This window comes from Dyadobacter sp. CY347 (assembly GCF_021502655.1).
Lineage (GTDB): Bacteria > Bacteroidota > Bacteroidia > Cytophagales > Spirosomataceae > Dyadobacter.
In genome coordinates this window covers 1,325,272-1,382,942 of the sequence record NZ_JAKFFT010000004.1, presented here as the reverse complement: position 1 = coordinate 1,382,942, position 57,671 = coordinate 1,325,272, and the positions used below count along the sequence as shown (strand labels likewise).

The 57,671-nt window shown below is 47.9% G+C and carries 43 protein-coding genes (2 of these 43 only partly in view); 14 read left to right on the top strand and 29 right to left on the bottom strand.

Annotated features, from left to right (window positions below):
- The 3 genes from L0659_RS13965 to L0659_RS13955 all read left to right on the top strand — a co-directional run.
- Positions 1-444, top strand: partial view of a TonB-dependent receptor plug domain-containing protein gene (locus L0659_RS13965; RefSeq protein WP_235126733.1) — the 3' end only. 2,028 nt of this gene lie to the left of the window's left edge; the window shows 444 of its 2,472 coding nt (coding positions 2,029-2,472); its start codon lies beyond the left edge, outside the window; the stop codon is at positions 442-444.
- Between the two features lie 13 nt (positions 445-457).
- A complete protein-coding gene (locus L0659_RS13960) occupies positions 458-1,798 on the top strand; it encodes a hypothetical protein (protein ID WP_235126732.1) in 1,341 nt (446 codons plus the stop codon).
- A gap of 171 nt (positions 1,799-1,969) precedes the next feature.
- A complete protein-coding gene (locus tag L0659_RS13955; protein ID WP_235126731.1) occupies positions 1,970-3,202 on the top strand; it encodes a PepSY domain-containing protein in 1,233 nt (410 codons plus the stop codon).
- 20 nt (positions 3,203-3,222) lie between these two features.
- Here the strand turns inward: L0659_RS13955 and L0659_RS13950 are convergent, their stop codons facing one another.
- The 4 genes from L0659_RS13950 to L0659_RS13935 all read right to left on the bottom strand — a co-directional run bounded on the left by L0659_RS13950 (position 3,223) and on the right by L0659_RS13935 (position 7,884).
- Entirely contained in the window at positions 3,223-4,956 is a 1,734-nt protein-coding gene (locus tag L0659_RS13950; protein ID WP_235126730.1) for an ATP-binding protein, read from the bottom strand.
- 27 nt (positions 4,957-4,983) lie between these two features.
- Positions 4,984-6,108, bottom strand: coding sequence for a sensor protein KdpD (locus L0659_RS13945; RefSeq protein WP_235126729.1), 1,125 nt, complete (start codon positions 6,106-6,108; stop codon positions 4,984-4,986).
- A gap of 33 nt (positions 6,109-6,141) precedes the next feature.
- Complete coding sequence (locus L0659_RS13940) at positions 6,142-7,242, bottom strand: porin (protein ID WP_235126728.1); 1,101 nt, start codon at positions 7,240-7,242, stop codon at positions 6,142-6,144.
- A gap of 84 nt (positions 7,243-7,326) precedes the next feature.
- Positions 7,327-7,884, bottom strand: a complete 558-nt coding sequence (locus L0659_RS13935) for a K(+)-transporting ATPase subunit C (protein ID WP_235126727.1) — start codon at positions 7,882-7,884, stop codon at positions 7,327-7,329.
- Between the two features lie 37 nt (positions 7,885-7,921).
- On the opposite strand from L0659_RS13935, the gene L0659_RS13930 reads away from it, so the two are divergent.
- Positions 7,922-8,185 carry a hypothetical protein gene (locus L0659_RS13930; protein WP_235126726.1) on the top strand — a complete coding sequence of 88 codons (264 nt, stop codon included), beginning with the start codon at positions 7,922-7,924 and terminating at the stop codon, positions 8,183-8,185.
- Entirely contained in the window at positions 8,182-8,448 is a 267-nt protein-coding gene (locus tag L0659_RS13925) for a Txe/YoeB family addiction module toxin (protein ID WP_235126725.1), read from the top strand. Before L0659_RS13930 ends, L0659_RS13925 begins: the two co-directional genes overlap by 4 nt.
- Positions 8,449-8,451: 3 nt before the next feature.
- Here the strand turns inward: L0659_RS13925 and kdpB are convergent, their stop codons facing one another.
- The 6 genes from kdpB to L0659_RS13900 form a co-directional block, all read right to left on the bottom strand.
- Complete coding sequence (kdpB, locus tag L0659_RS13920) at positions 8,452-10,491, bottom strand: potassium-transporting ATPase subunit KdpB (protein WP_235126724.1); 2,040 nt, start codon at positions 10,489-10,491, stop codon at positions 8,452-8,454.
- A gap of 78 nt (positions 10,492-10,569) precedes the next feature.
- Positions 10,570-12,258, bottom strand: coding sequence for a potassium-transporting ATPase subunit KdpA (kdpA, locus tag L0659_RS13915; RefSeq protein ID WP_235126723.1), 1,689 nt, complete (start codon positions 12,256-12,258; stop codon positions 10,570-10,572).
- A gap of 59 nt (positions 12,259-12,317) precedes the next feature.
- Positions 12,318-12,395, bottom strand: coding sequence for a K(+)-transporting ATPase subunit F (gene kdpF / locus L0659_RS26550; protein ID WP_409019080.1), 78 nt, complete (start codon positions 12,393-12,395; stop codon positions 12,318-12,320).
- A gap of 304 nt (positions 12,396-12,699) precedes the next feature.
- Positions 12,700-14,049, bottom strand: coding sequence for a sigma-54 dependent transcriptional regulator (locus tag L0659_RS13910; RefSeq protein ID WP_235126722.1), 1,350 nt, complete (start codon positions 14,047-14,049; stop codon positions 12,700-12,702).
- Positions 14,050-14,152: 103 nt separating this feature from the next.
- Positions 14,153-16,558: an ABC transporter permease gene (locus L0659_RS13905; protein WP_235126720.1), complete on the bottom strand. Its 2,406-nt coding sequence runs from the start codon at positions 16,556-16,558 to the stop codon at positions 14,153-14,155.
- A gap of 169 nt (positions 16,559-16,727) precedes the next feature.
- Positions 16,728-16,919 (bottom strand): hypothetical protein, encoded by a 192-nt coding sequence (locus L0659_RS13900; protein WP_235126718.1) that lies wholly within the window; start codon positions 16,917-16,919, stop codon positions 16,728-16,730.
- A gap of 134 nt (positions 16,920-17,053) precedes the next feature.
- On the opposite strand from L0659_RS13900, the gene L0659_RS13895 reads away from it, so the two are divergent.
- Positions 17,054-18,283 (top strand): exo-beta-N-acetylmuramidase NamZ domain-containing protein, encoded by a 1,230-nt coding sequence (locus L0659_RS13895; protein WP_235126717.1) that lies wholly within the window; start codon positions 17,054-17,056, stop codon positions 18,281-18,283.
- 131 nt (positions 18,284-18,414) lie between these two features.
- Positions 18,415-20,814, top strand: a complete 2,400-nt coding sequence (locus tag L0659_RS13890; RefSeq protein ID WP_235126716.1) for an ABC transporter permease — start codon at positions 18,415-18,417, stop codon at positions 20,812-20,814.
- A 27-nt stretch (positions 20,815-20,841) separates the two neighbouring features.
- On the opposite strand, the gene L0659_RS13885 is transcribed toward L0659_RS13890, so the two are convergent.
- Positions 20,842-23,391 (bottom strand): phosphocholine-specific phospholipase C, encoded by a 2,550-nt coding sequence (locus L0659_RS13885; RefSeq protein WP_310590703.1) that lies wholly within the window; start codon positions 23,389-23,391, stop codon positions 20,842-20,844.
- Between the two features lie 81 nt (positions 23,392-23,472).
- Positions 23,473-24,132 (bottom strand): response regulator transcription factor, encoded by a 660-nt coding sequence (locus tag L0659_RS13880; protein ID WP_235126715.1) that lies wholly within the window; start codon positions 24,130-24,132, stop codon positions 23,473-23,475.
- A gap of 227 nt (positions 24,133-24,359) precedes the next feature.
- On the opposite strand from L0659_RS13880, the gene L0659_RS13875 reads away from it, so the two are divergent.
- From L0659_RS13875 to L0659_RS13855, 5 genes are all read left to right on the top strand, one after another.
- Positions 24,360-25,502 (top strand): sensor histidine kinase, encoded by a 1,143-nt coding sequence (locus tag L0659_RS13875; RefSeq protein ID WP_235126714.1) that lies wholly within the window; start codon positions 24,360-24,362, stop codon positions 25,500-25,502.
- Positions 25,483-26,211 carry a LytTR family DNA-binding domain-containing protein gene (locus L0659_RS13870; RefSeq protein ID WP_235126713.1) on the top strand — a complete coding sequence of 243 codons (729 nt, stop codon included), beginning with the start codon at positions 25,483-25,485 and terminating at the stop codon, positions 26,209-26,211. Before L0659_RS13875 ends, L0659_RS13870 begins: the two co-directional genes overlap by 20 nt.
- Positions 26,212-26,220: 9 nt before the next feature.
- On the top strand, positions 26,221-26,418 hold the full coding sequence (locus L0659_RS26310; protein ID WP_310590707.1) for a hypothetical protein: 198 nt from the start codon (positions 26,221-26,223) through the stop codon (positions 26,416-26,418).
- 149 nt (positions 26,419-26,567) lie between these two features.
- Complete coding sequence (locus L0659_RS13860; protein ID WP_235126712.1) at positions 26,568-27,263, top strand: siderophore-interacting protein; 696 nt, start codon at positions 26,568-26,570, stop codon at positions 27,261-27,263.
- Between the two features lie 12 nt (positions 27,264-27,275).
- Positions 27,276-28,163 (top strand): AraC family transcriptional regulator, encoded by an 888-nt coding sequence (locus tag L0659_RS13855; protein ID WP_235126711.1) that lies wholly within the window; start codon positions 27,276-27,278, stop codon positions 28,161-28,163.
- Positions 28,164-28,292: 129 nt separating this feature from the next.
- Here L0659_RS13855 and L0659_RS13850 read toward each other — a convergent pair whose 3' ends face one another.
- From L0659_RS13850 to L0659_RS13795, 12 genes are all read right to left on the bottom strand, one after another.
- Complete coding sequence (locus L0659_RS13850) at positions 28,293-29,636, bottom strand: Gfo/Idh/MocA family oxidoreductase (RefSeq protein WP_235126709.1); 1,344 nt, start codon at positions 29,634-29,636, stop codon at positions 28,293-28,295.
- A gap of 3 nt (positions 29,637-29,639) precedes the next feature.
- Complete coding sequence (locus tag L0659_RS13845) at positions 29,640-30,344, bottom strand: DUF1080 domain-containing protein (protein ID WP_235126708.1); 705 nt, start codon at positions 30,342-30,344, stop codon at positions 29,640-29,642.
- Positions 30,345-30,363: 19 nt separating this feature from the next.
- Positions 30,364-31,875, bottom strand: coding sequence for a RagB/SusD family nutrient uptake outer membrane protein (locus L0659_RS13840; protein ID WP_235126707.1), 1,512 nt, complete (start codon positions 31,873-31,875; stop codon positions 30,364-30,366).
- 25 nt (positions 31,876-31,900) lie between these two features.
- Positions 31,901-35,290: a TonB-dependent receptor gene (locus L0659_RS13835; RefSeq protein WP_235126706.1), complete on the bottom strand. Its 3,390-nt coding sequence runs from the start codon at positions 35,288-35,290 to the stop codon at positions 31,901-31,903.
- A 217-nt stretch (positions 35,291-35,507) separates the two neighbouring features.
- Complete coding sequence (locus L0659_RS13830; RefSeq protein WP_235126705.1) at positions 35,508-36,527, bottom strand: FecR family protein; 1,020 nt, start codon at positions 36,525-36,527, stop codon at positions 35,508-35,510.
- A gap of 113 nt (positions 36,528-36,640) precedes the next feature.
- Positions 36,641-37,204 (bottom strand): sigma-70 family RNA polymerase sigma factor, encoded by a 564-nt coding sequence (locus L0659_RS13825; RefSeq protein WP_235126704.1) that lies wholly within the window; start codon positions 37,202-37,204, stop codon positions 36,641-36,643.
- 336 nt (positions 37,205-37,540) lie between these two features.
- Positions 37,541-39,121 (bottom strand): RagB/SusD family nutrient uptake outer membrane protein, encoded by a 1,581-nt coding sequence (locus tag L0659_RS13820; RefSeq protein WP_235126703.1) that lies wholly within the window; start codon positions 39,119-39,121, stop codon positions 37,541-37,543.
- A 12-nt stretch (positions 39,122-39,133) separates the two neighbouring features.
- Complete coding sequence (locus L0659_RS13815; protein WP_235126702.1) at positions 39,134-42,412, bottom strand: TonB-dependent receptor; 3,279 nt, start codon at positions 42,410-42,412, stop codon at positions 39,134-39,136.
- A gap of 28 nt (positions 42,413-42,440) precedes the next feature.
- Positions 42,441-43,505, bottom strand: coding sequence for a FecR family protein (locus L0659_RS13810; protein WP_235126700.1), 1,065 nt, complete (start codon positions 43,503-43,505; stop codon positions 42,441-42,443).
- 110 nt (positions 43,506-43,615) lie between these two features.
- Complete coding sequence (locus L0659_RS13805) at positions 43,616-44,218, bottom strand: RNA polymerase sigma factor (protein ID WP_235126698.1); 603 nt, start codon at positions 44,216-44,218, stop codon at positions 43,616-43,618.
- A gap of 147 nt (positions 44,219-44,365) precedes the next feature.
- Positions 44,366-44,944, bottom strand: a complete 579-nt coding sequence (locus tag L0659_RS13800; protein ID WP_235126696.1) for a hypothetical protein — start codon at positions 44,942-44,944, stop codon at positions 44,366-44,368.
- Between the two features lie 153 nt (positions 44,945-45,097).
- Positions 45,098-48,661, bottom strand: coding sequence for a carboxypeptidase regulatory-like domain-containing protein (locus L0659_RS13795; RefSeq protein WP_235126695.1), 3,564 nt, complete (start codon positions 48,659-48,661; stop codon positions 45,098-45,100).
- 199 nt (positions 48,662-48,860) lie between these two features.
- On the opposite strand from L0659_RS13795, the gene L0659_RS13790 reads away from it, so the two are divergent.
- Both L0659_RS13790 and L0659_RS13785 read left to right on the top strand, forming a co-directional pair.
- Complete coding sequence (locus L0659_RS13790; RefSeq protein ID WP_235126693.1) at positions 48,861-49,418, top strand: alpha/beta hydrolase; 558 nt, start codon at positions 48,861-48,863, stop codon at positions 49,416-49,418.
- A 19-nt stretch (positions 49,419-49,437) separates the two neighbouring features.
- Positions 49,438-49,992, top strand: a complete 555-nt coding sequence (locus L0659_RS13785; RefSeq protein ID WP_235126691.1) for a 2'-5' RNA ligase family protein — start codon at positions 49,438-49,440, stop codon at positions 49,990-49,992.
- On the opposite strand, the gene L0659_RS13780 is transcribed toward L0659_RS13785, so the two are convergent.
- The 5 genes from L0659_RS13780 to L0659_RS13760 form a co-directional block, all read right to left on the bottom strand.
- On the bottom strand, positions 49,965-50,960 hold the full coding sequence (locus L0659_RS13780; protein ID WP_235126689.1) for a hypothetical protein: 996 nt from the start codon (positions 50,958-50,960) through the stop codon (positions 49,965-49,967). The genes L0659_RS13785 and L0659_RS13780 overlap by 28 nt on opposite strands.
- A gap of 64 nt (positions 50,961-51,024) precedes the next feature.
- Entirely contained in the window at positions 51,025-51,618 is a 594-nt protein-coding gene (locus L0659_RS13775; RefSeq protein WP_235126687.1) for a DJ-1/PfpI family protein, read from the bottom strand.
- Between the two features lie 124 nt (positions 51,619-51,742).
- Positions 51,743-52,894 (bottom strand): efflux RND transporter periplasmic adaptor subunit, encoded by a 1,152-nt coding sequence (locus tag L0659_RS13770; protein ID WP_235126686.1) that lies wholly within the window; start codon positions 52,892-52,894, stop codon positions 51,743-51,745.
- Between the two features lie 10 nt (positions 52,895-52,904).
- On the bottom strand, positions 52,905-57,266 hold the full coding sequence (locus L0659_RS13765; RefSeq protein ID WP_235126684.1) for a CusA/CzcA family heavy metal efflux RND transporter: 4,362 nt from the start codon (positions 57,264-57,266) through the stop codon (positions 52,905-52,907).
- 95 nt (positions 57,267-57,361) lie between these two features.
- Positions 57,362-57,671: the 3' portion of a hypothetical protein gene (locus tag L0659_RS13760; RefSeq protein WP_235126682.1), read on the bottom strand. 71 nt of this gene lie beyond the right edge of the window; only the last 310 of its 381 coding nucleotides appear in the window; its start codon lies off the right edge, out of view; the stop codon is at positions 57,362-57,364.

The following is a 57,671-nucleotide window of genomic DNA, read 5'->3' as shown; positions in this document are numbered from 1 at the left end:
ATTTATGTATACGACAACCGCCTGAACGCGCTCTTTAATTTCTCCAAGTTCAACACATTGTTCAAGCAGGAATTTGATCAAAAAGGAAATCCGCACGATCTGTACAATTTACAGCTGCCCAACGAGCCGTTTTTTACCATGAACGGCAGTGTTCAGTATCGTCTTAACGACAAATTTCAGAAAAATTCGATCCTTAATTTCTACTACAATACAGGCTTCGTAGGCGCATTCGGGACCGTATGGATGGAATCGGAATGGTTCACCACTCCTACCCAGTTTTACCACGATTTTGGCGCGAGTTACCGCTTTCCTAATGGTAAAATGGTCGCCAGCTTCGATCTTAAAAACATGCTGAATGCCGAAATGTACGACAATTTTGGTGTGCAAAAGCCGGGCAGAAGTATCTCCGTTAAATTGAATTACACAATTAGTAAATTTTTATAATAACTATTTTAAGATGAAAAAAAATCTGATAAGCGCGGTGATCCTGGGTTTGGCAATGACTTTTGCAGGCTGCAAAGACGACGTTACTGATCCGGATGGTGGTGGACAAACGCCCGTGAGCGAAAGAGAATTTATCTCATTAACTGCATCCATTCCGGACGAGGCGGGAACAGCGGGAAATGGTGGAACCATGGCGTACGCAATCACCCACGCGCAAGCGATCGACCCTAACTTTTCGGTGAATATTTACCAAAACGGCTTTGGCCTGAGGTCTGCGAGGACAGCCCGTGTGCAGGCGTCTGAGGACGGAACTGAGCTTTATAACATTCAGTATACTGGTGAAGATGGCGGGGTGTTCAATAAATATCTGGTTAAAGGCGCCAAAGATTACCAGGATACGGGCAACGAGTTAGACTTGTCGGATATCGTAGGAACTTCTCCCCGCTGGACCAAAGCGGCTGAGGATATCGGGATCGGCGTGCACCTGACGGGTAGCAAAACGGTAACGGAAGGCGCGGCGCCCAACCATGTTTTCAAATATACAAGGGGAAAAGTAAGGATTGCGGTAATCGATCTGAAAGACGCCAGAGTGCCTAATTCAACGGAATTTGATTTCCCTTTCCCGGCCGACCTGGAAGCACAGGGATATTCCGTTGGACGCATCGATGTGCCCGTTTTGAATGATGACAAAACAAAGATCTTGATCGGTTGCAACGTGAGCAAAATCAACCCTGGAAAGTTGTCTTACAACACAGCGGGAGAACCGGTTTGGGCGAACGACGCTGCCAACAGGACCATCGGAACGACGACACTTGTCGTGGATTATCCATCATTGCAGAACCCAAAACTGATCTATTCCACGCTTTCCAAAACCAACAACCACTCCTACCGCACCATGACGCAGTATGTAGGAAATGACGGCAATGTGTATCAGGCAACGGCTACGGGCGGAAAGGATATTTTACGTATCAACAAAAGCAACAACGAGTACGACAACGGTTACCAGTTTGACCTGGATGCAGCTTTGAGCTTAAAAGACACGCGGATCCAGGCTTGGAGATACATTCAGGACGGGATCGGCCTGGTGCTGTACAACATTGCAGGAAAAGGCGGATACATTGCATTAATTGACCTGAATGCAAAAACGGCGAACAAAATCAGCAATGACTATGAAGCAGGACTGGACTTCGGTCAGTATCAGAATCTTGCCGTAAGCGGAGATTTCGTATATGTTCCTTTAACACCAACCGGTGAAGCGGGTAAATTGTATGTGATCAACTGGAAAACCAAGGAAGTAATTAAAGGAAGCACGTTAACAGGTCAGTCGGGATCGAGCTATCTGGGTTCTTACTAGGAAGTGTTAATGTCAACTAAATAAAAGGAAATGCAGCATTTACGGTGCTGCATTTCCTTTTTTGTAACAACAAAATCACAAAACACACTGCATTTTATCCTGCCCTGACTATTGCGCCTAAAACAAAAATTAATACCTTTATTATTTGTAAGAAGTCTAAATAAGTTTGCTGTGCGAAATTTCGAAAAGATCAAGTCACCTTCCGCAAAAGCGGGCAAATCCAGGTTCCGAAAAGTGAATGATTTCCTGCATTTATGGCTGGGATTGATTTCGGGTGTGATCGTTTTCATAGTTTGTCTGACGGGCTGCATCTGGGTTTTTAATGCAGAGATCCTGGATATGCTCAATCCCGAAACACGCGTCGAGTGGCAGGATAAGCCCATATTGTCACCATCCGCGTTGCGCAAGATAGGCGAACAGGCGGTACCGGGCGAAAAGATCGATTATGCCTATTTTCAGCAGGGACGGGCGGCAATCGTACAGCTTGGAGACCACGAGCAAACACATTACGAAGTAAAACTCAACCCCTACTCAGGCAAGGTGCTCAGGATTGACCAGCACCAGAAAGGAAGCACAGACTTTTTCAGCTGGATCCTCAATGGTCACCGCTTTTTATGGATGCCTTTCGAAATTGGCCGGCCAATTGTGAATTACGGGACCCTGATTTTCGTAGTGCTGCTGATCACCGGGCTTATTTGGTGGTATCCCAAAAAGTGGAAGCAAAGTACGATTGACAAGAGCTTCAAAATCAAATGGAATGCGAGTTTCAAGCGCATTAACCTTGACCTCCATAATGTGCTGGGCTTCTATTCAATGCTTTTCCTGCTCGCTATTGCCTTAACGGGAATGGTTTATGGAATTGAATGGTACAGCAGGGGTTTATATTGGGTGACAACCGGCGTTACACTGCCGGAATACAAAGAGGCCAGCTCCGATAGTACGCTGGCTGGCAAGGGATTACCTGTTAACCAGGCGCTTGATGTGGCCTGGGCAAAAGTAATTGCGGAACATCCCGACACAAAAGGCTTCTTTTACAGCTACCCTGATCCGGCAGATGCCAAATCGGCCATAGAGATATACATTTATCCATCCGCAGGCCATTTTTACGACAATCGCAGCTATGCTTTTGACCGGCATACTTTGAAGGAAATCAAAGGTGATGCGGTCTATGGCGCTGAATTTGCGACTGCGTCTCTTGGCACAAAAATCCGAAAAATGAATTACGACATTCATGTAGGAAGCGTTCTGGGCTTTCCAGGCAAAGTCCTTGCTTTTCTTGCATCTCTCATCGGCGCATCGCTGCCGATCACGGGCTTCATTGTCTGGTGGAACCGCAAAGGGTTTGGCAAAAGCAAAAAGAGCAGCCGAAAACCAAGTCTCAAGCTAAGCCGCGAATCCGTTTAAAATAGCTTTCAGATTTCATACTAAGCATTAGCCAGGTTAAAATAGAACGTGCTACCCATTCCAATTTCGCTGGTTACGCCAATGCTGCCGCCTTGTGCCTCGATGAATTCCTTGCTGATGGCGAGCCCCAACCCCGTTCCGGTTTTCGAGCTGCCCGGAACCTGGAAGTAGCGGTCAAATATTTTAGTCCGGTAACGGCTGTCAATCCCTTTTCCTTCATCCCGGACCATAAACTGAACGCCCTGATCCGAGCCTGCAAGCTGAATGTGGATTTTGCCGTCCTGCGGCGAGTAGCGGACTGCATTGGTTAAAAAATTGATCAATACCCATGCCGTTTTTTCCATATCCGCTTTCACATCAGAAAGCTGCTCGGCTGCGTGCACGACGAGCTCGATGTTTTTCTGCTCAACAGACGTTTTCACGGCATCTATGGCGTATTTCAAAATATCATATGGGCTGCTTTGCTGAATGTTCAGCTGGATATTCCCGGTTTCAACCTGCGACATATTCAGCAGCTCACCCGTCATTTTCAGAAGGCGGTTACTATCCTCTTTAATGCTGGTCACCAGTTGTTTTTGTTCCTCATTCATCACGCCGGTATGCTGGCTTTCCAGCAGCTGCAAGCTCATTTTAATGGAAGCGATAGGCGTTTTCAGCTCATGGGAAACAGTGGCAATGAAATTCGTTTTGGCAAAATCGAGCTCCTTGAATGGTGTAATGTTCTTTAAAAGGATCACCTGCCCAATGAATTTTTTGACGCGCTCACCTGTCGGCACAATGGTGATATCGACAATTTCTTTTTCAAAATAGCTTTCCTTGTCATCAGCATAAATTTTCAGCGGCGCGTTGCCGGAATGTCCGTTTATTCCATTTCCACTATTTTTTTCCTGAATCAATGCCCGTATCAAATCGTTCTGCACCGCCAGCTCAACAGCAGATTTACCCAGCAAGTCGCTTGCCGCAATGCCCGAAATCCGGACGGCCTGATCATTGGCAAAGAGTATTTTTTTGTTTTCATCAAGGCCAATTACCGGCTCATGCATGTTGTTGATCAGCGCCTCAATCCGCTTCTTCTCGACCAAAATCTGGGAAAGGTTGCTGTTGTCATACTCTTCCAGCTTCTCAGCCATGGTGTTAAAAGAACTCGCCAGCTCACCAAATTCATCCTTACCCGAAAAATGCAGCCGCTCGGTATATTGCTTCGCTGCTATGGCGCGGATACTTTCCGTCAATTCCCGGATCGGGTTGCCAACATTGCCCGGCAGATTGATCAGCAGGGTCAGCGCGATCAGAAAACAAATGGTACCCGTGATCGCAATCCATATAAATGCAGACTGCACCGTCGCCAGCGCTTTATCACTTTTCGCACGGATCGCTTCCATATTGATCCGCGTGAGCTCTGCCAGATCATTCCGGATCAGGACAGGAAGCTGCTGGTTATCAGGATCTTTTCGCAGCAAACTGAAATGATCTGCCAATTTGCCCGTCACCTCTCCTTCGAGAGGTTCGGTTACATTCGACTCTTGTTGTTTCAGACTTCGCGCAAACCTGGTCCAGGCATCCGGGTCCGTTCGGATCTGGTCGATGGCCAGAAACATGCTCCTGCTGTAATCCAGTGTCTTGTAATTATCCTGCAAGATGTTCTGTGTATCTTCTTTGAGCGCGTAAATGTAGCTGGCGGCAATCAGCGACAATGCCAGGATCATTGAGAAAAGTACCCCAAGTCCGAGGCGCAGTTTGGTTTTGATTTTCATATACTAAAATCAGGATTTCAGGCGATATTATGACAAGATAACCAGGTCAATGTCCGATGCTGAAAGTTTTTTTAACAGATTATTAAAAACATTGGTGGCTAAAATGACCCTTAGCAGGTTAATATGCGGTTTTCCAAGGCAAATTGTCGTGATCTGCCGCTGCTCCGCAACCTGTATGATGGCTTCGGAAATGTTAGAATCCTGCACACGGATGATCTCAGCCCCCATTTCAGTGGCAAGTTTAAAGTTATTAATCAAATGCCGCTGCTTGTCCAACGCAATTTTGTCCTGGCTTTCCCTGGGCGTTTGCACGTAAAGTACAAACCATTTGCTGTTATAATAGCTGGCCAGTCGCGCCGTCTTGCGAATGACATGCCGGGCAGTGCTCTCATTGCTGCTGATACATGCCAAGAATTTCTCCCGCTTCGAGCCCACTAGCCTGGGAATTTCAGACTCCACTTTGCGCTCAACCTGACTGGCCACTTCTTTTAATGCAAGTTCGCGGAGTTGAAGGATATGGTCGGCTTTGAAAAAGTTGTTCAGCGCAGTCTGGATCTTCTCGGGTTTGTAAATTTTTCCTTCTTTCAGGCGCGTGATCAGCTCGTCAGCGGTTAAGTCAATGTTCACCACTTCGTCGGCCACGCCGAGCACGCTGTCCGGGATCCGCTCTTTCACTTCAACGCCGGTGATGCTCTTTACTTCCTCGTTCAGCGACTCAATGTGCTGAATATTAACAGCGCTGATCACATTAATGCCTGCTTCCAGGATTTCGAGCACATCCTGCCAGCGCTTGTCATTTTTACTGCCTTCAATGTTGGTGTGCGCAAGCTCGTCAACGATCACCACTTCGGGCCTCAGGCTTATAACCGCCTGCACATCCAGCTCATCGAGTTCTTTTCCTTTGTAAAAAAGCCTGCGCCGCGGAATCACCGGCAATCCATCCAGCAGATCGTGCGTTTCTTTCCGGTTATGGGTTTCAATGTATCCGATCTTGACATCGATGCCGTTGCGAAGCAGCGCATGCGCTTCCTGCAGCATCCGGAATGTTTTGCCAACACCAGCGCTCATGCCGATGTAAATTTTGAATTTTCCACGCCTGGATTTTTTGATCAGGTCCAGGAAATGCTGCGCGCTGGGGTTGGTTTCGGGCATTATTCAGGTTAGGGTTTAAATTGTTGATATGGATTAAAATGCGATTGAAAGCGAGGTGGTCAGAAAGAAATTATCTTTATTATTCAAGTCCTCAGCGCCGCTCCCATTCCTTTCCAAAAATATCGCGTCTTCACTCCTCAGGTTTCTCGCCTCCACGCGCCAGAGCACGCCGGGAAAAACAGCGTAGTCAATGTTGGCGGAGACGCCGAATGTTCTAAATCCGTGCTCAGTTCCTGTGGCAATGATCACACCATTTTTATCCTGAAAATATTCCACCCGCGCTGCGATATTCACTTTTGACGACGGCGAATAACGGGCGATCAGCACCGGTACAAACCATTTATTATAAGCATTGCTTCCCTTTGCCTTTTGCTCTGTTCCATAATCAAACCCGGTTGTCAAACCGAATTTTTCAGTCAATTGGAAAACACCATAAAGGTTGTGATGATAGCGCATTAACCGCACGCTGTCGGGCTTGTCATTTCCTGCAAATGTGCTGTAATTCAAAGTTACATTTGCTGCGGGCTTGTATGTAATTTGCGTTCCAAAGGCCGGCGTCGTATTTCCGTCAACCCGCTGGATCCGCTGCCATCCGTTCAGATACATCGCCGATAAATATAGCTTTTCGTCTTTGGTAGTAAATCCAAGTTTCACACCCGACTCGAAGTAAGGCGTATTTTCAGCCACCAGGCTCCTCGTCATTGCCCAGTTATCCTTCCCTATCGCACTTTCAAAACCGATATGAGAAGGCATAATCCCTGCGTCGATCCACAGGTTGGCGCTTTTTGAAATTTTTACACCTACATTAGCCTCAAAGACATTTTTAAGCACACCAGGCTCGGCGGCGTAATTGGCATTCATGTAAGTCCCGGTGGCCAGTGCCAGGTTCCCCCTGACGCGGTCAGTGGAATAGTTCGCCTTAATGAATCCCAGGTTCAGGTTCACCTCGCCGGCGCGGTTGAAATTATAGAGAAAGCCTGGCACCGTGTTATTCAACGGGAGGTTAAAATCATAATTGTAATAAGCTTCTGCATACCCGCTGATCGTCAAAGGATTTTTCGTTTCGGTCGAATCCTGCGCCATAGCCGGTTTTAAGATCACTAAACCTAATGCAGTCAATAATAAACTTTTCATTGAAATGGTAACTGTAAATGAATGTAGCGGCGCATTGAAATCGCTCCGGTCCCCGCGTCGCTGCTGGTAAGGACCGGGTTACTGTTATAATTTTTCCAAAGCCAGGTTCAGGCTCAGCACATTGACCTTTTCCGGCCCAAACAGGCCAATCAGCGGTTTTTCAGTATTGGAATCGATGATCTGTTTGATTTGATCTTCGGACACTTTGCGCACTGCTGCAATCCGTTTCACCTGCACCCATGCCGCCTTAGGCGAAATGTCCGGATCAAGCCCGCTGCCACTTGCTGTGACCAGTTCTACGGGGATATCCTTCTTGTCAACCCCGGGGTTATGGACCAAAAAAGTATCGATCCTAGCCTGCACCAGCGTTAGATATTCTGGATTGGAAGGTCCTTTGTTGCTGCCGCCAGAGCCAGCCGCATTGTATTCCACCGCCGACGGGCGGCTGTTGAAATACCGGTCCTCGGTAAATTTCTGTCCGATATTGGCATAGTACTTTTTACCGTGTGCTGTTACGGCTTCACCTTGTCCGTTGCCAGGTGCCAACTGCGCGATTGCCCAAACCACTGCCGGATAAACCACAAAGAAAAACACCAGCGTTACGATTGTCAGTTTGATAGCGGGAAATATGTTCGTTTTCATTTATTTAAATTTTTAACTTTATAAAAAATTGGAATCTATGGAAGCATTACTGCGCGTTCGTTCTTCTGAATTCACGGACGAACTGATTAACAAAATCAGGACATTATTGAGTGGCTCGCAAGACTCTGAAATCACGATCAGCATTACCGAAAAACCTTCAACTGGTATGCTTCGGATTGAAACCCGTGACGAGTATTTTTCAAGGCTGGATAAGTCACTTGAAAATTTCGAAAAGGGAAATGTCATCACTTTCAGTGGAGATGCATTTGACCAATTTGCAAAACACCTGGGCAATTCATGAGCCGAATTACCTTCGATACCATCGCCATCGAAGACCTGACTCAATGGTCCAAAAGCGAACCCCGGCTGGTAAAAAAAGTTTTTGAATTGATTACTGATATCCAAAAACATCCATTCGAAGGAATTGGTAAACCGGAAGGTCTCAAACATCAGTATAAGGGCTGTTGGAGCAGGCGTATTACTGATGAGCACCGACTCATATACAAGGTGCTTTCCGAAGGCGATATTTTCGTTTTGAGCGTTCATGGTCATTATGATCAATAATTTCTAAATCCAGATACTTACAACCAGATCAATGACTTTGATGCCGGCGAAGGGGATTAGCATGCCGCCGAGGCCGTAAATGAGCAGGTTTCTTCTGAGCAGGGCGCTGGCGCCGATTGGTTTGTAGGCTACTCCTTTCAATGCGAGCGGGATCAGGAAGGGAATGATCACGGCGTTGAAGATCACTGCCGACAGGATGGCGCTTTCGGGGCTGTTGAGCCGCATAATGTTAAGCCCTTGCAGCGCCGGGATACTCGCGATAAACAGGGCAGGTATGATCGCAAAATATTTGGCTACGTCGTTGGCAATGGAGAATGTGGTCAATGTGCCGCGGGTCATTAACAGCTGTTTCCCGATTTCGACGATCTCGATCAACTTGGTCGGGTCGTTATCCAGATCGACCATGTTACCTGCTTCCTTCGCTGCCTGCGTGCCGCTGTTCATGGCCACGCCAACATCTGCCTGCGCCAGCGCGGGCGCATCATTAGTGCCGTCACCCATCATGGCTACCAGTTTGCCGGCTTCCTGTTCTTTTTTAATGTAATTCATTTTATCCTCTGGCCTTGCCTCGGCAATGAAATCGTCCACACCCGCTTTTTCGGCGATAAATTTGGCCGTTAACGGATTGTCGCCGGTTACCATCACGGTTTTTACACCCATTTTCCGCAGCCGCTCGAAGCGCTCGCTGATGCCGGGCTTGATAATGTCCTGCAACTCTACCACACCTAATACGCGCTCGTTTTCAGAAACAACAAGCGGGGTCCCACCATTGCTGGAAATCGTTTTGACCGTTTCTTCAATTTCAGCAGGAAAGTCGTTTCCCGCGCTGTTAACCAGGTTACGGATCGAATCAAAGGCACCTTTACGGATGCGTGTATCCGCAAAGTCGACGCCTGAGCTGCGGGTTTCGGCGGTAAATTTGATGAATTTCGGGTCCGGGATCTGGTAAGTTGCGGGCGTTGCATTGGCGAGTTCCAGGATGGACTTTCCTTCCGGCGTTTCGTCGGCTATGGAGCTGAGCACAGCGGCTTTTACAAAATGGTTCTCGGTAATGCCTTTTGCAGCATGGAAATGGGTTGCCTTGCGGTTACCGATCGTGATGGTGCCTGTTTTGTCCAGCAAAAGCACATCAATATCTCCGGCCGTTTCTACGGCTTTCCCGGATTTGGTGATCACATTCGCCCGCAGCGCCCGGTCCATCCCGGCGATACCAATCGCAGACAGCAGCCCGCCGATCGTGGTAGGGATCAGGCAGACGAAAAGTGAGATGAATGCAGCAATGGTAATGGGCGTATTGGAATAATCGGCGAACGGTTTCAGCGTAACGCACACGATCACGAACACCAGCGTAAAGCCGGCCAACAGGATGGTCAATGCAATTTCGTTCGGTGTTTTCTGGCGACTGGCGCCTTCCACCAAAGCGATCATCTTATCCAGAAAGCTCTCGCCCGGCGCAGTGGTTACCATCACTTTGATCTTGTCCGAAAGCACCTTCGTTCCACCGGTTACGCTGCTTTTATCCCCTCCTGCTTCCCGGATCACCGGCGCAGATTCCCCGGTTATGGCGCTCTCGTCAATGGTGGCCAGACCTTCAATGATCTCCCCATCGGTAGCAATGTTGTCGCCTGCTTCACAAATGAATATATCCCCCTTTTTCATCTGGGCAGACATCACATTTTGCGTTGATACAGCAAAGCCTTGCTTGTTTTCGATGACCAGTTTGGCAGGTGTTTCCTCGCGCGTTTTACGCAAACTATCTGCTTGTGCTTTTCCCCTTGCTTCGGCGATGGCTTCCGCAAAGTTGGCAAACAACAGGGTTAGCAAAAGGATCAGGAAGATCACGAAATTGTAGCCGAAACTGCCCTGCGTCGTATTTCCCGACAAGATCCAGAGACAGACCACAAACATAACAAATGTGCCTATCTCAACGGTGAACATCACCGGGTTACGGAACAGGATCTTAGGATTTAATTTATAAAAAGACTCTCTCAGGGCATGACTGACCTGATCCTTCTGGAACAGGGATGCATTTTGATTTTTCATTTTTTTGGAGCAATTAGCTATCAGCATCTCGTGGTTAACCGTTTGGCTTCTAGCTGTTTTTGTAATTTATTCAATGTATTAATGCATGCTGAAATATTCGGCGATCGGGCCCAGCGTGAGCGACGGGAAGAATGACAGGGCGGTAATAATTACGATCACAGCCATCACCATCATTCCGAATGTGGCCGAGTCGGTGCGCAATGTTCCGGCGCTTTCCGGGATGTATTTTTTGTTTGCCAAAAGTCCTGCAATCGCCAACGGGCCGATGATGGGAATAAAGCGGGAAAGGATCAGCACAATGCCTGTTGTAATGTTCCACCAGAGATTATTGTCACCCAAACCCTCAAAACCACTGCCGTTATTGGCGGCCGACGAGGTATACTCATACAGCATTTCGCTGAACCCGTGAAAGCCTGGGTTGTTCAGATTAGCCAATGTAATGCCTGGAAATGCCGCTGCCAGCGCCGTTCCGGCGAGTATCAGAAGGGGATGCAAAAGCGCGACGATCATGGCGATCTTCATTTCCCGACCTTCGATTTTTTTACCTAAAAACTCAGGCGTGCGCCCAACCATTAAGCCGCTGATAAACACAGCCAGGATGATAAAGATGAAAAAATTCAGGATCCCGACCCCGCAACCGCCATAAAATGCATTGGTCATCATCGCCAGCAGCTGCATCATTCCGGATAGCGGCATACCGCTGTCGTGCATGGAATTGACAGATCCTGTTGAGATAACGGTGGTGGCTATACTCCAAAACCCGGAAGCGGCACTGCCCAGCCGGGTCTCCTTCCCTTCCATTGCGCCTGAGCCCATATCAATGCCCATTTGTGCGATCGCCGGATTGCCCTGAACTTCCCAGATCACTGTCGGAACGCAGAGTAACAGAAACCCGATGGTCATCACCCCGAAAATCATCCAGGCCATTTTCTTTCTTTTCAAAAAGAAACCCAACGCAAAGATCATAGCCAGCGGAATAATCATTTGAGAGAACATTTCAACCATATTTGTCAGGTAATTGGGATTTTCCAGCGGGTGTGCTGAGTTGGTCCCATAGAACCCGCCTCCGTTTGTGCCCAGATGCTTAATGGCAACAAATGCTGCGACCGGCCCCGTGGATACGCTGATTGAATCGCCCTGCATGCTGACAATTTGTTCCTTTCCCTCAAAAGTCATAGGTGTACCGCTAAAAGCCAGGATGCTGGCTACGACGATGGAGGCCGGCAACAGGATCCGCGTGCAGGAGATTAGCATTAGATGATAAAAATTTCCAAGCTTATCTGCCGTTTTTTTCTTTAAGGCAATAAACAGAATAACGGCTGCTGCCATGCCCGTTCCTGCGCTCACGAATTGTAAGAACATTAAAAACAGCTGCGACAAATAGCTCACGCCGCTTTCCCCTGAATAATGCTGCAGGTTGCAGTTGACTACAAACGATATGCTCGTATTGAATGCCAGGTCAGCGGTTTGCCCGGGGTTTCCATCCGGGTTCAGTGGCAGCCAGCCCTGGTTCATGAGTACGAACATGCCTAACAAAAACCAAACAAAATTGATGGTCAACATGGCTGTCAGATGCTGTTTCCAGTTCATATCTGCCTTCCGGTCGATGCCGCTAATGCGGAAGAACACGTTTTCGAGTGGATTGAATACGGGATCAAGGAGCGTTTTTTCACCCGCGTAAACTTTGGCAATGTACTTACCGAATGGGATTGCCATCAGGATTGTAATTGCATACATGGCGACGACGCCTAAAACTTCTGTGTTCATTTTATTAAAATTATGAGCAGCACTGAATTTTTAATGCAGGCCTGCAAAAGACATTGGAGTTAAAATTTCTCGGGTTTGATCAGCACGTAACACATGTAGACAAACACACCGACGGATACAATGAGTAATGCGGCCATGGTCAGATTTTCTCAAAAAGATGGACGGATTGATACAATAGCGCGAAGCAAAAACAGCCTGCGGCAAGTAAGAGGATTGTGAGCATGAGGTATGACAGTTAAGTGAATGTTTGTTAAATGACGCCGAACAAACCGGTCATCAGATAGTAAGCATTCCAAAGGCATACCAAAGTTTTCACTCATGACATAACTATTTATATATTAAACAGTTATGCCTTTTTTAGAAGAATTAAAAAAAATCAAACCTTATCATTTTGATAGGGCACCCTATCAAAAAAGTAGGATGTCCCTTGCGACCGACTGGTTAATGACCCGAACTTTGAAGACCGTATTCGTCGATCTTGCGGTAAAGTGTAGCGATCCCTATTTCCAGCAAACGGGCCGTTTCCGCCTTGTTCCCTTTGCAGTAATTGAGCACTTTCTGAATGTGTAATTTTTCGGTGCTTGCCATTGAAAAAGCGGAGAGCTGCTGGCTTTTTATTGGCAGTGATTGCTGAATATTTGATGGCAGACTTCCGACCTCCAACATGCCGTCGCTGATGATCACGGCCCTTTCAACCACGTTTTTCAATTCCCTGATGTTACCATTCCACTCGTAGCTTTCCAGCCGTTTTAGGAAATCTTTTGAATAGCCCAGGTTGGGCTTGTTGGTTTGCTTACAGAAATAATCAAGGAAAAAATCCAACAGCGCAGGAATGTCTTTAACCCTGTCCCGGAGCGGTGGCATCGGGATCTGAAACACATTTAATCTGAAATAAAGATCTGCCCTGAACTTGTGCTGCTCCGACTCTGACTTTAAATCGCGATTGGTGGCAGCAATCAGCCTGAAATTTGACTTGATGGTCTTGGTATCTCCCAGTTTTATGAACTCGTGGGTTTCCAGCACGCGCAGTAACTTGGCCTGCAATTCAAGGGGCAGCTCGCCAATTTCATCCAGAAATAATGTTCCATTGTGTGCCTCTTCCAGAAGCCCGCGCTTGTCTTTCAGCGCGCCTGTGAATGCGCCCTGTTTATACCCAAAAAGCTCACTTTCAATGATATCCCTTCCAAATGCGCTGCAATTCAGAGCGACAAAGTTTTTATCGGCACGAAGGCTGCTGTAATGGATCGCTTGCGCAAAAACTTCTTTTCCTGTGCCTGTTTCGCCCGTTAACAGCACTGCTGCGTCGGTTTTAGCCACTTTTTTAGCCAGGTCGATCGCGTCTGTTATAGGCTGCGAATTTCCGATGATCGTGTCGAAGGAAAATTTACTGGAAACAATCGCTTCCAGCTTTTTGACTTTCTTTTGAAGCTGCGCTTTTTCGATGGCTTTGTCCAGCAATGGCAGGATCCTGTCGTTGTCGTCTCCCTTCACAATGTAGTCCATCGCCCCGTTTTTCATGGCCTGGACCCCATCTGCAATGTTGCCGTTCGCCGTCAGTAAGATGATCTCGGCTTGCGGATTGCGGCTTTTCAAAACAGGAACCAACTCAACGCCATTTCCATCAGGCAACCTTACATCACAAAGGACCGCATCGATTGCAGGGTTATCAATGGCAGCAAGACCTGATTTACAATCCGCCGCTTCCAACACCTCAAAGCCTTCCGCCCGGATGATCCTGGCTAGCAGGGAGCGGAGCTTTTCTTCGTCATCAATGATTAAAACCGTTTTCAAAATCGTCTGTTTAATAGTTTCACCAACCCATCATGATGACAACCATTTCTCAAAATGATAAAAATTGAATGATATAACCAAGGATTCAGACATTAATAAAAACCTACTCGCTGCGTAATGATTTTACAGGGTTCATCAAAGCTGCTTTTACACTCTGGAATCCGACGGTCAGCAATGCTACAACAATAGTCACTAAAAGCGCGAGCAGGAAGAATGCAGGGTTCAGGTCAATTTTGTATTCAAAATTTTTCAGCCAGCCCGTCATCACCCACCAGCCTACCGGCGCTGACAATACAAATGCAATGCCGATCAACTGGATAAATTCCCTGCTAAATAGCCAGAGTATGCTTCCTGTGCTGGCGCCCAAAACTTTGCGGACACCCACTTCTTTGGTCCGTTGAACCACCATGAACAAAACGAGACCATACAGGCCCATACAGCCAATAAGTAATGCAACTCCGGCAAAAAAATTGATCAGGCTGCCCATGGTCTGCTCTTGCTGATAAGCTTCTTTAATTTGATCGTCGACAAACGACGGCTCGAAAAAGTTGTCTGTATATGCCTGATTATAAACCTTTTCCAATTGTTTTAATGCATGACTGTAACTGGCAGACCTTAACTGAATGTTGGCTGAATAAAAGCCGCTCGCCAGCGTCGTCAGGAATATAGGATTGATCTGTTGTTTGAGGTTCGATTGGTTGTAATCCTTTAATACACCGACAATTTCCAGGGGCGCAAAACCTCCTTTATGCAAAACCTTACCTACTACATCGGATGGTTGGGTAAAGCCCAGGCGTTTCATGAATGTCTCATTGATAAGCGCTTCACGCGCCGTATCGGAAGGCTGAACATTGCGTCCGGCAAGCAGTTTCAAATCATACAAACCTATATAATCTGCATCGATCCAGGCTTGCTGCGGCGCATATGGCTCTTCGTTAGGCCGGCTGTCAAAACGCACGACCGTCTGGCTTGTCCAGCCCGACTGGGGCGGCCCGCCCATGGAGTAACTTACCTGGCTTACTTCCGGTAGGGCTGCGGCCAGGTTACGGAATGTCCTCATCTTGCCAATGTCCTGGGCGGGGAGGTTCGGCAGGCTCACGGTTATGATGGCATCCTTGCGAAAACCCAGATCTTTGGACTGTACGTAACTCAGCTGATTGGCTACCACAATTAATCCGATCACAAGCATTTGCGAAATGGCAAACTGCATCACGACTAATCCGCGTCTGAGCGAAAAACCACCCGCCTGCTGCGCAGTTAGCCGGCCCGCCAGTGCGACTACCGGACGGAAACCAGCCAGAACTAATGAAGGATATAATCCCGCCAGCAGGATTACTGCCAAGACAAGTAATGCCAACCACCCTGCTACCAATGGTGAAAAATAAAACGTAAACCGGAATGGGCCGTGCAGATAGGTTTGCGCCAGAATTTGGCCATAATGAAATATACATATTCCCAGCGCCAGCGCTGCCAGCACGATCAGCGTCGTTTCGCCCATAAATTGCCAGAAAAGTTGTGTTTTTGTACTTCCCAGCACTTTTCTGACGCCAACTTCTCGTGCCCGCCTTAGCGCCTGCGCCGTGGCCAGGTTCACAAAATTGATACACGCCGTTCCAATCAGCAAAAGGCCAATCAGAAATAGTGATAATAACAAATTCTGGCTGACACCTCCATACTCAGGCGATAAATGCATCTCACCGAAGAAAATGGCCGGGTAGGATGTTTCTTTAATTTTTTTGGGATTATATTTTTTGATAAAAGACGGTAATTCCCGTTCCCAGTCGGACACCGTAAATCGGTCGTTGAATAGCGCGAAACAATGTGTGCTGCCATTTGTGTTGTCAAAAGGTTGCTCTTCCGGGCGCCCGTTAAGCTGCTCTTTGAGAGATCCCCATGAAGCCATGATCGAATAAGCCAGGTCGGTATCATCGCGATAATCGGCAAAGACACCTACTACGCGTGCCGGAATGCGGGCATCGAGGCGGACAACGCGGTTTATAATGTTGGTTGTGGTCCCGAAGCATTTACGCGCCATTTCGGCACTCATCACCACGGTGCCCGGCTGATCGAGTGCATCAGGCCCTCCCGCAAGCCAGGTGTAGTCAAAAATTTCAAAGTAGGCCGGTTCTACAAACGCGCCGCGGTTATTTTTGTCTTTTATTTTTTTATCGGCCTTTTGTCCATCTGGCACCGATACCATAGGTGAATACCATTCATCCAGCATCGCCACGCTTTTGAGCTCAGGATAGTCGTTCCGGACAGCCTGACCGAATGGATACGGAATGCCCTGAATGTTGAACTCATTGGTTGGCGACTTGAACCGCGATGTGAATTGATAGATGCGGTTGTAATTGCTGTGATGGCGATCGGTTTGGTAATGGAAACGGACGAGCGCAAAAATCAGCAGGGCGCACCCCATACCGAGGGACAAACCGGTAATATTAATGAATGCATAAGCCTGGTTCTTGCGCAAGTTGCGCCACGCAATTTTAATGTAGTTCAGTAGCATGGTTCTGGATCATTAGGCCGGGGACCATCCGGGTGGAGTATTGTTTTACCCTACCAGCCAAATTATTATACCATCGGCTCAAAACAGCCTTTCCAGGCGCTGGAAGGCTTTTCTAAGCCAGCAAGATGTACGATTTCGAACTACCATGTCCGGTTATACGCATTGCTTTTTACTCCTCTTTCAGATATTTGCGGAATGACTTTATGCCCAGGCGGAGGAATGTGATGGATAAGTACAGCATATAAATCGTAAGCGTGATAAATATGACATTGGCTGCGATTCCGAGCACTATGGGCCCGGTGGGTCCGACATAATCGTTCATTGTATTGGCAGTTTGGTTGTAACCATAAGTTAACATCATTTTACAATTTGATCCAAGTAAATACAATGCTTTTTCTGATTGTCGTGTATTTTGGAATGTAAAAATTATTTAAACCTTATGTTTGACAGGAAAAGATTTTACATTTAAAAACTTTAAAAACAACCCTGCGCAAAATGATGAGACTTGTTTCTATACTTTTTTTAATGCTCGTGGTGATCGGTCACCTGGACTGTTCCGCCCAGAAAGCATCATCGAGCCGAAGCGCTTCCGGTAAGCCGGGGATTATTACAGGTGCGGACCAGACTGGAAAATATTTGGCGTATCTGAAAGGAAAACGAATCGGTCTGGTTGCCAATCAGAGTTCGGTCATTGGCAGGAAAAGCAGTGTTGACAGTCTGTTAAGCCTAGGCATTAACATTGTAAAAGTGTTTGGACCTGAGCATGGTTTCAGAGGCAATGCGAGCAACGGAGCTGTGGTAAGTAATGAGATCGATACAAAGACGGGCATTCCGATCATTTCTTTATATGGAAAAAATCAAAAACCAAAAAAGGAACAGCTCGCGGACGTTGACCTCATGGTCTTCGACATCCAGGATGTGGGGTGCCGGTATTATACGAATATCAATACGCTCGAGTATGTGATGGAAGCCTGCGCGGAAAATGACAAAGAACTGCTGATTCTCGACCGGCCCAATCCCAATGCATATGTTGTAGACGGACCGGTGATGACGGATGACAGATTCAAATCGGCCATTGGAATCCATTATATTCCTATGACACACGGCATGACGATCGGTGAATTTGCACAATACCTGAATGGAGAAGGATATATGAATGCAAAATGCAAGCTAAAAATCATTAAGGTTGCAAACTATGACCATGATATGCCTTACGAACTCCCGATCAATCCTTCCCCCAACTTAAATACGCAGCAAGCTGTCATGCTGTTTCCCAGCTTATGCATGTTCGAAGGCACGGCTATCAATGAAGGCCGGGGGACGCAAATGCCATTTACTATTCTCGGCGCACCCGCATTGAAAGGCAAATACGCATTTTCATACAAACCCGTGAGTATTCCCGGCATGAGCGAGCACCCAAACCATAAGGACTCCGTTTGTTACGGCCTCGACCTTCGTACTTATGATATCGAAAAGCTCCGTGCGAGCCGGCAGCTTAATTTGTCCTGGCTCATTGAGCTTTACAATGCATATCCTGATAAAGCCAAATTTTTCACACCCGGAAGGGCAAACCAGGACATTTCTGCATTCGATCTGCGCATTGGAACCGATTCGTTGAGAAAGCAGATCATAGCTGGCGTATCGGAAGCTGACATTCGGAAGAGCTGGGAGCCCGGTTTGCAGAAATTTAAAGCGATACGAATGAAATATTTGCTGTATCCATAGTGATCTGTTCAATAGACTTTTACCTGGCCATCAGCATTAAATAAAATTCGAAAGGGCATAAGTAGAAATTATAGTTTTTGTTTTATATATAAAATTGTTATATATAAATATTACTAAACATAATTCTATTTATGCTCGCACATTACTTAACACTTTCACTTCGCCGCATGTGGCGGCAGCGCCAAGTCAATGCGATCCGTGTATTGAGCCTTGCCTTAGGGCTTGCAAGCGGTCTGGTGATCTTTCTGGTCGTGAACTATATGTTCAGTTTTGACCGCCATCATCCGCATATGGACTGCTCCTACTGGGTGGTAACGGATGTTAAAAGAGAAAATGTGATGCCAACGGATGCTGCCCCGCGTCCTCTTGCAGACGAGCTCCGCCGCAATTACCCGTTTATTGAAAATGCAACGCGGCTGGAAACGGTGTTTGGCCGCACCATCAGCGTCCCGAATGGCAAAAAAGGCTGGACAAAAAAGTTTAATGAAGCCCGCAATGTTTGCTTCGCCGAACCTCAGTATTTTAATCATTTTCTGGTAGAATGGGTTTCAGGAAATGCCGCAACGGCGCTCAGCTCGCCGAATACGATTGTGATCAGCGAGCGCTATGCACAAAAATATTTCGATCAGGCAGAACCGATCGGTCGGACGCTGCGACTGGATAATCGTGTAAACCTTACCGTTACGGGCATCATCAAAAACCCGCCTGCCAACACCCAACTCCGTTATGACGCATTGATTTCCTACGCGACCATTCCGGGGTTGGAGCAAAGCGGCGGAATGCAGGATTGGGAAGGCCTTCAAAGCATGTGCTTTGTGCTGCTGCGTGAAGGGACCAACCCCGCACAGCTGGCAAGTGCTTTGGAAGAAGTCCGTAAAAAAAACCTGTCAGCCGAAAAGGCAGCACAATTTGCCTATCATATGCTGCCATTGGCGGACCTTAATCATGAGCGCAGCGGCATGGCTCCGCGTCCGGTTTTATATGCTTTGATTGCGGTTGGATTGCTTCTGGTGTTTGCTTCGTGCATCAATTACGTCAACCTGGCCACTGCCCAGGCATTGCAGCGGTCGCAGGAAGTTGGTGTTCGCAAGATCATCGGCAGCAGCCAGTTCCAGCTGGTCAGGCAGTTTATGCTGGAAACTGTCATGCTGACTTTCTTTGCTGTTATCATTTCATTAATGCTGACGCAGCTTGCGATGCCGCTTGTTAACCAGACATTAGCCAAGCAGGTGGATATGCTCCATCCCGCGATTTCTATCCTTGATTTATTGCATCCAAAAAGCCTGCAATGGTTCCTCGCATTGCTTGCAGCCGTGATCCTGCTGGCAGGTTTGTATCCGGCCCTGGTATTGTCCAGATTTAACCCAACCCAAGCACTGGCCGGCCAGTTAACGACTCAGACCGTGGGCGGCTTTACGATCAGGAGAACATTGATCACCGGGCAATTTATCCTTTCACAATTGTTCCTGATCATTGTCCTGGTGATTTCGGCCCAACTAAAACACATGCAAAAAGTGGATTGGGGTTTTAACCATGAACGAAAACTGACTGTGTGGCTTTCCCGAGGTAACGCCGCTCCTTATGACCAGTTGCGTCAGAGCTGGTTGCAGCTGCCGGGCGTGGAAAGTGTAACCTATGCCAGTGATCCTCCCGCTTCACCTTATAACCAGCCCACACCATTCAATTACCATATTGCCTCCAAACCCGAGCCGTTCGAGACCAGGCTGCGGGCTGCTGATGAATATTATCTGTCTTCATTCGGATTAACGCTTGTGGCAGGACGCAACTTCCGGTCCACGGACACCACTGCCCAGGAAGTCATTGTGAATGAAACACTTGTGCGGCAACTGGGCGTTCTGCCCTCCAATGTGGTTGGCAAACGTATGCGGGTAAAAGATGCAGACCGCATTATAGTGGGCGTCGTGAAGGACTTCCGCATCGGGGATTTGCACCAGCCTGTTTTACCTACCACCATTGTTCACGACCTGGGCCACACGATGATGGCCGTGCTGACATTATCTCCAACTTATCCGCAGGCCACATTAAAAGGCATTGAGCAGGTTTGGGACGAAGTAATGCCGCATTATGTCTACAAAGCGGATCGCCTGGATGATATGCTAGGGTCATTCTTTGACATTGAGCAGCTGTTGGCAGGGTTTGTACAAATATTCGCCTTCATCGCCATGGCCATGAGTTGCCTGGGGCTTTACGGACTGGTTACTTTCATGGCCGAGGGCCGCGCGAAGGAAATCGGGGTTCGCAGGATTTTGGGTGCGCGCACGCGACAGTTGCTTTGGATATTCGGCAAAGAATTCGGGCGCCTGATCTTGATCGCCTTTGTAGTCGCCGCTCCACTGGGCTGGTGGCTTACCGGAAGCTGGCTGCAGCAATATGCCCACAGGATCACCACGAGCGGCTGGCTGCTGGCAGCAACATTATGCATTACGGCATTGATCACCGCATTAACGATATTGGGACATGCATTTAAAGCCGTGATGCAAAATCCGATCAAATATCTCAGGGCACAGTAAGCACGGAACCAGTGCCCTGAGAATATCCTAAACGACGCCGCCCATCAATGGGTCCGTCTTCGTTACCGAGCCGGTTTCAACGTGGCCGGCGAAGCGTTCTTCGAATATTTCGCTGCCCATTACCTTCACGCTGAAATCGTACCAGTTAAAGTTTTTGGACAAGTTTAAAACCATTGTCGCCTTCCCTCCGGCTGCAATGGTTTTTCTTTGCTCTCCCGATTTGTAGCTGTTATCACTGACGATAATGCCATGTGATTTGGAATCAAGATTTTGAATGTTGAGCAGCACATGGCCTGTCAATTTGGCGTTTTTCGCTTCATAACTACAAGTCACCTGCAACAGCGGGTTGTTGGAATTGCCTGTGAATTCCCGGTAAAAACCATTTGGGCCGTAAACGCGAAGATGGTAGTTGCCATTTTCAAAATCACCGATATTCCAGTCGTCGTGCAGCTCGTCTCCTGCCGCTGAGCTGTAATTCCAGGACCGCAGCGTTTCTTGTTGATAAGGGTTCAAGGCATAAACGCGGAACGGAGCGCCGCTGGATCTGGCCCCGAATACAGCATTACCGGCCTTGAAAGACAATCGGACGTTGTTTTTGGTTTTATCAAAATGCAGGTTCGAATAGAGCTCATAAGGCAATGCACAGGCCGGGCGAACCCCTTCTTCCTGAACCGGAAAGTCCTGGGATTTGCGCAGGTCTTTACTCATTTCCTGGATTTCACTGGCACTGAGGGATTTGAAATTATCCGGCGCCTGGCGGAACTGGGCCTGGTGAATGCCTTCAATGAATTCTGTTCTGTTGAGAAATGCAGGCTGTTCGATTTTTTCGCCCAGGTAAGGCCGGAAAACAGACGTCAGGTCGCCGCAGATCGTTCGGCGCCATTGCGTAATGTTTTCTTCTTTCACCTTTTTATTGAATTTCTTCTCAATAAAATTTTCCAGGAACTGCAAAGAAGATGTATGGTCAAAAACCTCTGAATTGACAAAACCACCGCGCGACCAGGGTGAAGCAATGATCATCGGAACGCGGTAACCCAATCCGATAGGCCCTTCCCGAAGCTTACTTTCGTTCATCGACGGATTGGTTTGCTGGCTTTTTGTCGCAAAATCCATTTTCGGATCTATGCCGGCGGATACTTTGCCTGAGTTTTCCTTATATGGATTAGGGACCGTAAACGGCGGAACGTGATCGAAATAGCCGTCGTTTTCGTCATAGGTCAAAACAAAAATCGTCTTTTTCCAGACCTCAGGATTTTTTAGCAAAATCTCCATTACTTCGCTCACATACCAGGGCCCGAACCACGGCTCGCCCGGATGGTCCGAGAATCGCGCAGGCGGCATTAACCAGGAAACAGCAGGCAGTTTTCCGCTTTCCACATCCGCCCGGAATTGATGAAATACATCGCCTTTCGGGACATTTAATGTGCGCTCCGTTCCATTGTCATTGTATTGCAACGGTGTGAGATTGTGGAAGTCGGGATCATTAATGTTTGTGGTAAATGCATTGGCATTCAAATTCTTATGCTTGGCAGAAAGCGAATTGAACGTATCGGTGTTGAACTTCTGCTGCGCCGTTTCAATGTTGGAAAGCAGCTTCCTGGCAGCCGCCAGCTTTTTGCCCGACTGCTCGTCCGCAGGCTGTTTTTCCAGCGCAGCGATGGTTTCCAATAAAGCCACTTTTTTCGTTTGCAGATTAGCAATCCCGCCTTCGTGAAAACGGACATTGTATTCTTTGAAATACTCAAGCACGTTGGTGCCGAAGTTGCTCAGCCAGCCGCTTTCTTCGCTTTTCAGGCCATAGCCCATTGTAATTTCATTCTGGTAAATTTTCCAGGGAATGCCGTTTTCTTCCAGCCTTTCAGGATAGGTTTTCCATTCCAGTTCAGGAGAAACATAGTTGCTGATATTCCAGAGATGAGCCAGCGCATCGGGATTGTTCTGTTCCCGGACTGTTCCGGACATCCAGTAATAGCGGTTCGGATGCGTTCCTGTAATGCTCGAACAAAAGTTCTGGTCGCAAACCGTGAAAGCATCCGCCATGGAATAGTAAAACGGGAAATCGATGCGGTTGCAATAGCCCATCGTCAGGGGAATGTCGGAATATTGTTTCCTGCCCGGCTTTTTGGCGTCGAGCCACTTGTCGTATTTTCCCTCGTTCATCGCATCTGTCTGATCCGACCAGCCGTGCGGGATGGAACCCATCCAGGCAACCTTTGTATCTTTTACATTCAAATGGAAGGGTGCATAGGTTTTGCCCGCTTCATTGGACTGGAACCAAACCTTGTTTTTATCAGGAAGGTCAATTGCCCGCGGATCATTATAACCCCTTACGCCCTGCAATGTGCCCAGCTGGTGGTCAAAAGAACGGTTTTCGAGCATGAGGAAAACGACGTGCTCGGCGTCATAAAAAGTGCTTCCCGGCGCGGGATCAATGGCCAGTGCCTTTTGAATTACGGGCGGTAATATGTTTGATAACGCGCCTGCGCCTGTCAGGATCGTTGCTTTTTTTAGAAAATCTCTTCTGGAATCCATTGAATTAATGCCTCTGTCTTTAAGCCTGAACCAAAATTTGCCCATGAACATTCGTCCATGTTTTTTGCAAATGAAGATTCTATAAGCCTGGAAACAAAACTCCCTGGATTATCATTATGTTGTGTTTTACACCACACCCAGCCTGACCGCTATTTTGGTCAGTCCGACCGAATTTTTTACCCCTAATTTTTGGAAAAGGTTACGGCGGTGTGTTTCGACGGTTTTGCCGCTGATGAAAAGCGCATCGGCAATGCGGTTTGTTGAATATTCGCTGGCCACGAGCCTTAGTATTTCAAGCTCTCTTTTGCTCAGGAAATTTTTAGTCGTGGGGGCGGATTGAATGACAGGCTGGCTCTGCTGGTCTTTCGGCGGCTCCGCCAGTTGGACCATTACTTGCTGGCCGTAATATATCTTCCCTTCCGAAACCGATTTAATGGCCCACTCCCACTCCTCAATTTCAGCATCCAAACCCATGTAACCGGTTACTCCGGCATGGATCACCTCACGCACGGCGGCCATAGATGAGGTTGCGGAAACAACCAGAAATCTGAGCCGGGGCTGCATCTTTTTAATGTTAATGATCTGCCTGGCAATGTCTTCCGTACAGTAGGCGAATACAATCGCAATATCCGTTTCACCGAGTTCCGAAGATCTGGAAAGACTTTCCAGGCTGCTGCTTTGTCCATTCAACTGTATGAATGTTCTTTTTTCCAACCATTCAGCAACTGCTGCGCATTCGAATGGATGTGGATGGACCAGATGTACGATCGTAACCGGATACTTCATATGGGTGCGGATTGCGTTGAGATCAAAACTACATTTATCTTAAAATGTAAACTTTGAAAGTAGACCAACCTGCCACCGCCAAGGCCATAACGGTTAATTGTAAGGTGTTGTTTGATTTCGTCGACGATTAACTGATTTTAGGGGTCGAAAATCACGAAGTGTCATCGAAGGAATCGTGTGCTATATTTTGGTTTAAGAGAATCGTACTTTTAATAAAAAGTTTGTCTATGGCCAGTTTGCCCTTTGTTTTTTCCAATCAGCTGCGGTGGCGATTGTCGAGGCATTTGAGTTTTTGGACATTCTGGTATGTTTTCCAGGTATTCCTCTATTCGTTTACGCCTGATCCGAAACTTTCGCAGCTAAGCTTTTTCGAGCGGCTGCTTATCATTGCGCCGGAAAGTTTGTGCTATATGGCAGCGCATATTTTCATGTCATATATGCTTATGTACTGGGTCATTCCGCGCATGGTCATAACCGGGCGTTATATCCAGGCAACAGCGGCAGTTATCCTCACATTGTTCGCTACCGCGGCCATATCCGCAGCATTGTCGCTAACCGTGATCGAATATTTGCGAAAAGGTTATTTTTCAACGCCGCTAAATGTCCAGATCTATATGGCCATCATTGCGGGGCTCCGGGGCGGGATCACCATAGGCGGACTGGCGGCGGCCATTAAACTGATGAAGTACTTTTATGAAAAACAGCAGCTCGCCTCCATGCTCGAACAACAGAAAGCACTGGCAGAGCTGAGCTCTCTTAAATCGCAGCTTCACCCGCATTTTTTATTCAATACATTAAATAATATTTACGCACATGCACAAGATACGGCACCCGTTGCGGCTGACATGCTGCTGGGGCTTTCCTCACTTTTGAGATACATATTATACACTTGCAATGCGCCGCTGGTGCCGCTTTCAGACGAGATCAAAATGATACATGCCTATATCGATCTGGAAAAAAAACGATACGGAGATGAACTGGATATCTCGGTGCAGGTGCCGGCCGACTGTGAAAATCTAATGATAGCACCGCTGGTTATGCTGCCTTTTATTGAAAATTGTTTCAAACACGGCACGAGCTCGGTCCTCGAAAATCCGTGGATCAATCTTCATGTTGCCTTACAGGGACCGCATATGCAGCTGAAACTGGTCAATGGTGTCGCGCGGCATGAAATCGAGCAAGCCGGTGGCATTGGGATTGAGAATGTCCGCAGACGGTTGGAGCTGATCTATCCCGGAAAACATCAGCTTAATATCCTGGAAGAAGATGAAGTTTACATTGTCAATCTGACATTGCAACTATCTAAACTTGCTAATATGGACGATCAGCATAACCCGAAAGAACACGCCTATGAGCACAAACAGTTATAATTGCCTGATCGTGGACGATGAGCCGCCCGCAAGGCAGGTGCTCCGCCGTTACATTGAAAAGCTGCCCTTGCTGAACCTCGTTGGCGAGTGCTCCAATGCCGTCCAGGTTATTTCAATGTTGCACCAGCAGCCGATCGATCTTTTGCTTTTGGATATAAAAATGCCGCAACTATCCGGCTTGGAGCTTGTGAGTGCATTGCCTAACCCTCCCAAGATCATTTTCACCACGGCCTTTGCAGAGTTTGCCTTGCAGAGCTACGACCTGGATGCGGTGGATTATCTGTTGAAGCCCATCAAATTTGAGCGTTTCATTAAGGCCATCAACAAGGCGTTGCCCCTGATGACATTGCCCGCACCCCAACCCAAAGAACCCGTTGCCGAGAATGAGGCCTTTCTTTATTTCCGCGCCGACCGGAAGATGGTGAAAGTTGTTTTGAAAGAAATCCTTTACGTAGAAAGCCTCAAAGATTACGTCAGGATCATGACCGAAAGCGGGCAGGTGATCACCAAATATTCGATCACTGCATTGGAAGCGATGCTGCCCACTGCCGATTTCATCAGGATCCATCGTTCATTCATTATCTCATCCTCTAAAATGCACTCCTACACGGCCAGCAACGTCCAAATCGGGAACAGCCAGCTTCCCATTGGCAAGTCTTATCAGCGGGAAGTTTTAAAATTGATCCCCGGCCTTACGAAAAACGAATAGTTCACAACGATCATCGGCGCACAAATCGACCCGCTTACTTCGGATGGGCAACTTCTGCGCGATAAACTTACCGAGGCAGGCGTGAATGTATCTTACGAATTGTACCAGGGCACCACGCATGAGTTTTTTGGAACTTCGGCCATTGTTCCGGAAGCCGTACAGGCTCAGGATAAGGCGGCTATGAATTTCAAAAACGCTTTCAAATAACATCATTAATTTAGTTTAAAGAGGGGAAGCCAAACAACCGGAAATGTTCCGGTTGTTTGGCTTCCCCTCTTTTTGTCCACCTATTGCCGCCTTTTGTAGGACAAAAGACTTATTGACCCCGAATACCTTTGTTAAAAAAGAAAGATAAAATGGTTGATATATTAAAAAAGGCGGCGTCCGGCTTGATGGAGAGAATGCTCAGCAGCGCCCTGGTAGTTGCAGTAAGAACCTGGCCTCATGCTGATATGCACGAAATCGATCTGTATCTGCCGGACATTGACATGGATAGCTGGGACACGATTAAACGCTTGAAGTGCAAGGTTGGCACTCTGGAATATCGAGATTATACGCCTGTACTGTGGAACTCCGAGACGAATGTCTGTACCATGCTCATTGATAGCGGCCACGCCGGTGCAGGCAGTCGCTGGGTACGAACATTAAAACCCGGTGACCAGGTCCTGTTTGGTCCTGCCCACGCTGCATCGCCGCCTTCGCAAACGGGTCCGATATTGTGTTTCGCCGATGCCAGCGCGATCGGACATTTCCTCGCATTGAAGCAGCTGACAGATAGAAGCGAACATCCGATGGATGTTGTCGTTATGATTCCTGACGGTTATGGAATTCCCGAAATATTCAAAGAAGAGAACCCTGAATTTCATTTTATTAATGGCATAGGACAAGCCGGCCTGAATATGATGGAGCAATGGTTTCTTAGTAAGGACCTCAGGGATTATAATTCCATATATATTGCAGGAAATGTTTCCATGACCAAAACGCTGAAAACTAAATTAAAGGCGAGCCCGAATGTACATGCCCGGATCAAGGGCTATGGTTTTTGGTCCTGAGCGTCGATAGAAATGACAAATCAAGAAATAGAAATCCGTCATTTGCAGCAAGGTATGCCGGGCATTGAGATTGGCCGGGTGACAGAGGATGCTCATTTTGGCGCTATGTCGGATAGCAACAAAGGCCCCCACCGCCACGATCATTATTTCTGCTTTCTGCTCGAACGTGGGTTCGTGCGCGGTGCGGTGGATTTTCAGGATATTGACATTGACGAGCCTGCGCTGCTGCTATCCTGTCCCGGGCAGGTCCATGACTTCCGGCATGCAGAACAGGTCACCGGCTGGGCGGTTGCCTTTGATGCCAGGTATATAGATCAAAATGCGCGCATGGTGATCGAACACTCACTTGCGAACATTGCGATTATCAGGCTGAATGATGCCGATAAGGAATGGTTTGTTCGCATTTTTCACCTGCTTTCTGCGGCAGTGGATGACGATAAACCGGCCCAGTTCCAACAGCAGTTAATACAGTCCCTGCTCAATTCGCTTTTTTACAGGACCGTGCATATCTTTCAGTTCCAGGAAAATGAGCGTATCCAGGCTGTTTCCTCGCGTAGTGTAGAGATCGTCAAGAATTTCAATCTCCTTGTCAAAATAAATTTTCAGACATTAAAAAAGCCAGCCGACTACGCCGCTCAGATGAACATTACAGTGAGTTATCTGAATGACACCGTGAAGTCCATTACCGGATTTTCATCTACATGGCTGATCAGGCAGGAAGTGCTCCGGGAAGCGCAGCGCCTGCTTTTTTATACGACAAAAAGTGTAAAGGAAATAGCATTTCAGCTCGGTTTCGAAGACCACAAATACTTCATCCGCCTATTCAGCAAAACCATCGGCACATCCCCCGCCAACTTCCGGAAAACACGTGGCGCCGGAAACCATGAGGAAAGTATTTGATGTAATGTAGGCAGGTTCACTCTTCACCCATTTATCTGCTAGTTGATTCGAAGAATCTTTTGAATTAAAAACAAAAAGCCCGAAGAAGGTTTTCAATTCCTTCTTCGGGCTTAATTCAGTTAACACAATTTAAACAGTTGGTTTCCAGCCATTTTCGTATTCTCTGGACCACAGTTTCTGGGCGTCCTTGTCTCCTATGATGTGGCCGTTTTGCGGATCGATTTTCAGGTCGCGGCCTACGCGCCAGGCAATGTTGCCGAGCTGCATGGAGACTACGCTTTTGTAACCCAGTTCTACATCACAGTTGGGGCGGCGATTGTTTTTGATCGCGTCCAGGAAATCTGCCACGTGCAGACTATCCATGCCCAGGCTCGGGCTGGCCAGGTTTCTTCCCTGCACATCGGCTTTTTCTTTTGATTTCACTTCTTTTACGAGCTTGCCATCCAGGTCATAAACCGTGTATTCATCACCACCCGTGTCCAGACTTCCGTTCTCGCCATAAAAAATGATCCCACGTTCAAGTCCTTCGATCTTCCGGCCGTTGGAACTCCTTGATTCCCATATAAGGGATATACGTCCCGGAAAATCCATGGCAATCACCTGAGTGTCCGGCGTTTCCCAGTCATCTTTGAATTCGTATCTGCCTCCAACGGAGCTCACTCGGGTCGGGAAGTCAACGCCAAGCCCCCAGCGCGCCACATCCACCTCGTGTGTACCATTGTTCAAGGCCTCGCCTGTTCCCCAGTGCCAGAACCAGTGCCAGTCGTAATGGATAAGTCCTTCTTTGTAAGGCATTCTAGGCGCAGGTCCCTGCCATAATTCATAGTCCAGCCAGGATGGAACATTGCCGGGTTTGAGAATAGTGGCCTTGCGTTTGTTGGTATACCAGGTTTTGGCAAGGTAAACCCGGCCAATAATTCCCTTGTGCAGTTCATTAATCCCTTCCGTCAAGATCGGTGCCGAGCGGCGCTGTGCGCCCATTTGTACCACACGCTTATATTTTCGGGCAGCTTCTACCGCCAATTCTCCCTCTCTTGGGTTGTGGCTTAATGGTTTTTCAACGTAAACATGCTTTCCTGCCTGACAGCCCATAATGGTCAGCGGCGCGTGCCAGTGGTCGGGCGTGGCAATGTAGATCGCGTCAATGGATTTATCTTCCAGCACTTTACGGCAGTCTTTTTCCGATTTGGGCGTTTGAACCTGTTTGGCATCCATAATGGCTTTAATGGCTTTCGGAATAGCGCGCTCATCCACATCGCAAACGACACCGACTTCCGCGCCTTTTTGCGCCGCAATGGTTGCACCCATACTTCTTCCCCGGCTATTAACGCCGATAGTCGCCATCCTGACAAGCTCATTGGCACCAATGATCCGGTTATAACTTTTGGCACTAAAACCGAAAGCTGAACCGCCAATGGCCATACCAGCCGATCCGGCCGCTGCTTTCTTTAAAAATTCACGTCTGTTTTGCATAACTTATAATACTTTGATTTTAATGTTTTTGAAAGAAACGTCAGCTCCGTGCTCCTGCAACAGAATATGTCCTTTGTCGATCGTTCCGAACGCGGGCATTGATTTGTTGAATTTACTCAATGCAACCGCATCACTGTATTCCTTTCCCGTTCTCGTAAATTCCAGGATCTTGACCCCATTGAGCCAATGCTCCACTTTTTTTCCTTTTGCCACCACGCGCATTGTATTCCATTTCCCCGGCGCATTCATTTTTTTAATGGATTCGTCTGGTGGCATTACATCGTAAAAAGAGCCTGTCAGGTGATTGGCCTTCTTATTGTCTTCGGCCAGTTTATCATCCAGGATCTGGTATTCAAAGCCTAAGTTTCCACCTTTCTCATACTGGGTAAAAAAGTATTTGATCCCGCTGTTTCCTTCTGCTGAAATGTTAAAATCGGCCATCAGATCAAAGTCCGCATATTCGCCTACGCTCATAATGTCACCGCCTTTTGCACCTTTTTTGGCTGAGATGGCACCATCTTTAACTTCCCAACCTGCCGGTGCGGGTGCACCGGAAACGGTTGTCCAGCCCGCTGTGCCCGAGCCATCAAATAAAAGCACCCATCCTTCCTTTTTTTCCCTGGAACTCAATGTATTTGCTTTTTGAGAAAAACCCACCGAAGGAATGAGGATCCACGCCAGAAGGCCGCTTAACAGTAATCGCTTCATTTTTGTATTTTAATTAAAATTAATAGCCTGGGTTTTGCTTTATTTTTTCCGGATTGGACTGGATAACCTGCAAAGGAATGGGGAATAAAAGCATATTGTCGTTCCATGCCGAAGGGTTAAAACCGTTCTGTTCTTTCTGTTCCTGGCTCATCACTGCCTTGGCACGTTCTGTACGCACGAGATCAAACCACCGGTGATTTTCAAAGGCAAGCTCAATGCGGCGTTCATTTTCAATGGCAAGCAAAAATGCTGCGTCGGAAGCAAACGGGGCATAGTCGGGAACCGCTCCGGCTGCTGCACCTGCTGTATTCCTGGCGCGCTGGCGGATTTTATTCAAATACACAAGTGCACTTGCCTGCTGTTTGCCCTGGCGCACAAGTGCTTCGCTGTAAAGCAGATACACATCTGCCAGGCGCAGCTCAATCCAGTTGTTGTCATTGTCGGGTGAAACCGAAAACGAGACGTCGTAATATTTTTTCACGAACTTTTCATTAATCCTCGTTCCGCCCGGCTCTGAAACGTATCCGTCGGACATGGATATGGCTTTCCGTGGATCACCAGGTTCGTAGGCGGCCGACATAGACGGTGTTGGTGCATTAAAACCCGACTTATCTCCTACCAAAACCACTTCCTTATTGGAAAACCTAGGCGCGAAATCGTTGCTCCACGGACTTCCGGTAGAAGTACCTCCTTTTTTGTATTGTACTTCAAAAAGTGATTCAGAATTGTTTTTGTTGGTCACGCTGAAAAGCGCCTTGTAATCAGAAACCAGCGCATACTGCGGATTATTGATCACTTCAAGGGCTTTTGCCTCAGCCAGTGCATAATGCGATGCTCCTTTTTTCAGCGGGTAGCCGGCCATGGTCATGTATACTTTGGCAAGCAAACCTTTGGCGCCGCCTAACGTTACGCGGCCTTTGTCGTTGGTGGCATAAGTTGCGGGCAGATTGGCTTCTGCAAATTTAAGGTCCTCCACAATGAAATTGTACATTTCCTCCGTAGAAACCCGTCCGAGCGCATAGGCTTCTTCCACCGACAGCTGCTTGTCGACTTTGGGCACATCCCCATAAACCCGCACCAGCCAGAAATAGGTCAGCGCGCGAAGGACCCGGGCTTCTGCCTTGTATTGTGATTTCAGCTTTTCATCCCGGAAAGTTACGGCGTCGATTTTGTCCAAAACAATGTTGGCCCGGAGAATGGTGACAAAACTGCGGTTCCACAAGTCCAGGATGTTCTGATTGTCGGAAAGCAGGATATCGCCGAAGTTATCGATCGAAGTCATGTCTTTCGAACTCCCCGGCACCCATGAAAATGTGGTATTGTCGGAACGCACTTCCCCGGTGTAAATGTAAAGCTGATTGTAAACATCCCTTAGCGACGCATAGGGAGACATTACAGCCTGGTTCATGTCCTGCTCGGTCTTATAGAAGTTTCCGGCATTCATGTCCGAAATCGGTTGAAGATCTATGAATTTCTCTTTACAGGAGAGCGAGGAACCGATCAGCAAAGAGGCTAAAATATATCGTTTCATTATAAAATAATTTAATGGGAAGTGTTTAAAATGTTACGTTAACACCCGCAATGACGGTTCTCGCAGAAGGGTAACCCAGATAGTCGCCACCTCTTGACAAGCCTGATTCACTGCTCGTTTCGGGATCAAAACCCGGGTATTTGGTAAACGTGTACAAGTTCTGTCCGGTTACGTACACTCTGAGGGCTTTAACTTTGATCCGCTGCATGAAGCCGCTGCTAAATGTATAGCCGAGCGACACATTGCGCACACGGAGGAATGATCCGTCTTCCACCCAGTAGCTCGAAGGCTCTTTTTGAAGTCCTTTCGGATCGCGGTTGGCGCGAAGCACTTCTCCTGATCCCGGCTCTTCTTCCGAACGCCAGCGGTCTTTTAGTTTTGCCAGTCCGTTTCTGTCGCCATGATAAATGCCGATCATCCGGTTGAAGAAACTGAACAATTTCGCTCCCTGTGACCCTGTAAGCATCAGGTTCAGGTCAAATCCTTTGTAGGAAAAATCATTGCCAAAACCGTAGATGAACTTAGGTTGGTTGCTGCCCAGGTACGTCTTGTCCGCCGCAGTGATCTGCCCGTCCTTGTTGACATCAATGTACCTCGGATCGCCGGGGCGGTCATTAGCCAAATGCGGTGCCGCATCGAGCTCTGCCTGGTTGATGAAAACACCATCGTACTGATATCCGAAGAACGTTGCAATAGGCTGGCCGATGGTTGTAATGAAGGTGTTATTGGCGTTTTGTGCACCGGAATAGATCGGTCGTCTGTCCGGACCGAGCGCGAGAACAGTGTTGCGGTTAAACGAAATATTGAAATCGGTGGACCATTTGAACCCGCCCGTCGTATTTCTGGTGCGTACCAAAAACTCCATCCCCTTGTTCTCCACTTTTCCAATGTTCTGTAATTGGGAAGCATAACCACTAATGGTCGGAACGGGCACATTCAGCAGCAGATCCACTGACTTACTGTTGTAGAAATCGGCTTCCAGACGGATCCTTTCCTGGAACAAGCCCAGTTCAAGCCCGAGGTTCCACTGCCTGGTTTTTTCCCATCCCAGGTTAGGGTTTGGATAGTTCACCGGGTTGACTGCATTGACCAGCGTTCCGTTCAAGGGATAATATCCGCTCACCGTACGCGCAATGGACTCGTAATTTCCGATCTTGTTGTTACCCACCAATCCCCAGCTGGCCCTGAGTTTCAGTTCGCTGATCTGGTTAATGTTCTTCAAAAACGGCTCGCTGCTGATCCTCCATCCTGCCGAAACCGACGGAAACGTACCCCATCTGTTCTCCGAACCAAATCTGGACGAACCATCCCGGCGAATGCTGGCAGAAAACAGGTATTTGTCGTCATAGGAATAAGTCAGACGGCTCAGGTAAGAGATCAGCGAGTTCTGATCCTCGGTGCCTGTTCCTCCTACTACCTGGCCTCCTTTGATGTTGCGCACCGCGTCGTTCGGGAAATTCTGGGCGAGGATACGGCTGTATTCATTGAAAGATTTTTGTGCCGAATAACCGGCCAGCAGGTTCACAGAATGTTTGTCAAAAACTTTTCCATAGCTCAGGGTATGCTCATTCAGCCAGTTTGCACCCATCCAGCTTTCTGCACGTGCATTGGCAATCCTTGGCGCGCGGGAGCCGTCTGTATCAACAAATGACGGCTGATAAAATTTCAGGCGTCTGTTTTCCAGGTTCCCGTTCAGGCTGACGCGGTATTTTAAACCCTCAATGATCTGGTATTCAGCATAAGCCGATGCGATCACTGCATTCTTTTTGGTAAAATTGGTCACGTTTTCTGCAATGCTTACCGGGTTGGCTACGTCTCCGGCCCATATTTCAGGGTTTCGTACCTGTGAACCGTAGGTGCCGTCGGCATTTCTCAACGGGTAGATCGGCGGCAGGTAAAGCGCATAGGAAAGCGGGCTGTCCTTGCCGTTGGCAATGTCGTTATTCTCTGAATAATAGGCACTTACCGACACGCCTACTTCCAGTTTTTTGGTGACGTTTGTTGTCAGGTTGGTTCTGAGGTTATACCTTTTGAAATCAGTATTGATCTGGATCCCCTGCTGATTGGTATAGCTTCCTGAAACGGCATACCTTGTCTTTTCCGAACCTCCGTTTACCGACAATTCATGTTTTTGGGTAGAAGCATTTCTGAAAATCTCGTCCTGCCAGTTGATGTCAGCAAAATTGTTGGGATCATTAAAACTTTCAGGGATAATGTAAAAATTGGCATTGGTATATTTCGACCGCATTTCGTTGGGGTCGTTAATGGTATGCGGCGGATCACCTGCCATAGGCGTTCTGTCCAGCCAGGCCTGGTTGTGGCCGTCTTTGAAAAACTCCAGATATTCCCTGGTGTTCATCATATCAATCTTGCGTGCTACCTGCTGCACACCATAAAATGAGCTGAAAGATACCGTCGGTGCGCCAGTACTGCCTTTTTTAGTGGTAATGATCACAACCCCGTTGGCTCCGCGCGATCCGTAAATGGCCGTCGAAGATGCGTCTTTCAACACCTGAATGCTTTCAATGTCTGATGTATTGACCAGGGAAAAGGCGCTGCTGTCGATCGGATATCCGTCGATCACGTAAAGCGGAGAGCTGTTGGCCGAAATTGACCCCGTTCCCCGGATACGTATGCTTAAACCTTCCCCTCCCGGCGCGCCGTTGACCTGCTGCACCTGCACACCTGCCATCTGTCCTACCAGGGCCTCTCCATAAGAAACCGCTGCCGCCTTGGTCCTGAGCTTATCTGCTGATACTGCGGCAATAGCGCCCGTGAGGTCCGCCTTTTTCTGCGTACCATATCCTACCACAACCACTTCATTCAAAGCCTTGTTATCAACTTGAAGTGAAATGTCAACAATGCTCTGATTTCCCACTGTAATCTCCTGCGAGGAATATCCCACGAAAGAAAAAACGAGTACGGACTGGCCGTCAGCAACATTGAGGGTAAATTTTCCGTCGATATCCGTAACCGTGCCTCTTTGCGTGCCTTTTTCGACAACGCTCACCCCAGGCAGCCCCGTTCCGCTTTCATCAATTACCTTTCCCGATACCGACTGTTCTTCCTTTTTCGGAACATCGGGTAATCCCTGGTCACTCGTATTGAGCATGATTTGTCCGCCAATAACGCGATAGGAAATGTTCAGGGGCTTGAAAAGCATGTTCAGCACCTCAGACAATTTCCGGTTGGAAGCCATCACATTGACACGGCGACTGGCCTGGATCGTGTTGGAGCTGTACACGAACTTAACATTGGCAAGTCCTTCTATCTTATTGAGGACCTTGCTGATCTCGGTATTTTCTACCTTGATGGAAATGGAATGATCGAGCAGGTCCTGTGTACGGACCTCTCTGGCAAATCCCAACGAAATGCACGCACCGATCAATAACGAATGCAAGAATGTAATCCTCATAGCACGTCGAAGTAGAGGATGAAATTGTACTGGTTTTTTCATTAAGTTTGAATGTTTGTTAAGTTTCAGGATTTGACAAAAACCTTCCCGACCATCTTTGCAGATGAGAACTAAGTTTCAGAAAGGGAAAACATGGAGGGTCGGATGTGGTCGCAACACATTCGGCTCTTTTTTTTGCAGCAGATTTTAATGCATAGTTATCATTAGGGTTTAGAAGTTAGTTACTCGGACATCCCTGGCCGCTCAGCAGGATTTTAGTGCCACGTATCTTATAGCGCGCATTGACCGATGAGCTGATCAGATCTAATTTGGTAAACATGGGCTGCTTATTGAGATCTGCGGTAAAAAGGCAGTTTTTCAACTTGTCATTTTCCAGCACAATGTCGATTCCGTAAGCTTTTTCCAACAGATCCACCACCTTGTCCAGCGGCGCATCATTGAATACAAATGCCCCAGAATAAGAATCAAGCATAACCGGCTCTTCGACAAGGCGTGTAACAAAAGACTGGTCTTTGCCGGAATAAGTCACGCGCTGGTTCGGGATGAGGACAACGCCGTTACCCACATTTTCCCCGACATTGTTTTTTCCTATAATCCTTTGAAAAACAGATACTTTTCCGGTTACAACGGACACTTCAACAGCACTGCTGTCATCGCTGCTATCAATCCAGAAACTTGTTCCGAGCACCTGCGTAGCAATGGGTCCCGTGTATACAAAAAATGGTTTTTGCGGATCTCTGAAAACTTTGAAAAAAGCTTTCCCTTTTAAAAACACTTCCCTTTTGCCCGGCTGGAACTTAGCGGGATATTCTATGCTGCTGTTCGGCAACAGGCTCACTTCCGTCCCATCTTCCAGGGCAAGCAATAGTGGCAAGGCAGTATCATTCGTTTTCACGACCAGCCCCTGGGTAATGTTCCCTTCGAGTGCCTGTTTGCCCGCACGCCGGTTGTGATCGAACTGGTATGTTCCCCAGGCCGTGATCAGCAACAGGACCGCCGCTGCCCAGCGCCAGGTGAGCAATGGGAGCAGCTTCCCTTTCCAGGACGACGCAGGTTGGTATCTGCCCTGAATTGCCATCCATATTCTTTCTTCGGTCTGTTGATTTTGCTGATAAGCATGATGTGATTCGTCGCCGTCGATGAGCGCAAACCATTGTTCCACCAAACGCTTTTCCTGCTCGGTGCAATCCCCGCTTCGGTAACGGGTTAATAATTTATGAAGATGATGCTTGTTCATGAGAACATTAAAATACCCTTTTTATAAAGACTGAAATCAAAGCCCAAACCGCAAATGTGAAAATGAATTCAAAGAATATTTATATATAAATATCTTTTTTGATCAAAGATTCTTTAATATATACTACTCACAAATGCGACCAGACAAGGTGCGATGAACTCTTTAAGGAGTGTTTTCATGATCCGCAGCGCTTGGGTAATGTGGTATTCGACGGTGCGTTCGGGGAGGTTGAGCTCCGTGGAGATCTGGCGGACGGTGTGTCCTTCGAAGCGATTGAGAAGAAAAATACGCTGGGTCTTAATTGGAAGCTTGGCTATGGAATGCTGCATGGTGGCTTCCAGCTCTTCCAGGAAAAAAGAATATTCCGGTGCTTGCGGAGGCTCAATGTTGTCGATCTCGGCAAAGATTTTTTCTTTGTAATGATCGATCACCCGGTTACGCACAGCGGTGAAAAGGTAGCTCCGCAGATTTTGAATGTGCAGCGATTCGCGTTTTTCCCAGATCGTGACAAACAAATCCTGTATGATTTCCTCCGCCACATCGGCATCATGGGTCTTCATAAGGGCAAAATCGTACAATTGCTGCCAGTGCCTGCGATACATTACCTCGAACGCCGAACGGTCGTCATCTTTAAGTCGGTTCAAAAGTTCGGTGTCGTCCTGAAAGAGAGGCTTCATTGATCAATTAGCGTGGCTATTCAAAAATCAGAGTGTAAATATCTGATTTTTTCCAAAGCACTCTATATTTTTCAATAAATATCCTTTAAAAAAACCAATTTTGTTTTAATACATTGATAAGGGTATAATTGTGAAGTAATGTAATGAATGTCTAACTGCACTGTTAAACATTCTTGAACGGTCGACTCTAAACGCATTGGGAAGAAAAAATGAAGCGTGGACCAATCATGAATGCTGTAAAGCGTTGGCAGTTAAAAAGCAGAAACGAATTAAGGACATATACAATCCTCAATTCGTCTCTGCTCTGATCATGTTATTGATCTGATTTTTACTAAATCAATATCCGGGATTCTGCGTCATGTTCGGGTTGCCTTCTGTTTCGCGCGCGGGAATCGGCCACAAATAATCTTTTTGCGAAAAAGTGCGTGTTTCAACATTCACCGCTTTTTTTGTTTTCGGGTTAATAGCTCCTTCTACCACACCATTCATGACTTTTTCGGCAATTTTCCATCTTCTCATATCAAAGAGCCGGCTTCCTTCAAAGGCCAGTTCTACACGGCGTTCGCGTTGGTAAAGCTCCCTTATTTTTGCTTCGGAATTGTACACGGCTGCATTTGCATTGGGCATCGTAGCGCGGTTGCGGATTTGATTGATATATTTCAAAACATCGGGATGGTTCCATTTTCCGCTTTCTACCAAGGCCTCCACATACATAAGCAGCAAGTCAGCATAACGATGGACCATGTAATCCAGCGAACCGCCCTTGCCTTTGTCGGCCAGATCGACATATTTTCTTAACCAATAACCAGTTTTGGAAGAGTAAATCGCTGCCAGCCTGTTGGGATTGTTGGGCGAATCGTCCCAGGGATTGAGCTCGCCGTAGTAAGTGGAACCCGGATAGGCAATGGTTGCATCCATTCTAGGATCCCGGTTCGACTTGTAATTAGGGCTCTGCTTGTAAATTTCGGTGCTGTCCGCTCCGAGCTCTGCCAGCGTTTTACCCTGTTTGGTCTCATAAGAATTCACGAGCGAACCCGTCGGGTTAAGGCAGGCATTTCCGCCCAGATAGCCCGGTGCACTTCTGTAAAAACTGTCGTTGTTTCCTGCCTGTTTGATAAAAATCCGCTCTTCGTTTACCTGGCCCTGGTAATTAAACAGGTTTACGTAACTGGGGTGCAGTTTGTAAAGGTTCATATCAATCACCTGCTTTGCGGCCACGGCCGCTTCGGCATACTGACGATTATTCAGCAAGGCAACGGTTTTCATCGTGTAACAAGCGCCTTTGGTGATCCGCTTTACATCATTGATCGGGTAAGTTGCGGGCAGATCGGCTGAGGCAGCTTCCAGTTCAGCCACCACAAAATCGACGATTTCCTGCCTGGAATTCTTTTTGAGGTCTGTTTCAGTAGGCAGTATAACCGTTGTGACAATGGGCACTTCGCCATAATATAGAAACAAGTCGAGGTGAAGCCAAGCGCGTAATGCACGTGCCTCTGCGAAATACCGTTTTTTCAGTCCCGGCTCAATCAATGCTGTTCCGGCGTGTTCCAGGAAGCGGTTCGCACGGCGGATCGCAATGTAATTTTCTTCCCAAACCGGCTGGACTGCAAACCAGTCGCCCCCACGCATTTGTGAATTGGCATTGCCTATCGCAATCGTGTTCACCTCGCCAAAGAAGTTGGCAAACCAGACCGCATTATCGGTCATCCCTTCAAAAGTGATGCGGGTGTTTCTTTTGTACTGAAACTGACCGGTCGGCACCTGATCGTAGATCATATTGAGCGCTGCGTTGATCTCCCCTTCCGTGTTCCAGAAACTTTCGTCGGTCGTTGCGGTCGGGTGATCCTTGGTTAAGAATTGCTCATTGCATGAACCCAGGAGTAACAGGCTTGCAAGTAAAATATGTGTTCTTTTCATGTTTAATCAAAATTAGAATTTAACGTTCAAGCCAACCGTGAAGACTTTCATGATGGGATAGTTGGTTTCATCGCCACGTGTTTCCGGATCAAAGTGCTTCATCTTGCTCAGCGTGATCGCATTTTGGGCATTTACAAAAACACGCAATCCACTCAATCTCATTTTCTTGACCATTTCGGGAGCGAAGTTGTAGCCAAGCTGAATGTATTTCACTCTCAGGAAAGCGGCGTTGGTCAGCCAGTAATCGGCAGGCAGCACATTGTTGCCCGGATCAGGCGCCAGTCGCGGATACATGGCATCTGGACTTTCGGGTGTCCAGTAATCGGTTTGAAACTGCATCGGCGTTCCTCCATTGAAATTGGAAGTTACGTTCAGGGGCGTCTGATAGCGGCCCGAGTAATATGCTAAGCTTTTGGTGAAACCATTGAGCTGTGTTTCAACTGAAAAACGTTTGTAAACAAAGTTCAGGTTTGCAAAATAGCTGCCCTGCGGATTCGGGTTGCCGGAGGTAACTTTGTCTGCCTTATCGATGTTCTTGTCCCCGTTAATGTCAATGTATTTAATGTCTCCAATCTGCTGACCAGGTAGAAGCGTTGCCCCGCCGTCGATGTCGCTTTGTTTGAGGAGGCCATCCGTTTTGTACAAATAATAACTGTTTACCGGATAACCCACTTCATTAATGTCCAGGCCATTGGTTCCAATATACGGCCCGCCGCGAAGGGAAAGGATTTTATTGGTATAATAAGAATATCCTACACTGGCGCTCATTTCCAGGTCCCTGCTGATGGCTTTGGAGTAATTGAGCATAAACTCCCAGCCTTTATTGGACACCGACCCCGAATTGATCGGAAGCGTAGCCACGCCGGAGGATAAGGACAATGGCGGTGTCAGCAGGATGTTATCCGTTGTTTTGCTGAACCAGTCAATCGTCACACCAAGGTTCTGGAATAACCGTATATCCGTTCCGATGTCCAGCATTTTAACCGTTTCCCAGGTTATTTCAGGATTGCCAATCAAAGTTTCCGATCCGTTCCCGCCATCGATCAGACTTTGGTAACGATAAAGTTCTCTTACGTCATCATTCCGCCCGTTATTGCCCATCAGCCCATAGGAAGCCCTCAATTTAAAGCTGCTGAGAAACTTTACATCTTTCAAAAAATCCTCGTTATGCACATTCCAGCCTACTGCAACGGAAGGAAATGTTCCCCATTTGTGCCCGGGACCGAACTTGGACGAGCCGTCTGTTCTCACTGTGCTTTCCAGCAGATATTTGTTATTGAAAACGTAATTGAACTTCACGAAATAGGACGCCAGGTTTGCCTGGTCAAAATTTGAAATGAAGTTTGCTTCCCTTGATATCCCGCCGATGGCATAAATAAAGTGCTTGCCATAGGTTTGAGAAAATTCCAGGTTAGACGACAAATAATTGTAAGTGCCTCTTTCAACCCTGGAAGTCTTTGAATTCCCATAAGTAAAAACCAGGTTCCCGGTATAATAATCCAGAAAGTTGTAGGAATTCCGGTTGTCCAGGAAGCCGCTTGAATTGACACGGTACAAATATTGTCCTCTCAATTTCAGCTCCGGCGTAATTTGCCATACGGGCTGGAAGTTAATGTTGATCTGGTCGGCCTTGTTTTGCGCATAACCGCCTCTTTCCAGCTCCGCCATGGGGTTCATCATTTCCCCGAAGTTTCCGTAAGCCTGGTAACCGTCGTCGGTCAAAGGATATTTCGGGACTATGTTAGGGGGTGTTGTGTAAACCAAATGCAGGGAATTTCCGAAGCGGACAAGTTCAGAACGGTTCCTGCTTCTTGTCGCTACCAGGTCCAGCAGCATGGAAACGTTCTTTGTCAGCGTCACGCCCGTATTGGCACGAAACGAAAATCTCTCATAGTCACGTTTGGGAGTTAGTCCATCCTGATACAAGTAGTTTCCGCTTACAGCAAAGCGTGCAAGCTCATTTCCACCCGAAAGGCTCACAGAATGGCTTTGGATCACAGGATTTTTTTTCAGTATCAAATTGGACCAGTTCGTGTTCGGGTAACTCACCGGATCACTGCCTTCTGTTGTTTTCTGAATGGTCTCAGCGCTATAAGGTTCAAGTCCGCCAATGTTGGAATAGGCCTCATTCACCATTGTCATATACTTGGGCGCATCAACGAATTTGGGCAGATAAGTGGCATTTTGGACACCCCCATAACCATCGTAAGTAACAGCAAGTTTTCCGGGAATCCCTCTTTTCGTCGTAACCAGGATCACACCGTTCGCGGCGCGTGCCCCGTATATTGACGCTGCTGCTGCATCTTTTAAAACTGTAATGCTTTCCACTGTGGTCGGGTCCACGGAGTTGATATCAAAAGGAACACCATCCACCAAAACCAGCGGAGAAGTTCCGCCAATGGTTGAGATTCCGCGGATCAGGATATTGGAACGGTCCTCTCCTGCCATGCCGCTTCCCTGCATCACCGTAAGGCCGGTAACCCCGCCCTGCAATGCCTGCGACAATTGGGTAATCGGTTTGTTGGCCACGGCTGCCTTTACATCCAGCTTACCAATTGAATTGGCCAGGTTTCGCGCCTTTTGTTCAGAATAACCCGTTACAACCACTTCATTCAGCGCCGTGTTTTGCTCGGCAAGAGAAACGACAAGGTTTTTTGTACCTGAAACAACCACTTCCTTGGCATCCAGTCCGATGAATGTAAAAACCAGCACTTCACCGTTTCTGACAACAATTTCAAAGTTACCATTCACATCGCTCGTCACACCCCGGTCCGTGTTTTTAACCTGAACTGTTACACCCGGCAATGATACGGGCGGTTCTTTGCTGTCGAACACCTGGCCTTTCACCATGAAACTGCTATCCGGCAGTCTGCCCGATGTGTTTTGCGCCGGTTTTTCCAACGGTTTCAAAACAGAATTCTTGGCCGGGCTCCTTTTGAGCAGAATGGTGTTGCGGCTGGACAGCTTGTAAGTGATACCCAACGGATCAAGAATGTTATTCAACACCGATTCGAGGCGCACGTTTTCGTTTCTTGAAGAAACTTTACGGTCAGCATTGATCACCTGGTGGCTGTAAACAAAGCGTACATTGGTTTGCTTTTCGATCTTTTCAAGCACCTGATCCAAACCTTCCGAGTTAACGGTTATAGTTATACGTGTATCGAGAATATTTTGTTTGTCCGGAATTTTAGCCTGGGTTGTCCCGATCAGCAGGAAGAAAAGGGTAATCAGTCCGGTAATGGTTTTAACAAGCCGGATCACCTTAGTAGTTTTTTGTCGACGTTTTTGCATAAGTTAAGCAGGTTAAATGTTTAGTGGGTTAGTCAGTAATATCACAGCCGTTTGAAAATACAGCGATTGCATTGTCTTGCATTTCGAATTTCGCTCCGATCACTTCGCAGATCATTTGCATCTTCTCGCGGATCGGTTCATCGCCCAGTTTGGCCGTAATGTTGCATCGGGAGGTGACTTGTTTATCAAAATGAATGTGCACGCCATAGGCCTGTTCCAAAGCCAGGAACACATCTTTGACAGGCGTCTTTTTGAATTTAAAATATTGGGATTCAATGGGCAGACCGATTAGTACCGGCTCGTCAACATCCTTTTTTGCAAGCTGACTGCTATTCCGGTCCAAAGTAACAAGCTGATTGGGATTCAGGATTACATGCCTGTTTCCGGCTTCGTTGCCGGCACGAATGACCGAAATATCAACAACACCCGTTTTAACGACCAGCTGCACCTGCTTGTCGGCTGCATTGGCTTTGATGCTGAAACTGGTTCCGGTAACCTGCGTTAACATTTCACCGGCGTAGATAAAAAATGGCTGCTCAGGATTTTTCTGAACTTCGAAAAACGCTTCGCCCAACATAACAACCTCACGCTTATCTGTTGCGAAGCTCGCGGGATAACTGATTTTAGCAGCTTTTTTGAGTATTACCGAACTCCCATCCGGCAAAGTCACCAGCTTAACCGCCTCATTGGTATTAACTATTTCAATGATCCGGCTTCCCGATTGCGCCAGGACAGCATTGTAGGGAGGTTGGGAATGTCGTTTATAGTAGTAACCGCCAAAACCCATCGTGAGCAGCAAAACAGCCGCAACCTGCAACCAGCTTCTCCGCCACCACGACCTGATCTGTGTTTCCTGGCTGATGTAATCCAAAATGTTGGCTTTCCTGGATGCCAGTTCCTGTTCCGGGATCTCATCCGCTTCTCCGCGCACCATCAGCAGGATCTCCCTGGCCTGTTCGATATTTTCCGCTTGTAAGGGCGTGTTTTTTAGAACCGAAGTCCAGTATGCATCGTCTTCACCCCTGTAAACCCACCTGCGAAAACCCGGATCTTCAACCCAGTCCTTCAACTCGAAGTTCTTATAGTTATTCATGGAATTGTTAAAATGGTGGCTTCTGACACGATGAGTGATCAGCCATTATTCCATACCCATGAATTTTAAAAGAAAATCAAAAATAAATTCAATTTGATGAAAAACTTATCTCAGTTGATGTAATCGATGATCATTGCGAGCAGAATGGTCTTGTATTTCCAGTATTCCCGGAGTTTCAGGATACCATAATGGATATAATTGGCAACCGCCTGTTTCTGCAATCCCATGATTCCGGCAATTTCCTCATTGGAAAGATCCTGGTAATATTTGAGATACAATGCTTCCCGCTGCCGCTTCGGCAGCATCTCGATGCCCGTTTCGAGCCTGCTGCTGGTCAGCGCGTCCGTTTCGTCCGTAATCCAGGCCAGCTCGGGAGAGTCATCTTGGGAAGCAAACTCTTCATTTTCAGAGAAGTCGGAGAACCTAGACTGCTTTTTAATCCGGGTGATTAAATTGTTTCTGAGCGACTGAAAAAGATATGCTTTTATAGAAACAATGTGCGTCAGCTTTGCGCGCTTTTCCCAGATTTCCAGGAAGAGGTCCTGAATGCAATCTTTGATCAGGCCTTTGTCGGGCGTGAACCGCGTACCATAATGATACAGCGGGTTGAAGTTATGGTCCACCAGTTCGCCGAAGGCCGTAATGTTCCCTTCGCAGATCTGTAACCAGTATTCAGGCGAATAAAAAGCGTTAAAGTTATCTGCTTGTTTCACGCACGTCCGAGACAAAACTTCCAAATGATCTGTAAAATTACACCCTATATTATCCAAGGATTTCTTGTAATCAGAATGTAAATTAACACCTCACATTTTTGTAACTGTCCTGCCGTGTCATGTGCGCCTTACTTGCGCGAAATATTTTTACTTGATACGAAATCCAATACCCAGGTTCAAATTATACCGGTCCGTGGGGACGGTGCTTGATTTCGATTTGATATTTCCTTCTCCCAAAGCGTAGATGTACCATTTGCTGCCAAGTTTGTAATCCGCTCCAAGACCTACATTAACCATTCCATAATTGAGGCGGGCCGTATACCGCTCAATCCTGAGTAATTCAGAGGGAGGCGATTGCCAGGCATTTCTGTACATTCCTTTTGCAGTTTGACCATAAAAATAACCAAGCTGGCCATATACCGAGAGCTTACTTTTTCTTAAAAGGTAATATTTAGAAGATAATCCAACACCTGCATACTGATCCTGGGAAGCGCCTAATCCGTTTGTGCTATACCGTCCTTCCAGCCGTAGAACCCAGTTATTCGAAAGAAAGTACTGCGTATAAGGCGTAGCGCGGATATATCCTCCCAAAGAATTCCCAACGCCGACCCCCAGCATCACCCCGGCCTCCATTTCGCCTTTTTCCGACCCGGAAAGCGGTGCCTCTTTCTGTGCAATAGCAACATTAGATACAAGAATAGCGAGCAACAAGATACAATGTTTCATAAATGCGGATGTAGTTAAAAGATTTAGGGTCAGTTTAATCAATGTTCTGCTCTCAGACTTTATTTATCTAAAAGTGAATGACTTGCATTGTAAAGACATAATCGCAGAAAACGGACGATCTGTGGCAAGCGTTTGCATTAATTTAAAATCACACTATTGAACCCGCACCAGGTGAACGCCCGTTACCGGACGACCGGTGGCCGTAACGCCTTGAATGACAACGCGGAGTGTTCGCACGACGTCAGACAGCGGAAACCGCAACTGGGTGTTTCCCTGACTATCCGTTTGAATCATTGGCTTCCAGTACAGCACGTCCCGGTCATCAATGCGGCCAGCAATGGTGGTGTCGGTTTCGAGATCGTATCGCTGCACATAAAATTCGCGCTGCACCGACGGATAACCGATCACTTGAACCGGTGTCATTCCTTCGTCCTGCTTCGCATTCACCTGCATCGACCGTGCGCTTTTGGAATAAAAGGCAATGACTCCATTGGCTCCACGAACTCCATAAATACCGGTTGTACCAGCATTTTTCAGCACCTCCACCCGTTCAATGTCTCTTGGAGTGAAGTTCATCAAAGCTGTTCCATCCGGGTCTTGAACGGGAACGCCATCCATGAGAAACAATGGCTGCGTACCGCTTTTGTAGCTATTCGTGCCCCGAACGGATACAAGATATCCAGGAGGCTGTGCCGCACCGCCTGGCGGGGCCGTTCTTCTCACGACCGTTACGCCCGCAAAACGCCCCTGAATCATGTCATACAGATTGGAGTAAGCGGGCGATTTCTCGTTGAATGTTACCGTTGCATCGGCCTCATTGTGTAAACTGCGCATTTTTATGTCGTCCGGCCGATCATTGTTTTTCTGCGCCCGGACGGTCACTTCATTCAGCAATTCGGTCGCCTTATCGCGATAAAAATTCGTGTTTGCCGCTTGCCGGATGCGGGCCGCTTCGAGCTGGGCTTGCAGCGTGGGCCAGTTTGGCTGAGCGATCATTCTATCCAACTCCCATTGCTTACCAGGCGCTTCCTGAACAATATAGGCTTCTTTGTCAGATAATTTTTTTGCATTACGCCCGGCAATCTGCACTGCTAACCTCACTGTATCCGCAATGGCCATGCCCGGTAACCGAAACTGGCCCTGCTCATTGGCATCTGCCGATTTTACAAATGAACGACCGGGCGCCATCGATGTCAAAACGATCTGTGCGCCGGGTATGGGTTGATTTTTTGTATTCAAAATGCGCCCGCTGAGGGACACGCCACCGAGCGAGTCGGCGGTGGAGGTGCCGGTTACCCTCCGCCAGCCCTGGGTTAGCAGCAGGTCATCCAGCGCTTTACGGGTCTCGGCTGAGGGACTGGTCAAATATTGGGCAGGGTTTTCAACACGCCCGCGCAGCTCTCCGGTTATCAGCAAGTGTGCTTGCATATTGGCATCGGAAGAGTCATCAGGCACTTTTCCGGCATCGGTAATGGACGCTGATAATGCGGCCGACGCAGCTGATCCGTTATCTTTCAAATTGACATTCAGTACAACCTCCTCCCGGGGCTGATATTGGGTTTTGTTTAATTTCAATGTCACACGAACCGGCGCGGAGGATTCCGGCACAAAAAACAATCGTTCGCATTTGGGCATGGATTTGGCATCGTAAAGCGTCACTTGCGCGAGGCCCGGCAACCAGCCTGTCATCGGCAAACTGATCTTCGCTAAGCCATTTTGCAGGATGATTTTTCGCTGATCAACCATAAGACCGCGTTGCTGGATAAGTATGTACACAGTGTCGGCCCCCGTGCGGTTACTGCTCATCAGGGTTAACGCCAGGCGCGTTGTATCGCTAATCGCATCGGCCGACAACAGTAACCCATCGCTTTCAGGTTTAGGCAAAGGAATTCGCTGCAATTGGTTGTTATATGCAACCTCTGCATGATATGTTCGCTGCGTTTTCGGCTCCATCAACAGGCTGGTCATTCCATTCTGATTGGTTTTGAAACGGACCACTTCCATGCCCGAATCGTCCACAATACGACCCTCAGCAGACAAGCCATGGCCATTTGGTTGTACAATCTTCACACCCAGGCGTGCCGGCAATCCGGATATCCAGCGGCCGCCTTCCGGTAAAATTTGAATGTCCGGTTGCTGAGAAACGGAATCACTTTTTGCGGCTAAGCCGTCCCGGAACAAATTATAGATCGCCACCGACCGCTCAAAAGCCGGGCCTCGTTGCGCATCATCTTCATCCGTATAAGCTCGCAGACGATATGTTCCTGTCATAAGGGTGTCGGACAAACGAAAATTGCCATGGCCGCGCCCGTCTGCAATGCGCACCCATTGGTGCTGCACCAGTTTACCCGCTGCCGTAAGCAGGTCGACATGCATGGCTGTTTCGCCGGAGGCCCGCTGGTGACTGGTTGCGTCGAGCAAGTATGAGCTCATCCAGAGCCGGTCACCGGTGGCGTAAAAAGGTTTGTCAATGTGTACAAACAGCGCTGGTGCCAGCAGCCTGAACCGCTCGTTAAAACCTGCACTGATGCTCCCCAGAAAGGTGTCAGGCGGCGCCAGTTTACCCTGGGTGCTCAGCGCGCCTGTGGCAACCGCCTCCATCTCACCTGCATCGGGTTTCCAGTCGGCAGGCAACATGGTGGATAGCCTGTCATCGCCCATTGAGCCTTCCACTTCCATTCCTTGGGGAAGTGTAATGATCCCATTTACAGTCATTTGTATCTGTCCGCTGGGGAATTGCAATTCGGTATAAGCATAGCGTGCATCAGGGTAAGGTGAGAAAGTGGAGTTTGCCCTGGTATAAAAAACGATCAGTTTCATTGAGGAGACCAACCGGCGTTCGACTTGTAAACGACCCGGTTGGATCAGCTTGGAAACCTGTATTGGAACCAGACGCTTGTATTCGCCTATTGCAGCGGTAAGTGTAATGATCTTGCGTTCGACCGAAATCGGCTTGCTGGCATCTTCCTGATAAACTAAAAAGCCAGCTTCCTCGAACGTGCCGTCTATCAGGCTGGCCATTAAATGCCGGGCAGATCCATGGTAAGCGGTCAGGCGGTTGCGCCGGAACCGGTCTGCTTGCCGCTCATTTTCAGGTTTTAGTTCCTGGAAACGGGCAGTACCGGCAGAATAAACCTTTCCAGAGGGAGTAGCATCAAAATGTTGCAGATCATAGATCAGTCGATATCCCAGGGCCTGATTATCAATGATTAATGGCTCACTGGCCGTGGCATATAAATGACCTTTATCTTCTTTAAAACTAAGGACTTCACCGTTTACCAGCAGGCATTGTCTGCCGAACGGCTCGCCGAAAAGTTGCTTTTTAAACAGCCGCAGATTGCGTTCCGACCGCTTCGAGTTGCCCCTTACTGTAACCGCATCCAGCATTTGTTCGCTTATTCTGAGCTGAAAATTGGCTTTTTGCGGGGACGTATTCTCAAACCTGATCTTTTGCGTAGCAGATTGATAACCAACGAATGAAGCAACGATTTCAACCGTCCCTGCCGGGACCACAGCTAATGTATATGCCCCTTGTTCGTTGGTGACAGCCCTTTGCGTGCTGCCATTGATATATACATTGGCAAACTGCATGGGTTTTCCCGTTGTGGCGTCTGTTACGTAACCGGTCAGCAGGGCTGTGTTTTGGCCATTCGCCACCAGGCGAGATCCCAGAAGTAAAACGAATGTTATCCAGCCGATGAAGCAAGAGCGACTCATAATCATGAAGTTATTTCCTTAAAAGATCTCTGCTATGAATTCATACCTATGGCTGGTAACATTCATGCGCTTGCGGTTACATTGTCACAGTTCCCCCGTAAAAATGGCCTGTTCGGCCCGCATGATCGGCTTCATAACAAGGTAACTTTGGCATATTGTTAAACTGATTTAAATGTGTCAAACCAAAAAATTGAACAGTATGGCAAATCAAGTAATATTCTTTCACGGTGGCGGATCCAGGGAGGATTTTCAAGCTGATCAAAAACTGGTGGAGTCGCTGGAAAACGCTTTGGGACCTGATTACGTGGTGCACTATCCCTTTTTACCCAATGACGGAACGCCTGATCTGGGAAGACGGCGGCAGATCAGTCAGGCTATATTAGGAAGTGAGGAAGGTGTCATTCTAGTTGCCCACTCGCTCGGCGCGTCCATGTTGCTGGCGAGCCTGTCGGAATTTGAGATAAAGCACCAGATTGCGGGCATTTTTCTGATAGCAACGCCATTTTGGGAAGGATCGGAGGATTGGGTTGAACCTTTCAAATTACGGCCTGATTTTGCAGAAAAACTGGACCAGAAAGTGCCGTTGTTCTTCTATCATTGTCGGGACGATGAAGAGGTGCCGTTTGCCCAATTCGGCAAGTATAAGCAACAGCTTCCCTGGGCAACGTTCCGTGAGATCCCTTCCGGGGGCCATCAGCTGAATAATGGCCTGAGCATTATAGCAGATGATATTCGATCAAACCTTTCACAGGCATAACTTTTTAGGTTGTCCGCGAATGACAAAATCAGATATGCGGGCCGAAGAATCGGCGGAAAGGCCATTGGTAGCAACATTATTGATCAGTTCATCGGCGCAGGATTACTTCAATCAGCTCCGTCAGCAACATTTCCCGGCTGATCGTAATTATCTCGATGCACATTTGACGCTTTTTCATGCCTTACCCGACCAGCCGTGGGTCATCGAAGATTTGTCCGGCCTTGCAAAAGAGCACACTCCCTTCAATGTTAAAGCCGAAGCTGTCGTTTCTCTGGGCAGGGGCACGGCCTTTAAAATTGTATCGCCGGAACTCTCAGCAATTCATCAAACGCTCCGAAAACGCTGGCACGACCGCCTTACCGCCCAGGACCAGCAAAAGAGGAATTTTCACATTACCATTCAAAATAAGGTTGAACCACACATCGCAAAAAAGCTTCAATCCGAGCTGACTCCTTCGTTTGAGCCGTTTGAATTTGCCGTGAGCGGCATCCATTTATGGCGCTATTTGGGCGGGCCGTGGGAATATGTAACGACCATTTATTTCGATCACTTCTTTACCAGCCCCGTCATGTAAAGATCGAATCCGCCCTTCCCTCCCGGCCGGTCGGAGGAAAAGACAATGAGGTGATAATTGAAATGTGTCGCGGCGGGAAAAATGGGGCGATATTCGTTACTGGCCGTATTAATTCTTTCACCTGCATTCACCGGGGCGCCCCATTTATCATTTTCAAACTTTGCATAATAAATATCCGAACCACCAAAGCCGCCGGTCCGGTCTGAAACAAAAACCATCATTCCATCCTGAAAATACGGGCATTTATCATCGTACGGGCTTGAAAGCGCTTCAAGTTTTCTCAGTTTGTAAGATCCCGGATGCAGCAAACTTTCAGGCGTAACCTGCTCGCCATCCTTTCTTGGGATGCTGAGCTCGTAGATGTCGAAGTTGCCATCCCGATTGGAGCTGAAATAAATTTTGTCCCCGGCAAATGAGAAACTGGGGTAACCGTCGTCTTTTTCAGAGTTTAAAATATCAAAGTCAAATGGCCCCGTAATGCCCTTATCGTTATTTAAAAAATACCTGATCTGCATATCGCCTTCCGAATCGTCTGCATAGAAGAGCATAAAATTTCTTTCCGTAAAGTCCCCCTGAATGTCCCGGCCGAACCGCAAAGTCTTTGGCCCAAACACATTAAAATTGCCGTTTGCCCTGTAAATCATGCCTTCCAAAGCACCGTTATCCACGAAGCTGTCATATTGAACTCCACCGGCGCTATACTTCTCCAAACCCAGCCGTTTGTCATAGGTAAATTGCGCCGGAAAGCTGACCAGATTAAGCACGTCCTTTCTGTCCCTTTTGGAAGAGAATGTGAGATAAGTATGTCCGGACTTGTTGTAAGGCAGGTCCGGATTATAATCATCAAACTCCGAATTGAACTCGTCCAGGCGGACCACATCATTCAGGAATTCTCCATCCTTCCTTTTGCCAAGGTCGATGGGCCAACAACTTTGCATCAGGAGCACCAAGGCCAGATATCGTTTCATATTAAAGGGTTATAATTCCTATAAAAGGTACGAAAAATGCCCCAATGGTTGTAACCGGAGAAAACTAATTTTCAGATGGCTCCAATAACGTTCCCTGCGCCATTTCCGCTTTCTTAAAACAGGCAAAAACTTCGCGATAGAAATCAGGGTGTGATTGCCAGGTTTGTCCGGTGACGATGTTTCCATCGCGGATGGCCTCCTGGGTTGAATAGGTGCCGCCGCCCATCTCAATTTCAGTGCGGACGTGCTCGTAAGCGGTTAATGTGCGGTTCTTGGCCAGCCCGGCAGTAACCAGGATCTGGATCCCGTGGCAGATTGCAAAGACCCATTTGCCCTGCCGGTCAAACTCGCGGACCACTTCCAGCAGCGCGGCGTGGTTGCGCAGGTATTCGGGAGCACGGCCACCCAGCAACAGAATGGCATCATAGTCGCTAACCACAACGTCATCGATCGTCAGGTCGGAAGCCAGGCAATATCCTGGCCGCTCCACATACGTATCCCAGCCGATTTCAAAGTCATGCATCACCAGATTGAGCCTGCGCTTACTGGGTGCGGCGATCACGGCAATGTCGCCTTCTTCCTGAAAGCGGTGAACAGCGTAAAGGGTTTCGTAACTCTCACCACCATCTCCGGTGACGATCAATATTTTCCGGTTCATTTTGAATGATTTATGATTTTCTGTATTAATTATCTCCTGTTTCTGATCAAATCTTGCGCTTACTAAGAGCCGTTTTGCGGCCTTCCCTACTTGTTTTGATGGGCTTTTTTGTGTTAACAAGCCATTAACCGTCCTTTTCAGTATTTTTTATCTTCATTAACAACGCATACGCATTTTTGATAACCAGCCTGGTGCTGTCGTCGATGCCGTTTGCCTCGATCTGCTGTTTGCCGTCGTTGATAACGCCGGGAGTAACTGGGATCATTTCAAAATTCCCGCTTCCATTGTCCGTAAAAACGTAAAATTTATTTTCCCAACGTACGAGCGCGTCCTCGGGAACCGTAAGCGCTTTTTTATTGCTTACCGACACTTCGCCATTCATAAACATGCCGGGAACGAGCGCAGAGTTGTATTTTTCAAAATGGCAATGCACTTCTGCCATCCTGTCCTGATCGAGGTTTTTGGTAATGAGGATAATTTCAGCCTGGAATTTCTTCGTTGGATCGCCATTGGCAAATGCGGTCACGCGCTGACCCACCGATAATGTGCCGAGATCTTTTTCAAAAACATTCAAAACCAGGTGAATGTCATTCGGATTTACGAGCTCGAAAAGCATGTCCGTCGGCGCGGTGTATTTGCCTACATTCACATTGACTTTGGAAACAAAACCATTGATAGGCGACTTGATTGAAACGCTTTTGGAGATCTTGTCCGCTTTCAGCTTCGCCGGATCAATGCCGATTACTTCGAGTTTTTGTCCTAATGCACTCGCGAGAATGCGCTGGGTTTCCATTTCCGCCCTGGCTTGCTGAAAAACGCGGTCGCTGCTGGCTTTGCTTGCATTCAGATCGCGCTGGCGGTTAAACTCCGATTCTGCCAGGAGCAGCTTTTCTTTCGCTGTTAGATAATCCTGTTGGAGCTGAATAAACTGCATATCCTCCAATTCGGCCAGCACTTGACCCTTGCGCACATGCATACCCGGAAGCATATTGGTAGATTTCAAATACCCGCCCAAAGGAAAACTGAGGCTTATTGTGCTTTGTGGTGGCACGTCGATTTTTCCTTGCAGCGACAGCACGCCGCTGATATTTTCCAATGCCGGCGTGCCTACTTCTATGCCCACACTTTTCTTTTGGGCGTCGCTGATGGAGACTATTTGCTCCGTTTGCGCTGAATCCGAAGCGGTGCTTGCGGGTTTTTCCTTTTCTTTTGATTGCTCATCCGCGCAGGAGAACATTAGCAGCAGGCTCAGGCAAATAATGATATGATTTTTCATTTGAATGTTCTTATAAGTTGTTCAGTTTCAACCACTCTATGACAGCCATGTTATAGTTGTTTAATGCATTGATATACTCGCTTTTAATCGTGATCGCCTGGTCTGCGACGATGGCCCATTGGAGAAAATCAATGTCGCCTTCCTGAAATTGCTGGTCGGCAGTTGTAAGGATCACATCGGCATTTTTCAGGCCCTGGCCTTCATAGTATTGCAGGCTTTGCTGGTATTTTTTGATCTGCTGACTGGCATTATCGAGGTCGCTTTGTAGCCTTAAACTGATCAGGTCCGATTGATTTTGGTTCCTTTCCCAATCCAGCTTTGCCGCCTCCACCCGTGCATTTTGTGCTTTGAAAAACAACGGAATACCAATGCCGGCGCTAACGTAACCAAATCGTTTTCCAGCTCCATAAGTCATCTCCTGCCCTCTCACCACCTGCGGGCCGATCAGCGTTTGGTTGTTATAGCCAACCGTAAAGTCAGGCAGTCGTTTTGACTTTTCCGTTTGCCAGCGATATCGCGCAGCATCCTGCCGATGCCGGGCCAGTTCCACAAGCGGAAGCTCGCTGATAGCAGCAGAATCGAATGTGATCAGCGGATCATTGATTTTAGTCCGATCCACTTTGGGGACATATATTTCCGAATCCTGAACAAAAAAATTGAACTGTCTAACAGCGATTTCCAGGTCATTGTTGATCATATTCAACTGATTGGTGATCTGTTGCCTGCGCGATTCAGCGGCCGTTTTTTCCAGCACATTGGCCGCTCCTTTTTCGAAGCGGAGATTGGATTTTGTTTCAAATAACCTGTAAACGCTGTCTGCATAGACGAGCAACCGCTTACGTTCGGTTAGGGAAATGTATTCGTAGAACAGCTGGCGGACATTGCCCCGGATTTCCTGTTCGGTAAGCTTGGTAGTGGCCCTGGAAGCCAGGTAATTTGCTTCCAAGACCTTTCGCTGGTTGGTATATACACTCGGAAAGTTGAATGTCTGGCTGATGCCGATGCGGTTATCATTGTTGATACTGTTCACTTTTCCGTAGTCTGCGCTGATGTTGGTTTTGGCAATGTCGAACGACCCGGATTGGAGGCGTTCACTCGCTTTTTCGCCTAGACGGTCACTCTTTGCCTGCAAGTTTTTTTCCAAAGCAATTTTAATGGCGCTATCCAGTTCAATAGGCGTTTGCGTGGGTTGAGAAAAACCGCTGTGTCCAAAGAACATTAGCAGCAATGTTAATGCTGTTCCAAGCCCGCTGATCTTCACTTTTTTATCAAACAGCAAATACAAACCCGGGAGCACAAAAAGCGTGAGTAATGTGGCGCTGATCAGCCCGCCGATCACCACCGTCGCGAGTGGACGCTGCACTTCTGCACCTGCGCCATCGCTCAATGCCATCGGCAAAAATCCGAGTGAGGCAACCGCGGCGGTCATTAACACGGGCCGCAGCCGGTTGCGCGTGCCGGTCATTACCACTTCCAAAGCATCCTGGATCACGCCTTCTTTCCGGATCCTGTTGAACTCGGAAAGCAGCACAATGCCATTCAGGACCGCGACGCCAAACAATGCAATAAAGCCAACCCCAGCCGAAATGCTAAACGGCATTCCGCGCAACGCAAGCCCGAAAACGCCGCCAATTGCAGAAAGCGGAATGGCCGTATAGATCAGCAGGCCGTCTTTCACCGAAGAGAAAGCAAAATACAGCATGATAAAAATCAACAGCAGGGCAATTGGAACGGCAATGACAAGCCGCGCCTTGGCCTGCTGCAAATTTTCGAATGCTCCTCCGTAAGTAATGCTGTAACCAGCCTCAAACTTCATTTTCGCATCCACTTTCCCCTGCAACTCCTCCACAATCGACTGCACATCACGGCCTCTGACATTAAATCCGACAATGATCCGCCTCCGCGTATTTTCGCGCTGGATCTGGTTCGGGCCTTCCACTTCCTCGATGCTGGCGACCTGATAAAGCGGGATTTGAACGCCTCCCGGCGTGGTAATGAGCAGATTTTGAACGTCAGTAATGCTCCTCCGGCCTTCGTTACCGACGCGCACGACGAGGTCAAATTTCTTTTCGCCTTCATAGATCTGCCCTGCGGCGGCTCCGGCAAAAGCAGCATTAATGGTGCGGTTCACATCGTCAATGTTCATGCCGTATTTGGCAATTTCATCGCGGTTGAATTCGATCACAACCTGCGGCATACCGGTCACTTTTTCGATGTACCAGTCCGCCGTTCCGGCTACGGTTTTGGAAATGCTTCCTAATTGCTCGGCATAGGCGGCCAGCTTGTCGAGGTCTTCACCGAATATTTTACAAACCACATCCTGCTTGGCGCCCGTCATGAGCTCGTTGAAACGCATTTGCACTGGATATTGAAATCCGGTTGTGACGCCGGGCATTACTTCCTGCGCTGTGGCGGCCATTTTGCTGGCCAGATCCGGGAAAGTTTTCGCACTTTTCCACTCCGATTTATCCTTTAAAACAATGATCATATCGCCGCCTTCAATGGGCATCGGATCGGTGGGAATTTCTGCGCTGCCGATGCGGGAAACGATTTTTTCAACCTCGGGATAATCAGCTTTCAGCTTTTCGGAAATGACTTTAAATGCATCGATGGTTGTGCTTAGGTTCGTACCCACGAGCAGCCTGGTTTCGGTTGCAAAATCACCTTCTTCGAGCTGCGGGATAAATTCTCCGCCCATTTGCATAAATAAAAACACCGCGAAGCCAAACAATGCAAATGCTGAAATTACAAGCGTTTTCTTGATCCTTAATGCGCCAGCTAACAGCCGCGCATAACCGTTTTCCAGGCGCGTCATCACGCGGTCGGAGAAGTTTGGCTTATGGACGATTTTTTTACTGATTAACAGCGAACTGATCATGGGAATGTAGGTCAATGATAAAATAAATGCGCCCATCACGGCGAACGCAACAGTCTGTGCCATAGGCTTGAACATCTTCCCTTCAATGCCGGAAAGCGAGAGAATGGGCAGATAAACGATCAGGATAATGATCTGTCCAAAAACCGCTGCATTCATCATCCGCGAGGCCGAACCGGTCACTTCTTCATCCATTTCTGCTTGCGAAACATGCTCCACATTTATATATTTTTTGGAAAAATGCATGTGATGCAAAATGGCTTCTACAATGATCACCGCCCCATCCACGATCAGCCCGAAATCCAGCGCGCCCAGGCTCATCAGGTTGCCGCTCACACCGAAGAGGTTCATCATAGTGATCGCAAAAAGCATCGATAACGGGATTACGGACGCCACAATGAGTCCGGCGCGCAGGTTACCCAGGAAAAGGACCAGAATCAGAACAACGATCAATGCACCCTCCAAAAGATTGTGCTCCACCGTGCCAATGGCATTATTCACCATTTTGGTCCGGTCCAGAAATGGCTCGATCTCCATTCCTTCGGGCAGTGTTTTCTGGATTTCCGCCACGCGCAGCTTCACATTCTTGATCACTTCGGAAGAATTCCCTCCTTTGAGCATCATCACGATCCCGCCCGAAAGCTCGCCTTTTCCAGCCATGGTCAGCGCGCCATAACGGATGGCCGAGCCCAGCCGCACCTCCGCCACATGACTGATCAGCACCGGCGTTCCATTGCTGTTATTCTTCACCACGATCTTGCGAATGTCATCCATCGAGCCCGCCAGGCCGACGCTCCGTATATACATTACTGTTGGACCCTTCTCTATATACGCACCACCCGTATTCTGGTTGTTTCTGCTCAATGCAGTGAACACGTCGCTGATGGAAACGTTTAGTGCTTTCAGGTTTGCCGGGATCACGGCCACTTCGTATTGTTTGAGGTCTCCGCCGAAAGTGGAAACGTCGGCAACGCCCGGCGTACCCAGCAGCTGCCTGCGTACGATCCAGTCCTGCGTGGTGCGCAGGTCCGCGAGCGAATATTTTTTCTCAAACCCGTCTTTCGGTTTCAGCACATACTGGTAAATTTCCCCCAGCCCGGTCGTGGCCGGTGCCAGCTGCGGCGTGTTGGCATCACTGGTGATTTCTACTTGTGAAAGCCTTTCGGTAACCTGCTGGCGCGCCCAATACACATCGGACTCGTCGTCAAATACAATGCTGACAAGCGAAAGCCCGAAACGGGACATACTGCGGCTTTCTTTCAGGCCGGGAATGTTGCTAATAGCCTGTTCGATGGGAAAAGTAATGAGGCGCTCCACATCTTCGGCGCCCAGTGACGGTGCGGTGGTGATCACCTGCACCTGGTTATTGGTAATGTCGGGAACGGCATCTATGGGCAACCGGGTCACTTCATACGCGCCGTAGATCACCCACAGCAGCATGAATATCCCGATTACCAGTTTGTTCTTCACAGAGAACCTGATAATGTTATTCAGCATATCGAATCAAAATAAATATATAGCAAATGAGGCCATATGCGCCCTTGTGGAGCACAAATGGTGTTCAGGACCGGATCCTGCACATCGATATATATTTAAACTCGCGGCGGGCGGAAGAGGGAGCCCAGCGTTGTACTATACGCGACCTGAGGCTTGTCGGGGCCGTAATCCGCCTTGATAATGGGTTGCGAATGATGAACGAATGTAAAGCGCTCCGGGTGGGCAACGAAGAAGAAATTGACGTGATGCATTTCAATTTTCTTGAAAGGCAGCTGCATGTCCTTTTCGTCGTCGTTATCGTTCAGATCCTCACCCCAGTAATGCATGGAAAGGAAGTCGACGAAGCTCACATTCTGGTCCAATGATTTGTGTTCCAGAAAATGCTTGATCAGCGACGGCGCCTTC

Excerpts from the sequence above, each read along its gene's own strand:
- L0659_RS13870 (WP_235126713.1), top strand. The coding sequence starts at position 25,483 with ATGAGCACAAACAGTTATAATTGCCTGATCGTGGACGATGAGCCGCCC.
- L0659_RS13830 (WP_235126705.1), bottom strand. The coding sequence starts at position 36,527 with ATGAACAAGCATCATCTTCATAAATTATTAACCCGTTACCGAAGCGGG.
- L0659_RS13820 (WP_235126703.1), bottom strand. The coding sequence starts at position 39,121 with ATGAAAAGAACACATATTTTACTTGCAAGCCTGTTACTCCTGGGTTCA.
- L0659_RS13900 (WP_235126718.1), bottom strand. The coding sequence starts at position 16,919 with ATGATGTTAACTTATGGTTACAACCAAACTGCCAATACAATGAACGAT.
- L0659_RS13905 (WP_235126720.1), bottom strand. The coding sequence starts at position 16,558 with ATGCTACTGAACTACATTAAAATTGCGTGGCGCAACTTGCGCAAGAAC.
- L0659_RS13765 (WP_235126684.1), bottom strand. The coding sequence starts at position 57,266 with ATGCTGAATAACATTATCAGGTTCTCTGTGAAGAACAAACTGGTAATC.
- L0659_RS13880 (WP_235126715.1), bottom strand. The coding sequence starts at position 24,132 with ATGAAGTATCCGGTTACGATCGTACATCTGGTCCATCCACATCCATTC.
- L0659_RS13785 (WP_235126691.1), top strand. The coding sequence starts at position 49,438 with ATGACAAAATCAGATATGCGGGCCGAAGAATCGGCGGAAAGGCCATTG.
- L0659_RS13810 (WP_235126700.1), bottom strand. The coding sequence starts at position 43,505 with ATGAATAACTATAAGAACTTCGAGTTGAAGGACTGGGTTGAAGATCCG.
- L0659_RS13800 (WP_235126696.1), bottom strand. The coding sequence starts at position 44,944 with ATGAAACATTGTATCTTGTTGCTCGCTATTCTTGTATCTAATGTTGCT.
- L0659_RS13945 (WP_235126729.1), bottom strand. The coding sequence starts at position 6,108 with ATGCCCGAAACCAACCCCAGCGCGCAGCATTTCCTGGACCTGATCAAA.
- kdpF (WP_409019080.1), bottom strand. The coding sequence starts at position 12,395 with ATGGCCGCATTACTCATTGTATCCGTCGGTGTGTTTGTCTACATGTGT.
- L0659_RS13930 (WP_235126726.1), top strand. The coding sequence starts at position 7,922 with ATGGAAGCATTACTGCGCGTTCGTTCTTCTGAATTCACGGACGAACTG.
- L0659_RS13795 (WP_235126695.1), bottom strand. The coding sequence starts at position 48,661 with ATGAGTCGCTCTTGCTTCATCGGCTGGATAACATTCGTTTTACTTCTG.
- L0659_RS13925 (WP_235126725.1), top strand. The coding sequence starts at position 8,182 with ATGAGCCGAATTACCTTCGATACCATCGCCATCGAAGACCTGACTCAA.
- L0659_RS13775 (WP_235126687.1), bottom strand. The coding sequence starts at position 51,618 with ATGAACCGGAAAATATTGATCGTCACCGGAGATGGTGGTGAGAGTTAC.
- L0659_RS13960 (WP_235126732.1), top strand. The coding sequence starts at position 458 with ATGAAAAAAAATCTGATAAGCGCGGTGATCCTGGGTTTGGCAATGACT.
- L0659_RS13780 (WP_235126689.1), bottom strand. The coding sequence starts at position 50,960 with ATGAAACGATATCTGGCCTTGGTGCTCCTGATGCAAAGTTGTTGGCCC.
- L0659_RS13840 (WP_235126707.1), bottom strand. The coding sequence starts at position 31,875 with ATGAAACGATATATTTTAGCCTCTTTGCTGATCGGTTCCTCGCTCTCC.
- L0659_RS13825 (WP_235126704.1), bottom strand. The coding sequence starts at position 37,204 with ATGAAGCCTCTCTTTCAGGACGACACCGAACTTTTGAACCGACTTAAA.
- L0659_RS13845 (WP_235126708.1), bottom strand. The coding sequence starts at position 30,344 with ATGAAGCGATTACTGTTAAGCGGCCTTCTGGCGTGGATCCTCATTCCT.
- L0659_RS13860 (WP_235126712.1), top strand. The coding sequence starts at position 26,568 with ATGGTTGATATATTAAAAAAGGCGGCGTCCGGCTTGATGGAGAGAATG.
- L0659_RS13885 (WP_310590703.1), bottom strand. The coding sequence starts at position 23,391 with ATGGGCAAATTTTGGTTCAGGCTTAAAGACAGAGGCATTAATTCAATG.
- L0659_RS13890 (WP_235126716.1), top strand. The coding sequence starts at position 18,415 with ATGCTCGCACATTACTTAACACTTTCACTTCGCCGCATGTGGCGGCAG.
- L0659_RS13835 (WP_235126706.1), bottom strand. The coding sequence starts at position 35,290 with ATGAGGATTACATTCTTGCATTCGTTATTGATCGGTGCGTGCATTTCG.
- kdpA (WP_235126723.1), bottom strand. The coding sequence starts at position 12,258 with ATGAACACAGAAGTTTTAGGCGTCGTCGCCATGTATGCAATTACAATC.
- L0659_RS13770 (WP_235126686.1), bottom strand. The coding sequence starts at position 52,894 with ATGAAAAATCATATCATTATTTGCCTGAGCCTGCTGCTAATGTTCTCC.
- L0659_RS13950 (WP_235126730.1), bottom strand. The coding sequence starts at position 4,956 with ATGAAAATCAAAACCAAACTGCGCCTCGGACTTGGGGTACTTTTCTCA.
- L0659_RS13875 (WP_235126714.1), top strand. The coding sequence starts at position 24,360 with ATGGCCAGTTTGCCCTTTGTTTTTTCCAATCAGCTGCGGTGGCGATTG.
- L0659_RS13940 (WP_235126728.1), bottom strand. The coding sequence starts at position 7,242 with ATGAAAAGTTTATTATTGACTGCATTAGGTTTAGTGATCTTAAAACCG.
- L0659_RS13855 (WP_235126711.1), top strand. The coding sequence starts at position 27,276 with ATGACAAATCAAGAAATAGAAATCCGTCATTTGCAGCAAGGTATGCCG.
- L0659_RS13815 (WP_235126702.1), bottom strand. The coding sequence starts at position 42,412 with ATGCAAAAACGTCGACAAAAAACTACTAAGGTGATCCGGCTTGTTAAA.
- kdpB (WP_235126724.1), bottom strand. The coding sequence starts at position 10,491 with ATGAAAAATCAAAATGCATCCCTGTTCCAGAAGGATCAGGTCAGTCAT.
- L0659_RS13790 (WP_235126693.1), top strand. The coding sequence starts at position 48,861 with ATGGCAAATCAAGTAATATTCTTTCACGGTGGCGGATCCAGGGAGGAT.
- L0659_RS13895 (WP_235126717.1), top strand. The coding sequence starts at position 17,054 with ATGATGAGACTTGTTTCTATACTTTTTTTAATGCTCGTGGTGATCGGT.
- L0659_RS13850 (WP_235126709.1), bottom strand. The coding sequence starts at position 29,636 with ATGCAAAACAGACGTGAATTTTTAAAGAAAGCAGCGGCCGGATCGGCT.
- L0659_RS13935 (WP_235126727.1), bottom strand. The coding sequence starts at position 7,884 with ATGAAAACGAACATATTTCCCGCTATCAAACTGACAATCGTAACGCTG.